We start from the raw sequence: 54743 nt of genomic DNA on the forward strand, positions 1-54743 counted from the left end.
TGACGTATTCCACGGCCCACAAGGAGTTCGCGATAGAGAGGACAGCATGGAACGGAAAATATACGCCCCCAGAGTCTGACGGCCCATTGGGTCATCATAGACCTTGCCGCTAATGAGACCACGGCGCGTGCGCAACCTTATCGAGGCCACGGCCCGCGAGCCGATCAACAGGCCGGATACATATGAGCGATTTCCGAAATCGTGCCAAATTCTCGATTGCGAACAGCAGCCGACACATACATGTGGGCCGAAACGGCGGGCATCACTTGGAAAAATCAGTATCCGCTGAACGGGTCACTTTTTCTCGCGCGCTGCTTTTTCTTCTTTGGTCAATTTGTTGTTCCACGAATTATTGCTCAAACCCAACTCGCGTGGAAGAGGCTTGGTTTTCCCGATGCTGACCTTGCCGCCGTTGTTCAGGAATTCCTGAATAAGCGCATCATCCGTGGTTTCTTTGGGGACTTTTTTTCATGAGCACATGACCACCCCAATCACGCGCACTTGTGTCACGCCTCATCTGGTGAAAGATCGCCTGGGTCGCTCATCGTTCGGAAGAACCAGCAGAGCTGCATCAACACCTATCGAATTAGTTGCGCTGGCGGCGTGGATGCATGCACTTGCAAGAATGCCGCAAGAGGTTTGTGGGGTGTTTGTCATTTTTTCCGTTCTTCGGGGGCGGTGTCATTTAATCGGCACGCGTGTCCGCAAGCCGTGCCTCCTCGAAGGGATCGAACCCCTCCGATGGCGGTCGATCGGGGACCTTTCGCGGTCGAGATTTGGATGGGCCGGCCTTTCTGGTTGCATACCGCGTCTTGTAGGTCGGCACGGGAAGGCCCGCGGCCCAGTCGTTCACCTGGGCTCGCCGCCACAGTTTCGGCTTTTCTCGAAATCGCAGGCGCTCAGCAAAGCTCGCATCCGGCTTCTTCTGACCCGCGCGCTGAGCTGTGCGTCTGGCCCCTTTCAGAATGCCCGCGAGATCCTCTGTCGTCATATGCGGCAGCTTCAATTCCGGCCACAGACGCGGCGCCGGTGGTGCGAGCCCTTCTGCGGCCCAGATGGAATGCCATGGATAGCGTTCTCCGATGCGACGCACGCCAAGGCGAGTTGCAAGCTCCCGCGTGGCCCTCAGCGAGGGCATGCGCCAGTAGTTGCGGAGTTCCTCCAGCGTCGCGGAGCCGGGGCCTTGTTGGTTTGTGGTCATGGTGCACCCTCCTTTCGAGAAGGAAGTCGGTGCATGCGCCGCTGCACGGAAATCGGTCCCTTGAACCGATCGGGGGGTGGCGACGACAGAGGCCCGCAGAGATTTTCGTGCAGGAAGGGTGGAATTTCCGTTTTACAATGACTTGGTTCGTTCTGCACGTGTTCGGTGTCTGTCTGGCAGCCTATTGAAAGCGCATCTGATTGATTTACATAGGAATCACCCAATTTACGTAGAAGCCTGCATTTTCCTCTCTTGCATACCCTCTGCGGCGAGTCATCGAACTATGACTTGCGCAAGCCGGTCGCACGCGCGACAAACCCGCATGACCGCGCCCCCTCTCTCCGACATCAATCGCAGCTTTCTGCGCATCGGCCTTTTGTCCTTTGGTGGACCGGCGGCTCAAATCTCTATGATGCACGCCGAACTGGTCGAGCGGCGCGGCTGGCTGGATGAACGTCAATTCCTGGGAGCGCTGTCGTTCTGCATGCTGCTGCCGGGTCCTGAGGCGATGCAGCTGGCCACCTATGCAGGTTGGCGGCTGCGGGGCGTGTCGGGCGGGCTGATTGCGGGACTGCTCTTCGTGGTGCCGGGCGCGCTGGTGATCCTGACGCTTGGCCTTGGTTATGCGTTTTATGGTGGCGTGCCGCTGGTGCAGGCGCTGTTTTTCGGGGTCAAGGCGGCGGTTGTGGCGATTGTGTTGCAGGCGCTTTTGAACCTCGCCCGCAAATCGCTGAAGGAGCGGGCAAGCTGGGTGCTGGCGGGGCTGGCCTTCGTGGCGATGTTCGTGTTGTCGGTGCCGTTTCCCGTCATCATCGCGGCGGCGGCGCTCTGGGGGTATCTGAGGGCGCGGGACGAGGCAGAGACAGCCATCCCCCCGCCCGCCGTGCCGTTGCGCGGCACGCTGGTCACCGTGGCCACATGGGGCACGCTCTGGGCTGCGCCGGTGCTGGTGGCGTGGGCAGCGGGGGCCACGTTCCTGACCGATCTGGCGCTCTTTTTCAGCAAGCTGGCGGTGGTAACCTTCGGCGGCGCCTATGCGGTGCTGGCCTACATGACCGAAACGGTGGTGGCGACCAAGGGCTGGCTGAGCACGGCGCAGATGATCGACGCGCTCGGGTTAGCCGAGACCACGCCGGGGCCGCTGATCCTGGTGACCGAGTTCGTGGGCCTTCTGGCGGGCTATGCGCAGGGCGGGGTGGGGATGGCCGTGCTTGCGGCGCTGCTGACGCTCTGGGTCACCTTCACCCCCTGTTTTCTATGGATATTCACCGGCGGGCCCTATATCGAGCAAATCCTCGCCCGGCCCAGGCTCAAGGGGGCCCTGGCCGGTATTTCGGCGGCCGTGGTCGGCGTGATCCTCAACCTCTCGGTGTGGTTCGCGCTGCATGTGCTCTTCGAGCGCGTGCGCGACACCGCCTTCGGCCCGGTGCCGGTCTGGGGGACATTCAGCCCGCTCAGCCTTGTCTTCGTGCTGCTGGCGGCGGTGCTTTTGCTGGGCGTGCGGCTGTCGATGGTCTGGGTCCTGACGATCCTTGCGGTGCTCGCAGGGGCGTGGCATCAATTGATCTGAGAGGCACATTGCAGGTCTTTTGTTTTGCCTCGAATCCCCTATGCTGAATGCCAGAACTGATCTGAGGTAAAGAATGTCGCGCTCGATCGATTACGGAAACCTGATGCATCGCGCCATGCGTGGCCTCATTCAGGAGGTTCTGACCGACGTGCAGATGAACGGGTTGCCCGGCGCGCATCACTTCTTCATCACCTTCGACACCACCCATCCCAAGGCCGAACTCGCCGATTGGTTGCGCGATCGCTACCCGTCCGAGATGACAGTGGTCATGCAGCATTGGTATGATGGGCTTGAGGTGACCGATGAGGGGTTTGGCGTCACGCTCAATTTTGGTGATGCGCCGGAACGGCTCTATGTGCCCTATGACGCGATCCAGACCTTTGTCGATCCGTCGGTCGAATTCGGCCTGCGCTTCGAGACACAGGAGGTCGAGCACGACGATGATGACTCCGATGACGAGGATCTGGAGGCCGAGCAGGACGCACCGACCAAGGCGGATGTGGTCAGTCTCGACAGCTTTCGGAAATAGGGCAGGGTGCCCGCTGCGCCCATTGGTATTCAATTGTATACAGTATTGATCTTTTGCCCGGCTTCGCTATGAACGGGGCAAACCGTCAAGGAGATCTCGCGATGACCGCCACCCGCACCGAATCCGACAGTTTCGGCCCTCTCGAAGTGCCCGCCGACAAGTACTGGGGCGCGCAGACGCAGCGCTCGATCATGAATTTCCCGATCGGCTGGGAAAAGCAGCCCATTGCCATCGTGCGGGCTCTGGGCGTGATCAAGAAGGCCTGCGCGCAGGCCAACAAGGCGAGCGGAAAGCTCGACGCGCGGCTGGCGGATGCGATCATTCAGGCGGCGGGCGAGGTGATCGAGGGCAAGTTCGACGATAATTTCCCGCTGGTCGTCTGGCAGACCGGCTCTGGCACGCAGTCCAACATGAATTCCAACGAGGTGATCGCCAATCGCGCCATCGAGATCCTCGGCGGCGAGATCGGCTCCAAGGACCCGGTGCATCCCAACGACCATTGCAACATGGGACAGTCCTCGAACGATACCTTCCCCACGGCGATGCATATCGCCACCGCGATGAGCGTGCGCGATGTGCTGCTGCCGGGACTGGACAAGCTGGCGTCGGGACTGGAGGCGAAAGCGGATGAGTTCAAGGACATCATCAAGATCGGCCGCACCCATACGCAGGACGCCACGCCGCTGACGCTTGGGCAGGAGTTTTCGGGCTACGCGCATCAGGTCCGGCAGGGGATCGCGCGGGTGCAGGCCTGCATGCCCGGCATTTACGAGCTGGCGCAGGGTGGCACCGCCGTGGGCACCGGCCTTAACACCGCGCCGGGCTGGGGCGAGACGGTCGCGGCCAACATGGCCGAGATCACCGGCTTGCCGTTTGTCACAGCCCCCAACAAGTTCGAGGCGCTCGCGGCGCATGACGCGATGGTGTTCCTGTCCGGGGCGCTCGCGACGGTGGCGGGCTCTTGCTACAAGATCGCCAACGATATCCGCTTTCTGGGGAGCGGGCCGCGCTCGGGCCTCGGCGAATTGATCCTGCCCGAAAACGAGCCGGGCAGCAGCATCATGCCCGGCAAGGTCAACCCGACGCAGGCCGAGGCGCTGACACAGGTTGCGGCGCATGTGATGGGCAATGACACGGCGATCAAGTTTGCCGGGTCGCAGGGGCATTTCGAGTTGAATGTCTACAACCCGATGATGGCCTATAACCTGTTGCAATCCATACAGCTTCTGGGCGATGCGACCGACAGTTTTACCGAGCGGATGCTGATGGGCATCGAAGCCAATGAGCCGCGCATTGAAAAGCTGATGACGGAAAGCCTGATGCTGGTGACGGCGCTCGCGCCCACCATTGGCTATGACAATGCCACCAAGGTCGCCAAGACCGCGCACAAGAACGGCACCACGCTGAAGGAGGAGGCGATCGCGCTCGGTTTTGTGGATGCGGAGACCTTTGACCGCGTGGTGCGACCAAAAGACATGATCGGCCCGAGATGAGCGACAGGCCGGTCAATCTGAACCGGGCGCGCAAGCAAAAGGCGCGGGCTGCCGACAAGGCCCGCGCCGACGAGAATTCGGCGCGTTTCGGGCGAACCAAGGCGCAGAAGACCCTTGAAGAGACGCAGGCCGAAAAGGCGCGCCGCATCCTCGACCTGCACCGCCGCGAGGATGACTGATGCGGGTTTCTTCTGGCCATAAATATCCTGGGCGAATCGCCGCGTGCGGCGATGGGGGCAGCGCCCCCTTCCAGGGCCAGCCATGAGCGCGCGCCCGGTCAAGCATTCGCTGACGCTGCGCGGTCACCGCACCAGCGTCTCGCTCGAGGAAGAGTTCTGGCGCGCCTTTCAAGAGATCGCGACCGAGGAGGGCATCGCGCTCAATGCTCTGGCCGCCCGGATTGACGCGGAGCGCGGCATTGAGGCGGGTCTTGCCTCGGCGATCCGGGTGCATGTCCTGCGCCACTATCGCGCGAAGCACTCCGGTTGATCTTCGCCTCGGACGCGCGAATTCGGGTCGTTTTCAATTGTCAGCCCCTCCCGATGTGTCGCTTTTCACACCCAATCCTCCGCTGACCGGTTGTGTTTTCACAACTGGGCTTGTTACCCTAAGGGGGCGAATGGGATCGGGGGCCTTCACCTGAAGACGGCCTGGGAAAGGGTGCTTTCCGGTTCTGAATGCTGAAAATGCCAGCGCGCCGCCCGCGCCCGCGCCCGTCCGAAAAGGGGCGGCCGGGTCAGGTGCGGAGCGACATGGCAAAGGGACAAGGGAGGGCCGCAATGGCCGATGAAACAGCGAACCAGGGTATCCCCGCGCCCACGGGCGACTCGGATATCATCGAGACCGATTACGAGATCGGTCAGGACAATATCACGACGAGGATCGGGCCCTTCGGTCTCGACATTCACAACCCGGTCTTCATGATTTCGGGCCTCGCCGTTGTGGCCTTCGTGTTCTACACGCTGGCCCTGCCGGATCAGGCGGCGAGTGTTTTTGACTGGCTCTTTTCGGCGGTGACCAAGGGCTTTGACTGGTTCTTCCTCGGGGCCGCGAATATCTTCGTAATCTTCTGCCTGCTGCTGATCGTGACGCCCTATGGCTCGGTCCGGCTGGGCGGAACGGAGGCCACGCCGGATTACAGCTATGTCGGCTGGTTCGCGATGCTCTTTGCCGCAGGCATGGGGATCGGGCTGCTGTTCTTCGGGGTGTCGGAACCGATGAGCCACTTCTCCTCCTCGCTCGGTGGCACCTCGATGGAAGAGGGCGCGCGCACCGACTGGGCACCGCTTGGTGCGGCGGCAGGTGACGAGGCGGCGGCACAGCGACTTGGCATGGCGGCGACGATCTTTCACTGGGGTCTGCACCCTTGGGCGATCTATGCCGTTGTGGCGCTTGCGCTTGCGCTGTTTTCCTACAACAAGGGTCTGCCGCTGACGCTGCGGTCTGCCTTCTACCCGCTTTTGGGCGAGCGTGTCTGGGGCTGGTGGGGCCATATCATCGACACGCTGGCGGTTTTTGCCACTCTGTTCGGTCTGGCCACGTCTCTCGGCTTTGGTGCAGAGCAGACGGCCTCAGGCCTGACGTTCCTCTTCGGATCGGGTGACGCGGCAGAGGGCACGCGCTCGTTTCTTGGCATCACCTATGGCAACAGCGACGAGTCGGGCGTGGCTAACAACCCGCTTCTGCTGGTGATCCTGATTTCCGCGATCACCGCTATCGCGCTGGTCTCGGTCGTGCGTGGCCTTGACGGTGGCGTCAAGGTGCTCTCGGAGATCAACATGGGGCTGGCCGCGATCCTGCTCTTGTTCGTGTTCCTTGTCGGCGGGCCGATCTTCCTGCTGACGCTGTTTTTCGACAGCATCTGGGCCTATCTCCAGAACCTCTTTGCGCTGAGCAACCCGTTCGGACGTGAAGACACCAACTTCATGCAGGGCTGGACGTCGTTCTACTGGGCCTGGTGGATTTCCTGGTCGCCCTTCGTCGGCATGTTCATTGCGCGGGTCAGCCGCGGCCGTACGGTGCGCGAGTTCATCACTTGCGTGCTGATCATCCCGACGCTGGTCTGTGTGCTCTGGATGACCGTCTTTGGCGGCACGGCGCTTAATCAGGTGGTCGCCGATGGCTATACCGGGGCGCAGGATGCGGCGCTTGAGCTCAAGCTGTTCCAGATGCTTGCGGAACTGCCGCTGTCGACGATCACCTCGGTGATCGGGATCATTCTGGTTGTCGTGTTCTTCGTCACCTCGTCGGACTCGGGCAGTCTTGTGATCGACACGATCACGGCGGGCGGCAAGGTCGACGCGCCGGTTTCGCAACGGGTGTTCTGGTGCATCTTCGAGGGCGCGGTCGCGGTCGTGCTCCTGATCGGCGGTGGTCTTGCGGCGCTGCAATCGGCGGTGATCTCGACCGGTCTGCCGTTCACGCTGGTGCTCTTGGTGATGTGCTACGCGATCTGGAAGGGGCTGGCGTCCGAGAAACGCTGATCCCGGCCTGACCTGGACCAATGAGAGGCCCCCCGGGTGTTGCACCCCGGGGGGCTTTGCTGTTTGGTAAGGCAAAAATCAGGACGGGGGACACGGGGTCGTGATACTGGACAATGAATTCGTGCGCGCGCAATTTCCGGCATTTTCCGAGCCGTCGCTTGCGGGCCAGGCGTTTTTCGAGAATGCGGGCGGGTCTTATACCTGCGCGCCGGTGATTGCCCGGCTGGAGCGCTATTACCGGCAGCGCAAGGTGCAGCCTTATGGCCCTTACGATGCCAGCCGTCTCGCGGGCGAGGAGATGGATGAGGCGCGCCAGAGGCTGGCGGCGATGATGGGGGTGGCCACCGACGAGGTCAGCTTTGGCCCCTCGACCACGCAGAACACCTATGTTCTGGCGCAGGCGTTCCGGCAATGGATGCAGCCGGGCGATGCGATCATCGTGACCAATCAGGATCACGAGGCCAATTCGGGGCCGTGGCGGCGGCTGGCCGATGAGGGATTCGACATCCGCGAGTGGCGGATCGACCCGGACACCGGCCTGCTCGATCCGGCTGATCTGGAGAACCTGCTGGATGAGCGGGTGCGGCTGGTGTGTTTTCCGCATTGCTCCAACGTGGTGGGCGCGATCAATCCGGTGGTCGAGATCACCGCGCTTGCCCATGCGGCGGGGGCGTTTGTCTGCGTGGATGGCGTGAGTTACGCACCGCACGGCCTGCCGGACGTGGGCGGCATGGGCCCCGATATCTATCTCTTCTCGGCCTACAAGACCTACGGCCCGCATCAGGGCATCATGGTGATGCGCCGCGAGTTGGGCAGCCTGCTGCCCAATCAGGCGCATTACTTCAACGCCGATACGCTCTACAAGCGCTTTACCCCCGCCGGACCCGATCACGCGCAGGTCGCGGCGAGCGCGGGCATGGCCGATTACATCGACGCGCTTGCCGCGCATCACGGGATCGACGGCGCGGCGGGTGCACGCAATGCGGGGGTGCATGACCTGATGCGCGCGCATGAAACGGCGCTGTTGCAGCCGCTGCTCGATTATCTCAAGGACCGCAATTCCATGCGGCTGATCGGGCCAACCGATGCCGGGGCCAAGGCCCCGACCGTGGCTGTCGCGCTCAACCGTCCGGGGGCCGAGGCAGCGGCGGATCTGGCCGCGCATGGCATTATGGCGGGGGGCGGCGATTTTTACGCGGTGCGGCCGTTGCAGGCCATGGGCGTGGATACGGAAAAGGGCGTGCTGCGGCTCAGCTTTGTGCATTACACGTCACGCGCGGAGGTGGACAAGCTTTTGACCGCGCTCGACGATATTCTTTGATCCGTCCCCGGCGGCCTTGCGTAGGACACTGAAAGAGCAGGGCGGGGCATGACCGAGATACCACCGAGCATCGTATGGCTGCGCCGTGATCTGCGGTTGAGCGACAATCCTGCCTTGGCGGCAGCCTGCGCGGGTGGCGGGCCTGTCATTGCCGTGTTCATTCACGATGACAGTGTCGCGCTGTTGGGTGCCGCGCCGAAATGGCGGCTTGGCCTGTCGCTTGGTGACCTCTCGGACTCGCTGGCGGCAAAGGGCAGCCGTTTGATCTTGCGCAGCGGGGACCCGTGCGATGTGCTCTTCGACCTGACCAAGGAGACGGGTGCGCGGGCGGTGCATTGGTCCCGGCTCTACGACCCGGAGGCGATTGCCCGCGACAGTGCGATAAAATCCGCGCTGAAAGTGCGTGGCATCAAGACCGAGAGGCACAACGCGCATCTGCTGTTCGAGCCCTGGACGGTCGAGACGCAACAGGGCGGGTTCTACAAGGTCTATACCCCGTTCTGGCGTGCGGTGAAGAACCGCAATGTGCCGGCCCCCGAGAGCACGCCATCGCACATGCCTGCGCCCGAGGCTTGGCCCGAAAGCGAGCGTCTGGAAGATTGGAACCTTGCGGCCGCGATGCAGCGCGGGGCCGAGGTTTGCCTGCCGCATCAATGCGTGGGCGAGGCGGCGGCGCAGGGGCGGCTTGGGGGCTTCGTCGGCGGGACCATTGCCGATTACGCCACCGCCCGCGATCTGCCCGCCAAGCCCGGCACTTCGGGCCTGTCCGAGAACCTGACCTATGGCGAAGTATCCGCGCGCCAGTGCTGGCATGCCGGGCGGCGTGCGCTGCACGAGGGGGCACATGGGGCCGAGACGTGGCTCAAGGAGCTCGTGTGGCGCGAGTTCGCCTATCACTTGATCTATCACACGCCCCGCATCGCGTCCGGCAACTGGCGCGAGGAATGGGATGCGTTTCCGTGGAACGAGGATGCCGACAGGCCCGAGGTGATCGCCTGGAAACAGGGCCGCACCGGCGTGCCCTTTGTCGATGCCGCGATGCGCGAGATGTATGTGACCGGCACCATGCACAACCGCGCCCGGATGATCGTGGCCTCCTACCTGACCAAGCATTTGATGACCCATTGGAAGATCGGCCTTGAGTGGTTCGCCGATTGCCTGATCGACTGGGACCCGGCTTCGAATGCCATGGGGTGGCAATGGGCGGCGGGCTGCGGGCCGGATGCAGCGCCATATTTCCGCGTCTTCAATCCGGAAACGCAACTGCATAAGTTCGATCCTGAGGGCGCGTACATCCGTCGCTGGATCGCGGAAGGCACGCGCAGCCCGAGCGAGACGGCGCTGACCTATTTCGATGCGGTCCCGCGTGCGTGGGGTCTCTCGCCGCAGGATCGCTATCCGGCCCCGGTGGTGGGTCTGAAAGAGGGGCGTGAACGCGCGCTCGCCGCATATGAAGCACGAGGGTTCTGAATGTTCATCGCCGCAGTTGAAAAATCTTGCCCACGCGGGACCGATGCCAATAGCCTTGACGATGAGAAACGAGGAAATGATCGAATGATCCTGACCGACGCCGCCGGCCAGACCGACCTGCCGCGCTATTTCGCCCGCTCTTTTGCCGTGGCCCGCCAGATCAGTGCCGGACGGCTCGATATCGTGTTGCCCGATGGCCGGGTCTTTCGCGCTGAAGGGCCGCGCCCCGGCCCGGTGGCGGTGCTGGAGATCCACGACCCTGAGGTCTTTGCCCGGTTGGTGCGCGAGGGCTATCTTGGGTTCTGCGAGGCCTATCTCGATGGTGACTGGTCGACGCCGGACCTGCAATCCTTCATGGACCTGCTGAACGAGGATGACGGCATTTACAACGGCTATCCGGGCCAGAGGATCGCGCAGTTCTATGAGCGTGTCCGGTTCTGGTTCAAGCGCAATTCCAAAGCACAGGCGCGGCGCAACATCAGCTATCACTACGATCTGGGCAATGATTTCTACCGGCTGTGGCTGGATGACACGATGACCTATTCCAGCGCCATCTTCGACGAGGGGCGCAACAGTCTGGCGCAGGCGCAGATCGCGAAATATGCCAGCATGGTCGATCGGATGGGCGTGAAACCGGGCGATCACGTGCTGGAGATCGGCTGTGGCTGGGGCGGGTTCGCGGAATATGCGGCGGGAGAGCGCGGGCTGCGCGTGACCGGCCTCACGATCAGCGAGGAACAATTGAAATACGCGCGCGAGCGGATTGCGCGGGCCGGGCTGTCGGACAAGGTGACGCTCAAGTTGCAGGATTACCGTGACGAGCGCGGCACCTATGACGGCATCGCCAGCATCGAGATGTTCGAGGCCGTGGGCGAGCGGTATTGGCCGGTGTTCTTCGAGAGCTTGCGCGACCGGCTCAGCCCCGGGGCGCAGGCCACCTTGCAGATCATCACCGTCGAGGACGGTCGCTGGGACAGCTACCGCAATGACGTGGATTTCATCCAGAAATACATCTTTCCGGGGGGCATGCTGCCCAGCCCGACCGTCCTGCGACAGCAGATCGAGCGCGCCGGGCTGACGATTTCTGGCTCAATCGAGTTCGGCGAGAGCTATAGCCAGACGCTGCGGCGCTGGCACCAGAGCTTCAACGAGAAATGGGGCGAGATTGCCGATATGGGCTTTGACGACCGTTTCCGCCGGATGTGGAATTTCTATCTCACCTCTTGCGCGGGCGCGTTCAAAGGGGGTAGTTGCGATGTGACCCAGATCACCATCTCAAGGCCCGCATAGATGCCTGTAACCGATAGTATGCCCACGATGGGTAAGCTCGCCGCCGCCATCGGGCTTGGCATCGTGGGCTGGGTGGGCTCTGACCTGTTTCGCCCTCTCATGCCGGATGACACGAATTTCGGCTGGTTCAACTACGTCAATGCCGGGCTGGGCCTGCTCTGTGGATGGCGCGTCACCGGTCGACGTCTCGGATATGGTTATGCGCAGAGCTTCAGCGCGGGGCTGACGGGCGTGGCCGCCCTGGTGTTCTGGGCGGTGTTTCTCCAGAGCCTGAACGAGATGCTCAAGCGCGCGCTTGACAATCGCTATGATGGCGCGGTCGAGGGGATCACCTCGATGTTCGAACTGGCGGCGGAATATGTTCTGACCATGCTCGACGGCACGCTGATCGGCGCACTTATGACGGGCGGCATTCTGGTGGGCGTGATCGCAGAATGGGTGGCGCGGCGTTGGTCGTGACGATTCCGCTTTTCCTCTATGGGCCAATGGCGGAGCGCAGCTTTCTCACGGCGGCGCTCGGGGCGGCGAGTCTGGACCGTGCGCCTGGGGCCACTCTGACCGACCATGAACTGAGCGCGGAGGTGGTGGCGTTGCCGATGCCCGGGCTGGTCGGCGGGCTTGGCTCCGTCGAGGGGCGACTGCTATACGCTGCGTCGGATGTGGGGACATTGCTTTTTGTCGGTGAGGTGCTTGGGCTTGGCCCGCTCTGCGAGGTCACCGTGCAGGTGGCAGGGCAGGTCAGGGCGGCATGCGCTTTTGCAGGCTGCCCCGGCCCGCTGGCCTGGCAGGCCGGGTGCTGGTCCGAGCCGTCGCAGGTGACACTCTGCGCGGCGGCGCGTGAGATTGTCGAGGACATGCCCCATCGCTCCGTCGCCGATCTGGGCGGGACCCGAGCGATGATCCTGTCGCGCGCGGCCGCGCAATCAGCGGCACGCGCGGCCGCGCCGACGGATCTGCGTAGCCAGAGCTCGCGCGCCGAGGTCGAGGACAGGCACGTCGAGACGCTGCATGCCGGGTTCTTCCGCACGCGCCGCTACCACCTCAGCCACCCGCGCTTTGACGGCACGCAAAGCCCCGTCTTGCAGCGCGAGGTGTTTGTCGCCACCGATGCCGCGCTGGTTCTGCCCTATGACCCGCTGCGCGACCGTATTCTGCTTGTCGAGCAGTTCCGTATGGGCCCCTACGGCCGGGGCGACCCGAAACCCTGGATGCTGGAGCCGGTTGCGGGCCGCATCGACGCGGGCGAGACGCCGGAAGAGACCGCGTTTCGCGAATGCCGTGAGGAGGCGGGGCTGGATCTGCGCGGGCTGGAGAAGATTTCGACGCATTACTGCACACCGGGCTATTCGACGGAGCTGTTTCACCTCTTTCTGGGCCTGTGCGATCTGCCAGACGCCACGCCCGGCCGGGGCGGGCTGGAGACCGAGAACGAGGATATCCGCACCCATGTCATCGGGTTTGACCGGGCCGTCGCGCTCTTGCATAGCGGCGAGGCCAATAATGGCCCGCTCGTGCTGAGCCTCATCTGGCTGGAGCGGGAACGCGCACGGTTGCGTGCATCGGCTTGAGTTCCGGCTGGTGAAGCCCTAAACCCAGGGAAACGTCGAGCACAGGAGCAACGGGAATGCGCATTGCACAGGATCTGGCCGCCGCCGTGGGGCACACCCCCCTTCTCAGGCTGCGCCGCGCGAGTGAGGAGACGGGCTGCGAGATCCTCGGAAAATGCGAGTTTCTGAACCCCGGTCAATCCGTCAAGGACCGTGCCGCACTCTTCATTATCCGCGACGCGATCGCGCGCGGCGAGTTGGAGCCGGGCGGCACCATCGTCGAGGGCACGGCGGGCAATACCGGCATCGGGCTGGCCCTTGTGGGCGCGTCCCTCGGCTTCAAGACGGTGATCGTCATCCCCGAGACACAGAGCCAGGAAAAGAAGGACATGCTGCGCCTGGCGGGTGCGGACCTCGTGCAAGTGCCGGCCGCCCCTTATTCAAATCCAAATAATTTTGTCCGTTATTCCGAGCGTTTGGCAAAAGAACTTGCCAAAACCGAACCGCACGGCGCGATCTGGGCCAATCAGTTTGACAATGTGGCGAACCGCCAAGCACATGTCGAGACCACCGGTCCCGAGATCTGGGAGCAGACCGGCGGCAAGGTGGACGGGTTTGTCTGTGCCGTGGGCTCGGGCGGGACACTTGCGGGTGTCGGCATGGCGTTGCAGCCCAAGAGGGTGAAAGTGGGCATCGCCGATCCGATGGGGGCCAAGCTCTATTCGTACTACACGACAGGCGAGTTGGAGAGCGAGGGGTCCTCGATCGCGGAAGGCATCGGACAGGTGCGCATCACCGCCAACCTCGAGGGTTTCACGCCGGATTTCGCCTGCCAGATCCCAGACGAGGAGGCGCTGCCCATCGTTTTTGACCTGCTCGAGCATGAGGGGCTATGCATGGGAGCCTCGACCGGTGTGAATATCGCGGGGGCGATCCGCATGGCGCGCGAGATGGGGCCGGGACACACCATCGTCACCATCCTGTGCGATTATGGCACGCGCTATCAGTCGAAGCTCTTCAATCCCGAATTCCTGCGCGAAAAGGGTCTTCCGACACCGAACTGGCTTGCTCAGGCACCGCGCTCCATTCCAGGAGTCTTCGTGGAGTGACCCGTCTCCTGCGACTGATCTGTCTGGTTCTGTCGCTTGCTTTTGCCGTGGCGGCAACCGTGTCGACAGCGCCCGTTGCGGTGGCCCAGCAAACCCTTGGCGGCCCGGATTACGAGGCGTGGGAATCCCTTGCCACGCGGGTCGAGAACGCGCTTGAAAGCGGTTCAGTGTCAACCCCGGTGCTGGAGGATCTGCGCCAGCAGGTGACCGGTTTTCGCCAGGAATTCGCCGATGCACTGGGCACCAATGCCAACACGATCAAGACCGTTCGAGACCAGTTGCAGGCGCTCGGACCGGTGCCGGAGGAGGGACGCGAGCCCGAGGACATCGCCGCGCAGCGCGAGGAACTCAATCGGCGGCTCACCCGTCTTGAGGCACCGGTGCGCACCGCGGATCTCGCGCGGAGCCGCGCCGACGGGCTGATCCAGGGCATAGACCAGACCATCCGCGACCGGCAGACCGCCGAATTGCTGCGCCTCGGGCCGACGCCAGTCAATCCGCTGCACTGGCCCGCAGCCCTGGGCGAGCTCTACGGCTTTGCCGGGTCGATCCGGACAGAGGTCATGCTCGACTGGCGCAGCCCCGTCGGCCGTTCGGTATTCAACGACAGCCTGCCCGCGGTGGTGGGTTGGCTGCTGCTCGGACTGGTCCTTCTGGCGCGTGGCCGGTACTGGGCCCTGCGCCTGATGCGGCAACTCAGCCAAGACGAGCCGAGTGCCGGCCGCTGGATCAGCACCTTCCTGATTTCGCTGGGTGAATGGTTCCTGCCATATGCAGGCGTTTATGCGCTATTGCGATCCGTAGAGGCGACCGGTCTTACCGGGACGCATGCCGACCTTGTCCTCTCTACTCTGCTGCCTGCGGCCTTCATCTTCCTTCTGGCACGTTGGCTGGCGCAAAGGGTATTCCCCCGACACGAACCGCGCGGCCCGGTGCTCAACCTCGATGACCGCTGTCGCTATTCGGGGCGTCTCTACGGGGCGCTCATGGGGCTGGTATTGGCGGCCTTCTACTTCATTCAGGAGGTGGCCGAAGGGGCGAACTGGAGCGAGCAGGCGACAAATGTCGTTGTCTTCCCGGTGATTGCGCTTACCGGGCTGTTGCTGTGGCGACTCTCCCATCTACTGACGCTGCATGTGCGGGCCTGCGAGGCCGAATCGGACAGCGAAACCGGCTTTCGCGAGCGGATCGCGCGGCTTCTGTCGCGGTTGCTGACCGGGCTTGCGCTGCTGGCCCCGGTGCTGGCGGCAATCGGCTATGTCAAGGCGGCGCAGGCGGTGCTGCTGCCGACGGTGCTGTCGCTGATGCTGCTGGCCTCGCTGCTGATCCTGCAACGCCTTCTGACAGAGCTTTACGTGATGATCACCGGCAATCGCCAGAGGGCGCAGGACTCGCTCCTGCCGGTTCTGGCGGGCTTTGTGCTGATCTTGCTGTCGCTGCCGGTCTTCGCGCTGATCTGGGGCGCGCGCGCGGCGCAATTGGTGGAATTCTGGACCCGCTTCACCGAGGGGGTCAGTCTGGGCGGTACGCGGATCTCTCCCGCGATATTCCTCACTCTCGCGCTGGTCTTCACGCTCGGTTATCTGGCGACCCGGCTGTTGCAGGGGGCGTTGCGCAACACCATCCTGCCCAAGACCAAGCTCGACACCGGCGGGCGCAACGCCATCGTCTCGGGCACGGGCTATGTGGGGATATTCCTGGCAGCGCTGATCGCGATCACCAGCGCCGGGATCGATCTCAGCTCGCTTGCCATTGTCGCCGGTGCGCTCTCGGTCGGGATCGGTTTCGGCTTGCAGAACATCGTGTCAAATTTCGTGGCCGGTATCATTCTGCTGATCGAGCGGCCGATTTCCGAGGGGGACTGGATCGAGGTGGGTGGCCAGCATGGCTATGTGAAATCCATCTCGGTACGCTCCACACGGATCGAGACCTTCGACCGCACCGATGTGATCGTGCCCAATGCCGATTTTGTCAGCGGCACGGTGACCAATTATACAAGGGGTAACACCGTCGGTCGGGTGATCGTGCCTGTGGGCGTGGCCTATGGCACCGAAACGCGTAAGGTCGAGAAAATCCTGCAGGAGATCGCCGAGGATCATCCGATGGTGCTGATGAACCCGCCGCCCAATGTCGTGTTTCGCGGCTTCGGGGCCAGTTCGCTCGATTTCGAGATCAGGGCGATCCTGCGCGATGTGAACTGGGTGATGACGGTGCATTCGGACATGAATCATGAAATCGCGCGCCGGTTCGCCGAGAACGGCATCGAGATTCCCTTTCCACAGCAGGATGTGTGGTTCCGCAATGCGATGCCCGCGGCATTGGCGGGCGAGGCTGGCGCGCCGACGATCCCTTCCGTGGAAGCGGCGCCTCCCAGCACCGCCCGCGTGCAGAAGACCGAAGCGGATTTCGATTCCGATGCGGCGGACGGCGAGGGCGACGGACGATGACCGAACGCCTGTTTCTCAGCGATCCCTATCTGGGCGAGGCCGCGGCGCGCGTGGTTGCGCATTCGCCCGAAGGCGGCGTCGTGCTCGACCGTACGATCTTTTATCCCACCGGGGGCGGTCAGCCGGGCGATAGCGGGCGGCTCGACTGGGGGCGGGGCGATCTGAGCGTGGCGACCAGTGTCAAGGCGGAGGGGACGCAGATCGCGCTTGTCCCCGCAGAGCCACAGACCTTGCCGCCGATAGGAACCGAGCTGCGTCAGGTTCTGGACTGGGAGCGGCGGCACCGGCATATGCGGATGCACACGGCCTTGCATCTATTGTCAGTCGTCATACCGCTGCCGGTCACAGGCGGTGCCATCGGCGAGACCCGGTCGCGGCTGGATTTCGACATGCCCGACACGCCCGAGGACCGCGCCACGCTCGAAGAGCATCTCAACCTGCTGGTTGATCGCGATCTGGCCGTGACCGAAGACTGGATCACCGAGGCTGATCTCGACGCCGATCCTGGGCTGGTCAAGACCCTGTCGGTGCGCCCACCCCGGGGCGCGGGCAGGGTGCGGCTGATCCGGATCGGGCAAGGCGAGCGTGAGGTCGATCTGCAGCCCTGCGGCGGAACTCATGTGGCGCGAACCGGTGAGATTGGTACGCTGCGGCTCGGGAAATTCGAGAAGAAGGGCCGTCAGAACCGACGGGTCTACCTGCATCTGGAGAGGTAGCGAGCGATGCCCTTGACGCTTGCACGGGTGGGCGATCAATTCGAGACAGCCCCGTGGGATGCGACGATCCTGACATGTAAATCGTGGGCGCGGAACCTTTTGTTTGCTTTCGAATGTCGACCGCTTGAGCAGGTGTCACCCGGCCGTAGCGACTACGGGGCCGTCAGGCACCACTCGCGCCGGGCCACGGAGCCGTAAGCGCGGTACGCCCCCCGGTCTTCAAGAGGAAAGAGTTCCTCGGCATGGAGGATTTGGCGGTCATCGTGTCGCGTGTTTTCCTGAAAGCGGCGATAAGCCGTAGACGAAGAAGTCACTGGTGAGAATTTTTATGCCAGGGCCAGCCATTTCAGGATGAAAACCAAACAATCTCACCGTGGGATTGTCGTCAGAAGTTCCGTATAGTCGCGAAAGCATCGAGTTCATCAAAATCCAAAAGGCGGAAAACTTGGCCAGGCTGACGCAGGATCCCCATAAGGAATTGGAGGAAAAGGAAAAGGTTCTCGAAGTTGCCATCGGGCGCGAGGTTCGGGCGTTTCGCAAGAAGCAGAACATCACGGTGGCGGAGTTGTCGGCGCTGACTAACCTGTCCATCGGCATGCTCTCGAAGATCGAGAACGGCAACACCTCGCCGTCGCTGACAACGCTTCAGGCGCTGGCAAATGCCCTGTCGGTTCCGCTGACCGCGTTCTTCAAGCAATACGAGGAACGGCGCGAGGCGGTGCATACCAAGGCCGGTGAGGGCGTCGAAACCGAACGGGCGGGCACGCGGGCCGGGCACCAGTACAAGCTGCTTGGCCATATCGGATCGAACAACAGCGGTGTAATTGTCGAGCCCTACCTGATCGTGCTGAACGACGAATCCGACACGTTTCAGACCTTCCAGCATGACGGGATCGAGACGATCTACATGCTCGAAGGCGTTGTCGGATACCGCCATGGCAGCGAGGCCTACCGGCTCGAGCCGGGGGACACGCTGTTCTTCGATGCCGACGCGCCGCATGGCCCTGAGAAATTGATCAAGTTCCCGATCCGGTATCTGTCGATCATCAGCTACCCGCAGCGCAATTGATCTGGAGTGGTGCCGCTTTTTTAGGCGGACGCGCCGAAGGGTGACGTGAAAAATATTGCCTAAAGGGAAACTTTTTTTACTTTGATTGCGTATCACGCATCGCGATGCTAGCTTTTGTGAGCGGTGCCCCAAGGGGCGGAATCAAGTCATGGAGCAGACACGGATGTGCGGGATTGTCGGGCTTTTTCTCAAGGACCAGGCGCTTCAACCACGGCTTGGGTCGATGTTGACGGACATGCTTATCACAATGACGGATCGTGGTCCCGACAGCGCGGGCATCGCCATCTATGGCGCGGATGATCCATCCGTGTCCAAGCTGACGGTGCAGTCGGACACACCCGATCAGGCCTTCGCCACGCTGGAGGGAGATCTCCGGGCCGCGCTTGGCGGCGATGTGCGCCTGCGCCGCAAGGACACCCATGTGGTTCTCGAAATCCCGCGCGGTCAACTTGCCGAGGCCGCCGCCGCGCTCACCGGGATAACCCCCGATATCCGGGTGATGTCATCGGGCGACACGGTCGAGATTTACAAAGAGGTGGGTCTGCCCACCGAGGTGGCCGAACGCTTCGACCTGCGCGCGATGTCCGGCACGCACGGCATCGGCCATACCCGCATGGCGACCGAGTCGCTGGTGACGACCATGGGCGCACACCCGTTCAACACCGGCGCTGACCAGTGCCTTGTCCATAACGGGTCGCTGTCCAACCACAACCGTCTGCGCCGCAAGCTGCGGCGCGAAGGTATGCAGATTGCAACAGAGAACGATACCGAGGTCGGCGCGGCCTACCTGACATGGCGCATGCAGAACGGGGCGACCCTTGGCGAGGCGCTGGAAGGCTCGCTGACCGATCTCGACGGTTTCTTCACCTTCGTTTTCGGCACCAAGGACGGGTTCGGCGTGGTGCGCGACCCGATTGCCTGCAAACCCGCCGTGATGGCGGAAACCGATCAATACGTGGCCTTCGGCTCCGAATACCGCGCGTTGGTGAACCTGCCGGGCATCGAGCAGGCCCGCGTCTGGGAGCCGGAACCTGCGACCGTCTATTTCTGGAGCCACAACGACACCCCCACCCCAACGGAAAAGGCCGCGTAAGATGCAGATCATCGACATGGCAACCACGCCGCTGCGCGATCTGAACGCGACGCTACAGGCGCAGGCGCAGGCGACCAACCTGACCGCATGGGAGATCGAGAACCCGCGCGGCAGCCACGCGATTGCCGTCGGTCTCGACGCGCCCATCGACGTGACCGTCAAAGGCTCTACCGGTTACTACTGCGCGGGCATGAACAAGCAGGCGACGGTCAATGTCCGGGGCTCTGTCGGGCCGGGCGTGGCCGAGAACATGATGTCGGGCACCGTCGTGATCGACGGCGACGCCTCGCAATATGCCGGGGCCACCGGCCATGGCGGCACGCTCGTCATCAAGGGCAATGCGTCGTCGCGCTGCGGCATATCGATGAAAGGCATCGATATCATCGTGCATGGTAATGTCGGGCATATGTCGGCCTTCATGGCTCAATCTGGCAATCTGGTCGTCTGCGGCGATGCGGGCGATGCGCTGGGCGATTCGATCTATGAGGCCCGGCTCTTCGTGCGCGGATCGGTCAAGTCGCTGGGGGCCGACTGCATCGAGAAGGAGATGCGCCCGGAGCATGTCGCGCTGCTGGCCGATCTTCTGGAACGCGGCGACTGCGATGCGCGGCCCGAAGAGTTCAGGCGCTACGGGTCGGCCCGGCAACTCTATAATTTCAACATCGACAACGCTTATTGAGGGCCAGAGCCATGAAAGACGACCACAGCGGCGCCCCGCGCACCCAACCCATCCAATCGGCCACCTTCAGCCAGAGCGTGAATGCCGAGATTCGCCGTGCGGCGGCGACTGGCATCTACGACATTCGCGGCGGCGGTGCGAAACGCAAGGTGCCGCATTTCGACGACCTGCTGTTTCTGGGCGCATCGATCTCGCGCTATCCGCTCGAAGGCTACCGCGAGGCCTGCGACACCTCGGTCACGCTTGGCACGCGCCACGCCAAAACGCCGATCCAACTGGACATCCCCATAACCATCGCGGGCATGTCATTCGGCGCGCTGTCGGGGGCCGCGAAAGAGGCGCTCGGGCGCGGTGCCACGCTTGCGGGCACCTCGACCACCACCGGCGACGGCGGCATGACCCCCGAGGAACGCGGCCATTCCAAGACGCTGGTCTACCAATACCTGCCATCGCGCTATGGCATGAACCCCGATGACCTGCGCAAGGCGGACGCCATCGAGGTCGTCGTCGGGCAGGGCGCGAAGCCCGGCGGCGGGGGCATGCTGCTGGGGCAGAAGATCACCGACCGTGTGGCGGAGATGCGCAACCTGCCCAAAGGCATCGACCAGCGCTCGGCCTGCCGCCACCCCGACTGGACTGGCCCCGACGATCTGGAAATCAAGATCCTCGAAATTCGCGAAATCACCGGCTGGCGCGTGCCGATCTATATCAAGATCGGCGGTGCGCGGCCTTATTTCGACACCACGCTGGCGGTCAAGGCGGGGGCGGATGTGGTCGTGCTCGACGGGATGCAGGGCGGCACGGCGGCGACGCAGGACGTTTTCATCGAACATGTCGGCATGCCGACCCTCGCCTGTATCCGCGAGGCCGTGCGCGCGCTGGAAGACCTTGGCATGCACCGCGAGGTGCAACTCATCGTGTCGGGCGGCATCCGCAGCGGGGCGGATGTCGCCAAGTGCATGGCGCTTGGGGCGGATGCAGTCTCGATCGGCACGGCGGCGCTGATCGCGCTTGGCGACAACGATCCGAAATGGGAAGACGAGTACCGCAAGCTCGGCACCACCGCCGGCGCCTATGACGACTGGCACGAAGGCAATGACCCGGCGGGCATCAGTACGCAGAACCCCGAGCTTGCCGCGCGGCTCGATCCGGTCGAGGGCGGGCGGCGCTTGCGGAACTACCTCAAGGTGATGACCCTGGAGGCCCAGACCATCGCGCGTGCCTGCGGCAAGAACCGGCTGCAAAACCTCGAGCCCGAGGATCTCTGTGCGCTCACCATGGAAGCGGCGGCGATGGCAAAGGTGCCGCTGGCCGGCACGGATTGGTGGCCCGGCAAGCCCGGCACGACATTCTGAGGAGACATCCGAAGGCGCGGCAGCAATGCTGCGCCTTTTTCAATTCCATAACAGACAACAGGGAACAGATCGCATGGCCATGGACCTCGCCAAATTCGCCGCAGACAGGGGCGTCAAGTATTTCATGATTTCCTTCACCGACCTCTTCGGCGGCCAACGCGCCAAGTTGGTTCCGGCGCAGGCCATTGCGGACATGCAGGAGGATGGTGCAGGCTTTGCCGGGTTCGCAACGTGGCTCGACATGACTCCGGCGCATCCCGACATGCTGGCCATTCCCGATCCCTCCACGGTCATCCAGTTGCCGTGGAAGCCGGAGGTGGCGTGGGTCGCCGCGAATTGCGTGATGGAAGGCGAGGACGTGGAGCAGGCCCCGCGCAACGTGCTGCGGCGGCTGATCGACGAGGCCGCCGAAGAGGGCCTGCACGTCAAGACCGGGGTCGAGGCCGAGTTCTTCCTGCTCACCCCCGAAGGCGACCGGATCAGCGACCCGTTCGATACCGCCGAGAAGCCCTGCTACGACCAGCAGGCGGTGATGCGCCGCTATGACGTGGTGCGCGAGATCTGCGACTACATGCTCGATCTCGGCTGGGGCCCGTATCAGACCGACCACGAGGATGCGAACGGCCAGTTCGAGATGAACTGGGAATTCGACGACGCGCTCATTACCGCCGACAAACATTCCTTCTTCAAGTTCATGGTCAAGTCGGTGGCCGAGAAGCACGGCTTCCGCGCCACCTTCATGCCCAAGCCCGTCGAGGGTCTGACCGGCAATGGCTGCCATGTCCATATCTCGGTCTGGGACGCGCCCGGAGACACGGCGACGACCAATGTCTTTGCCGGTGAGGGTGAAGGCCCGACCGGCGAGGTCGGCCTGTCGGAGCGCGGCAAGCATTTTCTGGGTGGGATCATGAAACACGCCAGTGCTCTCGCCGCGATCACCAACCCGACGGTCAACAGCTACAAGCGCATCAATGCGCCGCGCACCTCGTCCGGGGCGACCTGGGCCCCCAATTCTGTCACATGGACCGGCAACAACCGCACCCATATGGTGCGCGTGCCCGGCCCCGGCCGGTTCGAACTGCGCCTGGCGGATGGCGCGGCCAACCCCTATCTGTTGCAGGCCGTCATCATCGCGGCGGGGCTGTCGGGCCTGCGCACGCAGGCCGATCCGGGCATGCGCCATGACATCGACATGTATGCCGACGGCCACAAGGTGCGCGGCGCGCCCAGCCTGCCGCTCAACATGCTCGACGCGCTGCGCGCCTATGACAAGGACAAGGCATTGAAGGCGGCGATGGGCGACGAATTCTCGTCGGCGTTCCTGACCCTCAAGATGCAGGAATGGAACGCCTATGTGTCGCACTTCACCCAATGGGAAAGGGACAACACGCTCGACATCTGATCTGGCGCGGGGCTGTGTCGCACCACTCCCAATGTCATCTTCGCAACAGGATCTGCTGAGCTGTCACAAAAGCGATTTGGACTTGCGACCCCCATAATCGGGCACGGCGCGTGCTTGTCATCCCGGCGACAGTCAGCTTGTACGCCGCCTTGGTAGAACCGATCGAACAAGTGGAATGCCGCGCGAAAAAATCCAAGTCTTTCTTACACTCGGGCCTATTCAAGCGGCGAGTTCCTTGCTGGTCAGGCCGTCAGCGCGCCTCAACATGATCCGGCACCTGTCGGGCATCGACCGCGCCGCCTTGTTCCTGCACAACTGCGCTTTCAGAAAACCGCGCGCCTCATTGCTCAGTGCAATCGCAACCAATGCCCGGCTCCGCACCTCCCGAATCCGCCTCAAACCAATGAGGGCAAATCCCGTTCCAGGTGCTATCTGTACGCACTCAGAAGGTTGTTCACCGGGATCGGGGTTAGGCTGCAATCGCCAAACTCCAGCCGAGGGCCTCGAAGGATGAACAACCCGCATCAGAATGCCGGTCTCGCCGTCTATAGTCGATAACAGATCCTCACCCGGATCGACACACGGTGCAGGTCCCCGGCCTTGAACCGCCGCAAGAGCGCCTGATCGACCGCAGCCTGGCCCGCCGAGGCCGCTATCGCGGTGGCGACCCGAGCGAATCGCGCCAGGTTACGTGGGCGGCCAGTTCCTGTGACGCCACCGGCGCGTTCTCTTCGATCATCCGGGTCAAGAGCCGTGCTGCCGCAGCGCCCATCGTACGGTGTGGCACATGCACCGTCGTCAGGGCCGGATCGACCACCGAGGCGATGTCGATATCGTCAAAGCCTGTGACCGACACATCCCCCGGCACCGACAGGCCGAGCATGCGCGCACGTTTGACCGCGCCCACCGCCAGCACGTCATTGCCGCACATCACCACCGTGGGGCGGGGGTGGGCCTGCATCAGTGCCTCGAAGGCGTCGCCACCGGTCTCGATGCCGTAATCGGTCTCGATCACCGGCAACCCCGCGACAGGTAGCCCGTGCGCGGTGATGGCGTCGCGGATGCCCTCGACCCGGGCGCGGGCGCGGTCGTTATCGGCCAGCGGCGCAGTGATCACCGCGATGTTGCGATGGCCCAGATCCAGAGTTTTTTCCGCAAGCGCCCGCATCGCGCCACGGTTGTCGAAGCCGACCGAGACGCCCGGCTGTGCCGGATCATAGGCCCATGTCACGAGTACCGGAAGGCCACGGTGGCGCAGGAACTCCACCACCTGCGGCGCGCGGTCATGGCCGATCAGCAGGAGCCCGTCGGCCCCGCGCGCGACCAGCGAGCGGATCTGCTCCTCTTCCACCTCCTGTCGGTAGGACGAGGAGGCGACGAGCAACTGGTAGCCAAGCGTGCGCAACTCTTCCTGAAAGGCCTGAAGCCCGCGTGCGAAAATCGCGTTCTCCATCGTCGGGATCACCGCGCCGATGGTGCGCGTGCGCCGCGAGGCCATGGCGCGCGCGCCGAAATTCGGCGCGTAGCCGAGCCTGCCCACGGCCTCCATCACGCGCAGCCGTGTGAGTTCGGAGACCTTGTCGGGCGTGTTGAGACAGCGCGAGACCGTCGCGGTCGACACCTGTGCTGCGCGCGCGACATCCTCGAGCGTCGGGGCAGGGTGGGGATCGGTTATCGGGGTCATCTTCGGGTTTTCCAAATCCCTCATGCGCGATTTCTGAACAAGCAGCCTTTAGCCTCGGATCACGGGAAACTCAAATGAAAGCGCTTGCAATATCGTAATGCAAGCGCTTACATCAAGGCAAGAACCGATTCCGTCCGGGAGGAACATCCATGGCGCTCGTGCTTGCGATCCTGAGTTTTGCCGCCTTTACCGCGAATGTCGCGCTTGGCGCATCGGGGGTGGCCGTGCCGCTGAGCGATGTCGGAGAGATGCTGGTTCTGCTGGCCGCGTCGACGTTTTTCGTCGTGGCGATCCTGAAAAAAGAAGCCGACAGGCGGAACAGGTCAGACGGCTGATCGTCGAAATGGGAGGAGATGATCTTGGATACTGAACGCAAGGAACTCGAGTCGGCCGCGCGCCGGAATTTCCTGAAGCTGGCGAGCACCGGCAGCTTTACCGCAGCCCTCGTGGCCGGTGCGGGGGGCATGCTCTGGTCGACCGAGGCCGTGGCACAGACCGCCAAGGAGGAAAGCGAGCGCGAGCGCGCCGCTGACCACATCATGACGCTGGCGACCGAATATGTGATCGGCACGTCGCGCGCCTATCCGATGATGCAGCTTGATGTGAAGGAAAACCTTCAGAACGCCTCGAACGGCAAGATCTACGTCAAACTGGCCCCCGGCGGGCAGCTTGGCGTCGGTTCGGCGCTGGCGCAGAAGGTGCAGGGCGCCACGGTCAATGCCGGTCAGTTCTCGCTGTCGAATTTCGCGCCCTTTGCGCCGGCGGTGGACCTGATCAACATGCCCTATTTCTGCGGCGCCAATCAGCGGTTCGTGAACCTTGTGACCTCGGATATCTGGAAGAAGGAGGTCAACGCGCTGGTCGAGGAGCGCGGCTTCAAGCCGATGTTCTATTTCTGCATCGACCCGCGTGTGATGGCGGTGCGCAAGGGCGGCGGTGGCGCGATCATGACGCCAGCCGACCTTCAGGGCATCAAGTTCCGCGTGCCCGGCTCCAAGATGCTGCAGCAATTCTACCGCATGGGCGGGGCCAACCCGACACCGGTGGCCTGGGGCGAGACGCCTTCGGCGATCAAGCAGGGCGTGGCCGATGCGCTCGACCCGGCGGTTGGCGCTCTCTATGCCTTCGGGTTCAAGGACATTCTCAGCCATGTGACCTTTACCCAGGCGGTGCCCGACAGCCAGGCCTATGCCTGCAATCTGGAATGGTTCAACGGCTTGCCCGGCGACGTGCAGGACGCGATCGAATGGGCCTCTGAGATGAGTTTCCAGCAGAACCTTGCCAAGGTGCCCTCGGCGCGGACCTATGCGATGGCCGAGATGCGCAAGTCGGGCGTGGAGTTCCATTCGCTGAGCGACGACCAACTGGCCGAGTGGCAGGAGACGGTGGGTTATCAGCGCTCCGAATGGGACGGCTACAAGACCGAACTCGCGGGCTCGATGGAGGTGTTCGACAAGCTGGTCGAGGCTGCCGGGACGCAGAGCCGCTATTACGTTCACGACGCCTGAGCCCTGCGGGGCACGCGCGGTTGCGCGCCCCGAACGCCCGATGTCCGTGCCCCCGCGCGACGGCAATGTCGCGCGGGCGGGTTCTGACTGACCACGCCCGAGGAGAACCCCCATGTCCATCCTGCGCCGCCTGGACCGCGACGCCGAACGCTGGCTGCTTCTGGTGTTTTACGTGATGCTGGTCGTGACCATGGCGGTCGAGGTGATCCGGCGTGAAATCTTCTCCTACTCCTCGGTCTGGGGCGAGGAGATCGTGCGCTATTCCTTCATCTACCTCGCCTGGATCGGGGCCGCTGCGGCGGTCAAGGAACGTGCCCACATCCGCATCGACGTGGTGATGCATTACCTCGGGCCACGGCTCAAGGCGCTGCTTTATATCTTCGGCGATCTGGTGATGGTCGCGGTTGCGATGGTCGCGCTCTACTGGTCGTGGGAGGCGGTGCTGGTCTCGGCCAAGTTCGGCTCGGTCAGCGCCGGGCTGCGGGTTTCGATGGTGTGGTTCATCATGGCGGTGCCTGTCGGCTTTTCGCTCATGCTCTTTCGTCTCGTGCAATCGCTGTTTCGGGATTTCAGATCGCTCCGGGACGGCACGCCCGTCTTCGAGGGCGACAAACTCTTTGATTGAGGGTGCGCGATGCTTTGGGGTGCGATGGAACAAACCGTGGAGCTGGGGTGGGATTTCTACCTTCCGGTGATCCTCTTCGTCGGTCTGATCGCGCTCGCGGTGCCGGTCTGGGCCGCCATCGGGTCGGCGGCGATCATCATGCTGGTGATGTCGGGCGACCTGCCGCTCAGCCTTGTGGGCGAGAGCCTGTTCACGGGCATCGACGCCTTTGCGCTCACGGCCGTGCCGCTCTTCATCCTGACCGGCGACGTGCTGGTGCGCACCGGGCTGAGCCGCAAGTTTCTCGACGTGGCCGAGGCGCTCACCTGCTTTGCCAAGGGGGGGTTCGGTTCGGCCACGGTGCTGGTCTGCGGGATGTTCGCGGCGATTTCCGGCTCCGACGCGGCGGGGGCGGCGGCGGTCGGGCGGATGACCATCGCACGGCTGGTTGAATCGGGCTATCCGCGCCCCTATGCCTGCGCGCTGGTGGCGGCAGGCGCCTGCACCGGCATCCTCATCCCGCCCTCGATCGCCTATATCATCATCGGCCTCGTGCTGGGCATTTCGGCCTCGACACTCTTCATGGCGGCGCTCATTCCGGGCATTGCGATCCTCGTGTCGATCCTTGTGACCAATATCATCGTCAACCGGATCTACGATTACGAGGGCGGCGGCAGGCTGTCCTTTGGCGAGTGGTTGGGCAATCTCGGGCGCGCGCTCGCCTCGGGCTGGTATGCGTTCATCGTGCCGGGGATCATCTTTTACGGCATCTTTTCAGGACGCCTCACGCCGACCGAGGCCGGGGCGACGGCGGTCGTGGTGACGATCCTCATGGGGTTCATCCTGCGCACGCTGAGCCTTGCGGATTTCCCGGCGATGCTGGTGAGTTCGGCCAAGGTCAACGGGGTGATCCTGCCGATCATCGCGTTTTCGGCCCCGCTGGCCGAGGCGCTGGCGATCATGGGCGTGCCGCAGGGCTTTGTCACCGCCGTCACCGGCCTGACCGATGAGCCGTGGCTGCTGATTCTCTTGATGATCGGCATCCTGATCGCGGCGGGCTGCGTGATGGAGACGACGCCCAATATCGTGATCCTTGCGCCGATCCTGAAGCCATTGGCCGACAATATCGGCATGAACGAGATCCAGTTCTGCATCATGATGATCACCGCGCTCGGCGTGGGGTTCATCACGCCGCCTCTGGGGCTTAACCTTTTCGTCGTCTCGGGCATCACCGGCGAGTCGATCCTGCGGATCGCCTGGCGCGCGGTGCCCTTTGTTCTGGGCATGTTCGTGGTCGTTCTGCTGATCGCCTATGTGCCCGCCGTTTCAACCACGCTTCTGCCTGACATCTACAAATAGGACCTGTTTACATGGCTCTGGAATACCTCAAGAAAGCTCGCCTCACCTCCGCGTCGAATGCGGGCGACGTGCATGACACGGTGATTGCCATTCTCAACGATATCGAGGCGGGGGGCGACAAGGCGGCGCTGGAGTATGCCGCGAAGTTCGACAAATACGAGGGCAACGTCCTGATGACGCAAGCCGAGATCGAGGCCGCCTGTGCCTTGGTCCCTGAAAAGCTCAAGGCCGATATCCGCTTTGCCCATGACAACGTGCGCCGTTTTGCCGAGATGCAGAAATCCACCGTCGCCAATGTCGAGCACGAGGTGGTGCCGGGGATGATCGCGGGGCAAAAGGCGATCCCGGTGGATGCGGCGGGCTGCTATGTGCCGGGCGGGCGTTATAGCCATATCGCAAGCGCGATCATGACCGTGACCACGGCCAAGGTCGCGGGCTGCCGTCATATCACCGCCTGTTCACCGCCGCGCCCGGATGTGGGCGTCAATCCGGCGATTATCTATGCCGCGCATATCTGCGGGGCGGATCAGATCCTTGCCATGGGCGGGGTACAGGGGGTGGCGGCGATGACCTTTGGCCTTTTCGGCCTGCCACGTGCCAATATCCTCGTCGGTCCCGGCAATCAGTTCGTCGCCGAGGCCAAGCGTATTCTCTTTGGCCGGGTTGGGATCGACATGATCGCCGGGCCGACCGACAGCCTGATCCTTGCCGACAGCAGCGCCGATCCGCATATCGTGGCGACGGACTTGGTGAGCCAGGCCGAACATGGCTATAACTCGCCCGTCTGGCTGGTGACCGACGATCGCGCGCTCGCCGAGGACGTTATGGCGCGGGTGCCGGGTCTGATTGCGGATTTGCCGGAGGTGAACGCCGAAAACGCCGCCGCCGCGTGGCGCGATTATGCCGAGGTGATCCTATGTGCCGACCGCGAGGAGATGGCGGCCGCCTCCGACGCCTACGCGCCCGAACACCTGACGGTGCAGGCCGGCGATCTTGATTGGTGGCTGGATCGGCTGACTTGTTATGGCTCGCTGTTTCTGGGCGAGGAAACGACGGTGGCCTATGGTGACAAGGCGGCGGGCACCAACCATGTGCTGCCCACCTCTGGTGCGGCGCGCTATACCGGCGGGCTGAGTGTGCATAAGTATATGAAGATCGTCACTTGGCAGCGGGCCACCCGCGAAGGTGCGAAATCCATCGCCGAGGCGACGGCGCGCATCTCGCGCCTTGAAGGGATGGAGGGGCATGCCCGCGCCGCCGATGTGCGGCTGGCCAAGTATTTTCCCGATGAGACCTTTGATCTGACCGCCAATGGCTGACGATCTCTTCAGTGTGAAGGGCCGGGTCGCCTGCGTCACCGGGGCGAGTTCTGGTCTGGGGCGGCATGCGGCGCTGGTGCTGGCCCGTGCGGGTGCCCGCGTGGTCGGCGTCGCCCGGCGCGGGGATTCGCTGCGGGATTGGGTGGCGGAGGCAGGAGAACATGCTGCCTATGTCGTGGCCGATGTGGCGGACCGCGACGCGCTACCCGAGACGGTGGCGGCGATCCGCGCGCCTTTTGGTGCGCCGCAGATCGTGGTGCATGCGGCGGGGGTGAACACGCGGCAGGCTGCCGATGAGGTCACGCCCGAGGGCTGGGACGCCACGCTTGCGCTCAACCTCACCGCGCCGTTTTTCCTGACGCAGGCGCTGGTGTCGGGCATGCGCGCGGATGGCTGGGGGCGGGTGGTCAATTTCGCCTCGCTCCAGACCACGCGCGCCTTTCCGGGCGGAATTGCCTATGGAGCGAGCAAGGCGGGCATCGCGCAGCTGACCCGCGCCATGGCCGAGGCGTGGTCGCGCGACGGCATTACCGCCAATGCCATCGGGCCGGGGTTTTTCCCCACTGAACTGACACAGGCGATCTTTGGCGATGCGGAGCGCGCGGCGCGCAACGCGGCGCAGACCTGCATCGGGCGCAATGGCGATCTGTCGGATATGGATGGCCCACTGCTGTTTCTCTGCTCCGAGGCGTCACGCTATGTGACGGGGCAGGTTCTGATGGTCGATGGAGGGTTTACCGCAAAATGAAGGCGCTTATTTACGAAGGCCCCGAACATCTTGTGTTGCGCAATGTGCCAGATGCGGAGACGCGCGCGGGTGAGGAGCTGATCCGGGTCACTGCAGTGGGCATTTGCGGCTCTGACATGCATGCCTATCTGGGTCATGACGCGCGCCGTCCCGCACCGCTGATCCTCGGGCACGAGGCGGCAGGCGTGATCGTCGGCGGGCCACGGGCGGGAGAGCGCGTGACGATCAATCCGCTGGTGACCTGCGGGCACTGCGACGCCTGCCGTGCGGGGCGCGAGAACATCTGCGCGGCGCGGCAGATCATCTCGATGCCGCCGCGCGAGGGGGCGTTTGCGGAATATGTCGCCATGCCCGCGCGCAATCTTGTCCCGGTGCCGCCGGATGTGCCACTGGCCAAGGCCGCGCTGGCCGAACCGCTGGCGGTCAGCTGGCACGCGGTGCGGCTGGCGATTGCGGCGCGTGGGCCGGGGGTGCCAGAGGCAGCATTGGTGATCGGTGGCGGGGCCATCGGGCTTGCGGCGGCGCTGGCGCTGGTGGCGCAGGGGGTGGCAGATGTCACCCTGTCCGAGCCAAACCCGGCGCGCCGGACGTATCTGGCCGAGCGCTGCGGGCTGCATGTGGTGGACGAGGCGCGCGGGCAGTTCGGCCTGGTGATCGACGCCGTGGGCTATGCCGCCACGCGTGCTGCCGCCTCGGCCTGTGCCGCGCCGGGTGGGGTGATCGCGCATGTCGGGCTGGGCGAAGATGCAGGCGGGCTCGATATCCGGCGCATGACCTTGCAGGAGATTACCTTCATCGGGACCTATACCTACACCGCGCAGGATTTCCGCGACACCGCGCAGGCGATCTTTGACGGGCGGCTTGGGCCCCTCGACTGGACCGAGGCGCGCGGGCTGTCGGACGGGGCCACCGCCTTTGCCGATCTGCGCGCGGGCAGGGTGGCCGCGCCCAAGATCATTCTTGATCCCGCCGGATAGCGCGGGGCATCTGAAAAGGAGCCGACATCATGTATAAACGCATTCTCGTGCCGATGGCCCTCGATCACGGGCTTTCGCCGGAAACCCTCGAGATCGCCCGCACGCTGCTGGACGAGGGCGGCGAGATCATTGCACTGCACGTCTACGAGACGCCGAGCGGCGCGGTCGGGGCCTATCTTGACGAAGAGATGGTGCGCGCCGGGTTCGAGATGGCGCGCACGCGCATGGCCGAAAAGCTGGCGGAGCATCCGGAGGTCAAACCGGTGCTCAAGAAGGGCCACAGTTATCGGACCATCGTGGACTATTCCACCGAAATTAAGGCCGACTGCATCGTCATCGGCTCGCACAAGCCGGGGCTGCGGGATTACTTTCTCGGTTCTACCGCCGCGCGGGTCGTGCGGCATGCGCCCTGCGCGGTGCATGTGACGCGCTGATCCCTTGGCGCGCGCCGCGCATATCCACAGCGCCGAGGATGCGCGCCGTCTGGCCCGCCTCCGTCTGCCGTGGATGGTGTTCGACTATATCGACGGCGCGGCGGGGCGCGAGACCGGCGCGGCGCGCAATCGCGCGGCATTCGATGCGATTCCGCTGACCCCGCGCATCCTGCGAGATGTGAGCGCGCGTGATCTGAGCGTGCCGCTGTTCGGGGGGCGGGCTGGGCGGCCCTTCGGCATTGCGCCGATGGGGATGTGTAACCTGTCTGGCCCCGGGGCCGACCTGATGCTGGCGCGGCTGGCGGCGCGCCAAAAGGTGCCTTTGGGCGTGTCAACTGTGGCCTCTACCCCGTTGGAAAGGCTTATTGAAGTGGCTGAGGGGCGGGCGTGGTTCCAGCTCTATTTTAGTGGCGATGGCTGTGGCACGTTTCGTCTGGCCGAGCGGGCGCGCGATGCGGGCTACGAGGTGCTGATCCTCACCGTGGACGTGCCGGAACTGGGCCGCCGCCCGCGCGAATTGCGCCACGGCTTTACCATGCCGTTCAGGCTTGGGCCGAGGCAATTTCTCGATTTCGCGCTGCACCCGTCGTGGTCGCTGCGCACGCTTTTGCATGGCCGCCCGGAGATGGCGAATTTCCAGATGCCGGGCTATGCCTTCGATCGCACCGAGAGCCGCGCGCGCGCCACCTGGGACACGCTGGCGCGGCTGCGCGAGATGTGGCCGGGCAAGCTGGTGGTCAAGGGGGTGTTGGATGTCGAGGATGCCGTAAGGCTGGCCGCATCGGGTGTGGATGCCATCCAGGTCTCCAGCCATGGTGCGCGACAACTGGAGAGCGCGCCGCCGCCTATCGACGCGCTGGCGCGCATCCGCAGCGCTGTGGGCCCCGACATGGCGCTTTTCTATGACAGCGGGCTGCGCTCGGGCGAGGATGTGCTCAAGGCGCTGAGCCAAGGCGCCGATTTCACCTTTCTGGGGCGCATCCTGCAATTCGCCATCGCGGCGGCAGGTGAGGAGGGGTTGCAGCGGCTCTGGGAGGTGCTGAGCCTGGAATTGAGCGCGGCGATGGCGCAGACCGGGCGGGTATCGCTGGAGGCCGGGCCGAAGGGCTGAGGCGGCGCACGCTCCGGTTTACTTTCCTTAAACCTTTCGGGGTCTGATCCTCATCAAGCGGGCAAGAGGCCTGAACCGATGCGGGATCAAGGAGAGTAGCGCGATGATACTGGATTTCTTCCGGCAGGGGGGTGGGGCGGAGGCGCAGGCTGTCGCTGAGCAGAAGGCGAGTGCTACGGGTCGCGTCGTCGCCTGGGGCGGGGCCGGTCGTGTGGCCTGGAGCCCGCGCGACGTGGTGAGCCTTGCGCGCACCGGCTTTGCGGGCAATCCGGTGGGGTTTCGCTGTGTCAAGATGATCGCCGAGGCCGCCGCCGCCCTGCCGCTGGTGCTGCAGGATGCCGAGCAACGCTTTGCGGTGCATCCCGTTCTGAGCCTTATCAAGATGCCGAACCCGGCGCAGGGACGGGCGGAACTGTTTGAGGCGCTCTATGGTCAGTTGTTGCTGACCGGCAATGCCTATGTCGAGGCCGTGGGTGCGGGCGGCGTGCCGGTGGAGTTGCACGTGCTGCGTTCGGACCGGATGAGCGTCGTGCCGGGCGCGGATGGCTGGCCGGTGGGCTATGAATATGCGGTGGCCGGGCGCAAGCATCGGTTCGATGTCTCCGAAGGCGCCCCCTGCATCTGCCATATCAAGAGCTTTCACCCGCAGGACGATCATTACGGGTTGTCGCCGTTGCAGGCGGCGGCGCAGGCGGTGGACGTGCATAATGCCGCGAGCCGGTGGTCGAAGGCGCTCTTGGACAATGCCGCGCGGCCCTCGGGGGCGATCGTCTACAAGGGGGCCGAGGGGCAGGGGGCGCTTGGCTCTGATCAGTATGACCGGCTGGTCGCCGAGATGGAGGCGCATCATCAGGGCGCGCGCAATGCGGGCCGCCCGATGCTGCTGGAAGGCGGGCTTGACTGGAAACCGATGGGGTTCAGCCCGTCGGACATGGAGTTCCAGAAGACCAAGGAGAGCGCGGCGCGCGAAATCGCGCTGGCCTTCGGGGTGCCGCCGATGTTGCTGGGCATTCCCGGCGACGCGACACTCGCCAATTATCAGGAGGCGAACCGGGCGTTTTACCGCCTGACGGTGTTGCCGCTGGCGACGCGCGTCAGTGCTGCCGTGGCGGCGTGGCTGGCGCGCATGGCGGGAGAGCCGTTCGAATTGCGCCCGGACCTCGATCAGGTGTCGGCGCTGTCGGCGGAACGTGACGCGCAATGGGCGCGGGTGGCGCAGGCGGAGTTCCTGACCGCAGCGGAAAAGCGCGACTTGCTGGGCCTGCCTGCCTTGGCGCGGGGGGATGCGGATGGCTGAGGGCGCGCCGCCGCCGCGCTACGGGTTCGAGCCGTTCGATTGCGCGCCCGCGCTGCGGCTGGAGGCGCATGAGCGGGTCTCGGAATTACAGGTCAGGGCCACACAGGAGCGGCTGGAGCGGCTGGAGGCGGCGCTGGAGCGGTTGGAGCGGCGGCTGTGGCTGGCGGTTTACGGCGTGGTCGCGGCGATATTGGTGCAGGCGTTTCAGCCGATCCTGGCGGCGTTGCCGTGAGTTTGGAAACGAAAGGATGAGGTGGATGGAGAACGGACTTGAGCGCAAGTTCGCGCGGCCCGAGGGTGCGGCGCTGAGCGTGAGCGAGGAGGGGCGGATCGAGGGTTATGCAAGCCTGTTCGATGCGCCCGATCAGAGCGGGGACGTGGTGGCCAAGGGGGCCTATGCCGCGAGCCTGACGCGGCTGGCCGCCGAGGGGCGGCGCGTCAAGATGCTGTGGCAGCACGATCCGGCACAGCCCATCGGCATCTGGGACGAGGTGCGCGAGGATGCGCGTGGCCTGTATGTGAAGGGGCGGTTGCTGGAGAGCGTGGGGCGTGCGCGCGAGGCGGTGGCCCTGATCGCGGCGGGGGCGATCGACGGGCTGAGCATCGGCTACCGGACGCTGCGCGCGACCAAGGGCGACAAGGGCCGCAGGCTCTTGCAGGAACTGGAGCTTTGGGAGGTGTCGCTGGTGACCTTTCCGATGCTGCCCAGTGCGCGGGTGGCGGCCAAGGGCGAGCGCCCGCAGGACGAGACTTTGCGTGAATTGGCGGCTGTGTTCGACGCGGCCCGCCGGGAGATGGCGCGGATGTAACCCCCGCGCGACCAGACCAAGCTGAAGGGAAAAACGATGACAACCCAAGCGCAGGCTCGGGCCGGGGAAGATCTGTCTCCGGCGGCAGAGGTGAGCACCGCCGTGGCGGGGTTCCTGAGCGAATTCAAGGGCTTTCAGTCCGACATTCACAAACGGCTTCAACAGCAGGAAGAGAAGATGACCATGTTTGAACGCAAGACAATCACCATGGCGCGCCCGCATCTGGCCGCAGCTGCCGACGCAGGCGCGCCGCATCGCAAGGCCTTTGATGCCTATCTGCGGGCGGGCGACGATGACGGGCTGCGCGGGCTGGAGCTGGAGGGCAAGGCGCTCAATACCGCCGTGGCCGGTGAGGGCGGTTATCTGGTCGATCCGCAGACCGCCGAGACGATCCGCTCGGTGCTGAGTTCGACCGCGTCGATCCGTGCCGTGGCCAACGTCGTGGCCGTCGAGTCGACAAGTTTTGACGTGCTCATTGACCATGCCGATGTGGGCCATGGCTGGGCCACCGAGACCGGACCCGTGGCCGAGAGCGACACGCCGATCATCGACCGGATCAGCATCCCGCTGCATGAGTTGAGCGCGTTGCCGAAGGCGTCGCAGCGGCTGCTTGATGACAGTGCATTTGACGTCGAGGGTTGGCTGGCGGGGCGGATCGCCGACAAGTTCGCGCGCGCCGAGGCGGCGGCGTTCATCGCGGGTGACGGGGTGGACAAGCCGCGCGGATTCCTCACGCATCCGGCGGTCGATAACGATGTCTGGGCCTGGGGCAATCTGGGCTATGTGCCCACCGGCGTGGATGGTGATATCGGCGGGCCCGATCCGATCATCGACCTGGTCTACGCGCTGGGCGCACAGTACCGCGCGCATGCGACCTTCGTGATGAATTCGCGCACCGCCGGGGCCGTGCGCAAGATGAAGGATGCCGATGGCCGGTTCCTGTGGTCGGACGGTCTGGCCGCCGGAGAGCCTGCGCGGCTGCTGGGCTATCCGGTGCTGATCGCCGAGGACATGCCGGATATCGCGAGCGGGGCGGATGCCATTGCGTTCGGTGATTTCGGCGCGGGCTATACCGTGGCCGAGCGGCCCGATCTGCGGGTGCTGCGCGATCCCTACAGCGCCAAGCCGCATGTGCTGTTTTATGCGACCAAGCGTGTCGGCGGCGATGTGAGCGATTTCAAGGCGATCAAGCTCATGCGGTTCGCCGTCTCGTAAGGGGCGGTGATCGGGGCGGGGGCGGTTTGGCCTCCGTCCGGGGCGCGCGTGGCCTTTGATACGGCGTTGTTCAGTCACCCCCTCCGTCCGTGCAACGCCGGGCGGCGCGCGCCTCACTCACCGGAGGGGTCCGGGATATATGGAGTAGGTCCATGATGTTGATGGAAGAGACCGCGGTGCCCCTGACCGCGCTGCCGCTGGCGGAATTCAAGGCGCATCTGCGGCTGGGGACGGGGTTTTCGGATGGCGATATCCAGGACCCTGTATTGGAGAGTTTCCTGCGGGCCGCGCTGGCGGCGATCGAGGCGCGCACCGGCAAGGTGTTGCTGGAGCGCGAGTTTTCCTGGGTGCTGAGCGGCTGGCGCGATGCGGAAGGGCAGGCGCTGCCGGTCGCACCGATCAGTGAGATCGTTAGCCTCATCTTGCGCAACCGGGATGACGAGGAAGAGGTGATCGCGCCTGCGCTCTACCGGCTGGAGCGCGACGCGCATCGCCCGGTGTTGCGCCCGGCGGGCACGCTCCTGCCGTCGATCGCGCCGGGGGGCGTGGCCGAGATCGTGTTTCGCGCGGGCTATGGCGCGGGCTGGGGCGATCTGCCGTCGGATCTGGCGCAGGCGGTGCTGATGCTGGCGGCGCATTATTACGAGTATCGGCACGAGACCGGGCTGAGCGGCGGCTGCATGCCCTTCGGCGTGTCGAGCCTGATCGAGCGCTATCGCACCGTGCGCCTGCTGGGCGGGGGGGCGCGGTGATGGCGGTGCGGCTCAACCGGCCCCTCGCGCTGGAGGCCGCGGCGCGGAGTCCTGACGGGGCGGGCGGATTCAATGAGACATGGCAGGCGCGCGGCACGCTTTGGGCGGAGGTGCGTGCGCGCACGGGCCGCGAGGCCGAGGGCGAGGGCGTGAGCGTGGCGCGGGCCGGGTTCCGGATCACCGTGCGCGCCGCCCCGCAAGGCAGCCCGCAGCGCCCCAACCCTGGGCAGCGGCTGCGCGATGGCGCGCGGATCTTCACCATCCTGTCGGTAACCGAGCAGGACGCGGAGCGCCGGTTTCTCACGCTCTGGGCCGAAGAGGAGGTGGTGACATGAGTTACGGCGTGTCGGCGGCCTTGCAACAGGCGGTGTTCGAGCGGTTGCGCGGGGATGCAGCATTGGCGGCACTGGTGGGCGATGCGATCTATGACGCGGTGCCCAACGGCGCTGTGCCGCCGCTTTACGTGACCCTCGGCCCCGAGGATGCGCGGGCGCGCGGCGATGGCACTGCGGCGGGCGCGTGGCACCGGCTGACGGTGACGGTGGTCAGCGAGGCGGCCGGGTTTCTGGAGGCAAAACAGGTGGCGGGTGCCGTGAGCGACGCGCTGGAAGGTGCGGAGATGACGCTGGCTCGGGGGCGCGCAGTGGCGGTGCAGTTCTGGCGCGCCCGGGCCCGGCGCGAGACCCGTGGCAGCCGCCGTCGGATTGATCTGACTTTTCGCGCGCGTGTCGATGACGGCGCCTAACCCAAGGATGATGGAGTAAGACCAATGGCAGTGCAGAACGGCAAGGACCTGCTGATCAAGATCGACCTCAACGGCAGCGGCAATTTCCAGACCGTGGCGGGGCTGCGGGCCACGCGGGTGAGTTTCAACGCCGAAAGCGTGGATGTCACAAGCCTCGAATCCGCCGGGGGCTGGCGCGAATTGCTGGCGGGTGCCGGTGTGAAATCGGCGAGCATCAGCGGCTCGGGCATCTTTCGGGATGCGGCGAGCGACGCGCGGGCGCGGCAGATCTTCTTTGATGGCGAGATGCCGGATTTTCAGGTGGTGATCCCCGATTTCGGCACCATCGAGGGGCCGTTTCAGGTGACGGCGATCGAGTATGGCGGCACCCATGACGGCGAGGCGACCTATGAGCTGGGCCTCGCCTCGGCGGGGCGGCTGAGCTTTACGGTGCTGTGAGCATGGCGAACCCCTGGGCAGGCGAGGTGGCGCTGGTGATCGGCGGCGAGCGGCATGTGATGCGGCTGACGCTGGGGGCGCTGGCCGAGTTGGAGGCGGCGCTGGAGCAAGGCTCGCTTGTCGATCTGGTGGCGCGGTTCGAGGAGGGGGCGTTTTCGACGCGTGATGTGCTGTCGCTGATCGTGGCGGGGCTGCGCGGCGGCGGCTGGCGCGGGTCGGCGGCGGATTTGCTGAGGGCCGAGATCAAGGGCGGGCCGCTGGCGGCGGCGCGCGCGGCGGCGGAGTTGCTGGCGCGCGCCTTTGCCCTGCCCGAGGCGGGCGCATGAGCGATCGGTTCGACTGGCCCGCGCTGATGCGCGCCGGGATGCAGGGCCTTGGTCTGCGCCCGGCGGAGTTCTGGGCGCTGACGCCCGCAGAGTTGCGCCTGATGCTGGGCGAGCGCGAGGGCGTGCGCCCGATGGCGCGGGACGGGCTGGAGGCGCTGCTACGCGCCTTTCCCGATGAGCAAGGAGAGATGAGCGATGGATGAGCTGGAGCGCGCCGATGATCTGGAGGCGCAGATCACCGCACTCGACGACGCACTGGGGCAGGCCACCGGCATGGCGGCTGCCTTCAACGCGGAACTGGGCCGGGTGCGGGGCGGATTCGCGAGCGCGGGGCAGGATGTGCAGACGCTCGACCGGGGGCTGAGCCGGGGCCTGCGCTCGGCCCTGCGGGGTGCTGTGGTGGAGGGCGATTGCCTGTCGGACAGCCTGCGCCGGCTGGCGACGATCATGGTCAACACCGCCTTCAACGACGCGACGCGCCCCGTGACGGATCAGTTGGGCGGGCTGATCGCGCAGGGCGTGGGCGGCCTCGTGCAGGGGCTGTTCCCGTTCGCCAAGGGCTCGAGTTTCTCGCAGGGGCGGGTGCAGCCCTTTGCCACTGGCGGGGTGGTGAGCGGGCCGGTGACCTTTCCGATGCGCGGCGGCACCGGGCTGATGGGCGAGGCGGGGCCGGAGGCGATCATGCCGCTGAGCCGTGGCCCGGACGGGCGGTTGGGCGTGCGCGCGCAGGGCGGCGGCACTGTCAGCGTGGTGATGAATATACAGACGCCGGACGTGGACGGGTTTCGCCGCAGCCAGGGGCAGATCGCAGCGCAGTTGGGCCGCGTGATCGGGCGCGGCGGGCGCAATCGCTAGAGGGGAGAGGGACATGGGATTTCACGAGGTCAGGTTTCCGGCGAGCCTGAGCTTCGGCTCGCTCGGCGGGCCGGAGCGGCTGACGGATATCGTCACGCTCGCCAACGGGTTCGAGGAGCGCAACACGCCCTGGGCGCAGGCGCGCAGGCGCTATGACGCGGGGGTGGCGCTGCGCTCGCTCGACGATATCGAGGCGTTGATCGCGTTTTTCGAGGCGCGGCGCGGGCAGTTGTTCGGCTTTCGATGGAAGGACTGGACCGATTTCAAGTCGGGCCGGGCCAAGGCCACGCCGGATTACCTCGATCAGGAAATCGGGGTCGGCGATGATGCCACCGTGGCGTTTCAACTGGTCAAGACCTACCGCTCGGGCGAGCAGGTGGCGGTGCGGCCCATCGTCAAGCCGGTGCAAGGCAGCGTGCGCATGGGGCTGGCCAATGTCGAGATGCGCGAGGGCGTGCATTACGAGGTCGATACCACGACCGGCATCGTCACGTTTTCCGAGCCGCCCAACCGCGATGTGGCGATCACGGCGGGCTATGAGTTCGACGTGCCCGTGCGGTTCGATACCGACCGAATCCAGACCAGCCTTGCCAGTTTTCAGGCCGGTGAGGTGCCCAATGTGCCGGTGGTGGAGATCCGGGTATGAGCGGGCTGTTGGCGCATCTCGGGACCGGGCTGACGACGACCTGCCGCTGTTGGGCGCTGACGCGGCGTGACGGGATGGTGATGGGATTTACCGATCACGACCGGGCGCTGGCGTTCGAGGGGATCGCGTTTCGTCCCGATACCGGGCTGAGCGCGCTGGCCTTGCAGCAGACGACGGGGCTGTCGGTGGACAACACCGAGGCGTTTGGGGCGCTCAGCGACGCGGCCATTCGCGAGGCGGATATCGAGGCGGGGCGCTATGACGGGGCGGAGTTGCGGGCCTGGCTGGTGAACTGGCAGGACGTGGACGCGCGCGCGCTGATCTTTCGCGGCACGATGGGCGAGTTGCGACGCGCGGGAGGGGCGTTCGAGGCGGAATTGCGCGGGTTGACCGATGCGCTCAACGTGCCTTTGGGGCGAGTGTTTCAGAAGAGTTGCAGCGCGGTTCTGGGGGATCGCGACTGCACCTTTGATCTCAATACGCCTGGGTATGTTTCGGAGCGATCTGCCGAGGTCGTCGAGGAGAATCGTGTCTTTCGCTTCGCCGAGATGGGCGGGTTTGAAGACGATTGGTTTCGGCACGGGGTGATCCGGGTGCGGAGCGGGGCGGCCACGGGGCTGATCGGGCTGATCAAAAGGGACCGTATGGAAGGCGCGGGCCGGGTGATCGAGCTGTGGCAGCCTTTTGGGGCGCAGGTGGTGGCGGGCGATGCGCTGCGGATCGAGGCGGGCTGTGACAAGCGGATGCCCACCTGTCAGTTCAAGTTCGACAACCTGCTGAATTTTCAGCGCTTCCCGGATATTCCCGGCGATGACTGGACGATCACCGATCCGACCAAGAGCCCGGCCCTCGATGGCGGGAGCCGCCGCAGATGAGCGGGCAGGGCGCGCGGATTGTCACGGCGGCGCGGGGCTGGATCGGCACGCCCTACCGGCATCAGGCGGCCTGTCGCGGGGCGGGTTGCGATTGCCTGGGGCTGGTGCGCGGGGTCTGGCGTGAGGTCAAGGGTGCCGAGCCCGAGCGCCCGCCCGCCTATTCGATGGACTGGGCCGAGCCTGCACGGCAAGAGGCGCTGTGGCAGGCCGCCGCGCGGAATCTGCGGGCCAAGGCTCTGCTCGATGAGGCGGCGGGCGATGTGATCCTGTTTCGCATGCGCGAGGGCTCCGTCGCCAAGCATCTGGGCATCGTGGCCGAGACCGGCGCGAGTGCCACGTTCATCCATGCCTATTCGGGGCATGGCGTGGTCGAGACCGCGCTGAGCGCGCCCTGGCGGCGGCGCATCGTGGCGCGATTTCAATTTCCCGAGGAGGGCTAAGCCATGGCAACCATTCTGTTATCCGCCGCGGGGGCAGCGATTGGCGGCGCGGTGGGCGGCACGGCGCTTGGCTTGTCGTCGGTGACGATCGGGCGCTTTGCCGGGGCCGTGATCGGCCGGTCGATCGATCAGCGGCTGCTGGGGCAGGGCTCGGAGGTGGTCGAGACCGGGCGCGTCAGCCGGCTGCGCCTGACCGGCGCTGGCGAGGGTGACGCGATCCCGCAGGTTTATGGCCGCATGCGCGTGGGCGGGCAGGTGATCTGGGCCACCGAGTTTCGCGAGAACGTCACCGTGACGCCGGGCAACCGGGGTGGCGGCAAGGGCACCCCGCGTCCCGCCACGCCCGACACGCGACAGATCAGCTATTCGGTAAGCCTTGCGCTCGCGCTCTGCGAGGGGGAGATCTCCCGGGTGGCGCGGGTCTGGGCGGATGGCACGGAAGTGCCGTTTTCCGGGCTGAACATGCGGACCTATCCCGGCTCGCGCGATCAACTGCCCGACCCGCTGATCGAGGCGGTGGAGGGGGCGGGCAACGTGCCCGCCTATCGCGGCACCGCCTATGTGGTGATCGAGGATCTGGATATCAGCCAGTTCGGCAATCGCGTGCCGCAGTTCAGCTTTGAGGTGTGCCGCCCGTCGCAGGCGGGCACACCGGGTGCGGATCTCGACCCGGTGCGCGCGGTGCGGGGTGTGGCGATGCTGCCGGGGAGCGGGGAATATGTGCTTGCGACCAGCCCCGTCACGATGAATTTTGGGTTTGGTTCGTCGGGCGTCGCCAATGTCAACACGCCCTCGGGGCAGCCGGATTTCGTGACCGCCCTTGAAGGGCTGACCGGGGAGTTGCCCGCCTGTGGTGCCACGTCGCTGATCGTGAGCTGGTTCGGCGATGACCTGCGTTGCGGCGACTGTCGCATTCGCCCGCGCGTGGAGCAAAAGCAGTTCGATGCTATGAGCATGCCCTGGGAGGTGTCGGGGTTGCGTCGCGCGCAGGCGGGAGAGGTGCCGAAGGATGGCGAGGGTCGCGAGGTCTATGGCGGCACACCCACCGATCAGGCGGTGATCGAGGCCATTCTCGCGCTGCAACAGGCGGGGCAGGAGGTGCTCTATTATCCGTTCATCCTGATGGAGCAGATGCCGGGCAACGGATTGCCCGATCCGTGGAGCGATGCGGAGGATCAGTCGGTGCTGCCCTGGCGCGGGCGGATTACCACCTCCAAGGCGCCGGGGCAGGACGGCAGCCCGGATCAGATGGCAGCGGCCGAGGCCGAGGTGGCGGCGTTTTTCGGCACCGCGCGGGCGGCGGATTTTACCGTGACGCCGATCGAGGCGCAGCTGGTGGAGCAGGCGGGGACCGGGGTGCTCGACCTGCTGAGCTTTGGTGGTAGGGTGAAGCGCAGCCCGGTGGCCTATCACGGACCCGAGGAATGGTCCTACCGGCGGTTCATTCTGCATCAGGCGGCGCTATGTGCTGCCGTGGGCGGGGTCGAGAGTTTTTGCATTGGCTCGGAGATGCGCAGCCTGACGCAGATCCGGGGTGCGCAGAACAGCTTTCCAGCGGTGGCGCAGTTGGTCGATCTTGCCGCCGAGGTGCGCAGCCTGTTGGGGCCGGAGGTGAAGATCAGCTATGCCGCCGATTGGTCGGAATATTTCGGCTATCAACCGGAGGATGGCGACCGCTTCTTTCACCTTGATCCGCTGTGGTCGGACGAGAATATCGACTTCATCGGGATCGACAATTACATGCCGCTGAGCGACTGGCGCGCGGGGTATGAGCACCGCGACGCGCAGGACTGGTCGTCGATTTATGACCTTGAGTATCTGCAATCGAATATCGAGGGTGGCGAGGGCTATGACTGGTTCTATCCCAGCCCCGAGGCGCGGGCGGCGCAGCGCCGGGTGCCGATCACCGACGCGGCCTATGATGAGCCGTGGATCTGGCGGTTCAAGGATTTGCGGGGCTGGTGGGAGAACCGGCATTTCGACCGTGTGGGCGGCCTGCGCAGCCCGGAGCCGACCGCATGGGTGCCGCAATCCAAGCCGTTCCGCTTTACCGAATATGGTTGCGCGGCGGTGGACAAGGGCACGAACGAGCCCAACAAGTTTCTCGATCCGAAATCGTCGGAGTCGAGCCTGCCGCGTCATTCCACCGGACAGCGGGATGAGTTGATTCAACTGCAATATCTGCGGGCGATGGCGGGCTATTGGGCAGACCCGGTGCATAATCCGGTATCGGAGGAGTTTGACGGGCGGATGATCGACACGGATCACGCCTATGTCTGGGCCTGGGACGCGCGGCCCTATCCCTATTTTCCGGCCAATACCCAGCTGTGGTCGGATGGCGGGAACTATGCGCGGGGGCATTGGATTTCGGGCCGGGTGAGCGGGCGCAGGCTGGCCGATGTGATTGCGGAAATCACCGGGCGCGCGGGGCTGGTTGCGCCCGAGACCGGGGCTGCCCCCGGCTTTGTGCGCGGTTATCTGGTCGATCAGGTGAGCGAGGCGCGCTCGGCGTTGCAACCGCTGATGCTGGCGCATGGGGTGGATGCGATCGAGCGCGGCGGCGTGCTGCAGTTTCGCCGCCGCGACGGGCAGGCGGATTACGTGGTCGATCTGGAGCGCGTGGTGCGCGACCCGGAACTGGGCGGCGTGATCGAGGAGACGCGGGGCAGCGACCTGGAGCTTGCGGGCCGAGTGCGGTTACGGTTTCTGGAGGCGGATGGCGATTTCGAGGCAATCTCGGAAGAGGCGATACTTCCGGATGAGGCGACCCATGCGGTAGCCATGTCGGAAATGCCCCTGGCGCTGACGCGGGCCGAGGGGCGGCAGGTGGTCGAGCGCTGGCTGTCGGAGGCGCGGGTGTCGGTGGACACGCTGCGCCTGACGCTGCCGCCATCGCAACTGGCCACCGGGGCGGGGGATGTGATCGAACTGCCCGAGGCCGAGGGCGGCGCGCGGTTTCGCATCGATCGGGTGGAGCAGATGGGCAATGCGCAGCGCGTCGATGCGGTGCGGATCGAGCCCGAGAGTTTTCGCCCCATCCTGATCGGGGATGCTCCGGCCCGCTTGCGCCCGTTCAGTGCGCCGGGGCCGGTGACGCCGCTGTTCCTCGATCTGCCGTTGCTCACGGGCGAGGAGGTGCCGCATGCGCCGCATGTCGCGGTGACCGCCGATCCCTGGCCCGGCACGGCGGCGCTCTATGCTTCGGACGAGGATGCCGATTACCGGCTGAACACGCTGATCGCGGCGCGCAGCACGGTAGGGCTGACCGAAACGCCGCTTTTCCCGGCCTGTGCTGGGCTGGTGGACCGGGGCGAGGGGCTGTTCGTGCGGATGCGTCATGGCACGCTGGCGAGTGTGAGCGACACCGCACTGCTGAACGGGGCCAATCTGTGTGCCATCGGCGACGGCACGCCCGACGCATGGGAGCTGTTCCAGTTCCGCGATGCCGAACTGGTCGCGCCTGAGACCTATATCCTTCGGCACCGGTTGCGCGGGCAGTTGGGGACCGAAGGGGCCGGGGCGTGGCCGGTGGGCTCGATCCTCGTGCGGATGGATGGCGTGCCGCAGCAGATCGGGTTGACCGAGGCGCAGCGCGGGCAGGCGCGGCATTACCGGATCGGGCCGGGCGCGCGCCCAGTGGATGATCCGAGTTTCGGCCATGCGGTGATCGCCTTTGACGGATTAGGCCTGCGGCCCTATGCGCCGGTGCATCTGCGGCTGGTCGAGACCGAAGGGGATTTGCGGGTGACGTGGATCCGGCGCACGCGCATTGGTGGCGACCGATGGGACACACCCGAGGTGCCGCTTGGTGAGGAGAGCGAGCGCTATCTGCTGCGTATGCGGCGCGGGGTGCAGGTGCTGCGCGAGGTGGTGTTGGACGGCCCAGCATGGACCTACACCGCCGCGAACCGGGGCGCGGACGGGCCTGACATGGGCAAGCGGATCGAGGTGGCGCAGATCTCTGCCAGCTTCGGACCCGGGCGGTTTGTGGGCTTTGATCTGTAACTAGACATGCCGAATAAGAGGCAGGTTTGGCCGTTCGGTGTCGTCGCCGCATCCCGGGCGAAACGCGCGGCAAGGGCCGCGCGATCGTCATGCCAGAGTCACGCCTCCGGCAAGACGCCCTCCGGCGGCCCGGTGATACGAGGCGGGCGCAACGTGTTAGGGTCAGAATGGCTTGGCTGAGCCATACCGTCTGCCACAACCGTAGATCGCCACGCCCCGGCCCTGCAATCACGCGGCACCTTCTGCCTGTCACCAACGACCGCTCAAGCTCCTTGCCCTCCAAAAGCCTCATGCTCTCCCACCGGGGTGCAATCAGTCGGTGACTTGATTGCTCCCGCTGGCTATAGTGCAACCATCAACGCCGCAAGAAGCGTGTCGAGGCACATGGTCCACCTGCATTCCCTGTCAGAGCGCTGGTCGCGCGCGATGAACCGTCTGACGGCGCGCCGTGCGGCGTTGCGCCGTCCCGCCACCGCCTTTATCTCTCAGCCTGAACCGCGCAGCATCGGCTATCTTGCGCGCGGACGCCAGCTGTGCGCCGGGAATTTCGTCTTTGCGGGTCATCTTGTGCAGGCTCCAGGCGTGTCGATCTGGGATATCGAAGCTCCGGATGCCGCCTTCGCCGCCGAACTGCACGGCTTTGCCTGGCTCGACGATCTGGCCGCCGCGGGGGACACGGCGGCGCGCGAACGGGCGCAGGCCTGGCTCTGGGAGTGGATCGCGCGCTATGGCAAGGGCGCAGGGCCGGGATGGACACCGGATCTGACAGGCCGGCGGTTGATCCGGTGGATGTCGCACGCGCTTTTTCTTTTGCGCGGTCAGCCCTCGGAGGCGTCGGCACCGTTCTATCGCTCACTGGCGCAGCAGACCGGGTTTCTGGCGCGGCGCTGGCAGGCGTCGGCACCGGGGTTGCCCCGGTTCGAGGCGCTGACCGGGCTGATTTACGGGGGCGTGTCGCTGGAGGGGATGCAGGAGTTGACAGAGCCTGCGCGCGCCGCGCTGTCGCGGGAATGCGAACGGCAGATCGACGCGGCGGGCGGTATCCCGACGCGTAACCCCGAGGAGTTGCTGGAGGTGTTCACGTTGCTCACGTGGGCCGCTCTGGGGCTGAGCGATTCGGGGCAGTCGGCGGCGGATGCGCATTGGCGCGCGGTAGAGCGGATTGCCCCAACGCTGCGCACCCTGCGCCATGCCGATGGCGCGCTGGCGCGGTTCCATGGTGGGGGCAGGGGCCTCGACGGGCGGCTCGACAACGCACTGGCCGCAAGCGGCGTCAAGACGCGCAAACCCGATGGGCTGGCGATGGGATTTGCCCGGCTGAGCGCCGGGCGCACCAGCGTGATCGTGGATGCGGCCCCGCCGCCCAAGGGCTCGGCCTCGGCCGGCGCGCATGCCTCGACACTGGCCTTCGAACTGACCTCCGGTCGGCGTCCGGTGATTGTCAATTGCGGCTCTGGCACGAGCTTCGGGTCCGAGTGGCGGCGCGCGGGGCGGGCCACGCCGTCGCATTCGGCCCTTGTGCTTGCCTCGGGATCGAGCGCGCGACTGAGCAATGACGCGCGGCATCTCGACTGGCTGAGCGAGGCGCCGCGCCATGTGCCGGTGCACCTGACGAAGCTGCCTGACGGGCTGCGCTTCGAGGGGGCGCATGACGGCTATGTGCGCGGCCATGGCCTGACCCACGTGCGCAATCTTGACCTCTCGGCGGATGGCCGGGGACTGGTGGGCGAGGACATGCTGCTGGCGCTGGAGGAGGCGGACAAGCGCCGCTTCGACCGCGCGCTCGACGCTACGCGGTTGCACGGTGTACCCTATGATATCCGGTTTCACCTGCATCCGGAGGTCGATGCCTCGGTCGACATGGGGGGGGCGGCGGTGTCGATCGCGCTGCGCAGTGGCGAGATCTGGATCTTCCGGGCCGATGGCGGGGCCGCTTTGTCCTTGCAACCGAGCGTCTATCTTGAAAAAACGCGGCTCAAACCGCGTGCGACCAAACAGATCGTTCTCTCGGGGCGTGCGTTGGGGTATGCGACCCGCATGAGATGGTCCCTGGCCAAGGCAAAGGATACTCCGATCGGCATCCGCGATGTCGCCGAGGATGCGCTCGAATTCGAGGCTGAGGACTGAAACCGTAATGCGCCCAAGGCAGGACAGACACCCGATGACCGATCTCGCGCCCGTGACCCGCGCCCTTCTATCCGTATCCGACAAGACCGGCCTCGTTGAGCTGGGCCAGGCCCTCGCCGCGCGGGGGGTTGAATTGCTCTCGACCGGGGGCACCGCGCGCAGCCTGCGCGAGGCGGGCCTCACCGTGCGCGACGTCGCCGAGGTGACCGGGTTTCCAGAGATGATGGACGGGCGCGTCAAGACTCTGCACCCGATGGTGCATGGCGGGTTGCTGGCGCTGCGCGATAATGCTGATCATCTGGCGGCGATGGAGGCGCATGGCATCGGCCCGATCGATCTGCTGGTGGTGAATCTCTATCCGTTCGAGGAGACCGTGGCGAAGGGTGCCGACTACGAGACCTGCGTCGAGAATATCGATATCGGGGGCCCGGCGATGATCCGGGCGGCGGCGAAGAACCATGCACATGTGACCGTCGTGGTGGATGTCGAGGATTACGACAAGGTACTGGGTGATATGGATCAGCACGGCGGTGGCATATGCCCGAAATTCCGCCGCAAGCTGGCGCAGCGTGCCTATGCGCGCACGGCGGCCTATGACGCGGCGGTCAGCACCTGGCTTGCCGATGCCATTGGCGAGCCGGCGCCGCGCCGCCGGGCGGTGGCGGGCACCCTCGCGCAGACCCTGCGCTATGGCGAGAACCCGCATCAGGCGGCGGCCTTTTACGTCGATGGCTCGAACCGGCCCGGTGTCGCCACAGCGCGGCAGGTGCAGGGCAAGGACCTGAGCTACAACAACATTAACGACACCGACGCGGCGTTTGAACTGGTCAGCGAATTCGCGCCCGGCGACGGCCCGGCCTGCGCGATCATCAAGCACGCCAACCCCTGCGGCGTGGCGCGTGGCGCGACGCTGCTAGAGGCCTATAAATCCGCCTTCGATTGCGATCGGACCAGCGCCTTTGGTGGGATCATCGCGCTCAATCAGCCGCTTGATGGGACCACGGCGGAAGAGATCGCGCGGATCTTCACCGAAGTGGTGATCGCACCCGGGGCTGATGACGAGGCCGTGAGTATTTTCGCCAAGAAGAAGAACCTGCGGCTTCTCTTGACCGAGGGTCTTGCCGATCCGGCAGAGGCGGGGCGGATGATCAAACAGGTGGCCGGCGGCTATCTGGTGCAGGACAAGGATACCGGACGAATCGGTACGGATGACCTGCGGGTCGTGACCAAACGCGCACCTACGGATCGTGAGATGGCGGATATGCTGTTCGCGTGGAAAGTGGCGAAACACGTGAAATCCAACGCAATCGTCTACGTCAAGGACGGGGCAACGGTGGGTGTGGGGGCGGGCCAGATGAGCCGCGTCGACAGCTGCCGGATTGCCGTGCGCAAATCGCAGGACATGGCCGAGGCGCTCGGTCTTTCGGCACCGCTCACGCAGGGCAGCGTCGTAGCCTCCGACGCGTTCTTTCCCTTCGCCGACGGGCTATTGACGGCGGCCGAGGCGGGGGCGACGGCGGTCATTCAGCCCGGCGGCTCGATGCGCGACGACGAGGTGATCGCGGCGGCGGATGAGGCAGGGCTTGCGATGGTGCTGACCGGCATGCGCCATTTCCGGCATTGAGCGGTCGGATGCGGGCTCTCTACTGGACGGCGTTTTGGGTGTTTCTGCTCGATCAGGCGTCGAAGTATATCGTGGTGCATGCGATGGATCTGCGCATGCTGGGCAGGATCGACGTATGGCCGCCTTTCCTCAATTTGCGGATGGCGTGGAATTACGGGATCAATTTCGGCCTGATGGCCGGAGACAACCCGATCACCCGGTGGATGCTGATCGCCGTGGCCCTGCTGATCTGCGGCGCGGTGCTGTGGTGGGTGCATCACGAACCCGCGAGCCGTTCGCAGAAAATTGCTGCCGGGATTCTAGTGGGCGGTGCGCTCGGCAATGTGATCGACCGGCTGATCTATGGCGCGGTGGCGGATTTTCTCAACATGTCGTGCTGCGGGATCGACAACCCTTATGCGTTCAACGTGGCCGATATCGCGGTCTTTCTTGGGGCCTTCGCGCTGGTTCTGCTGCCCGCTAGCAAAAAGCCCTCGTGACCTTGCCTCTGGAATGCGATAAAGAGCCGGAAAGCTGCAAGGGAGTGGCGATGAAGATGTCGCGCAAGACCGTTCTGATCCTTCTGGCCGCCACCATCGTGGCGGGCTGTGCCGACCGCGACGGCGACGTGACGCTGACCCGTTTGCGCAATACCGGCAATGGGCCGGACGAATTCTCGATGATCCCGAGCAAGCCACTGGAGACGCCCGAGGATATCTCGGCGTTGCCGGTCCCGACTCCGGGTGCGCCCAACCGCACCGATCAGAACCCGCTGGCGGATGGCGTGATCGCACTTGGCGGCAATCCGGCAGCGGTGGCCGCGCAGTCCCCGGCGGCAAGCAACGGCGCCCTCGTCAACCATGCCAATCGCTATGGCGGCAGGCAGGGTATCCGCCAGACCCTGGCCGAAGAGGATCGCGACGTGCGCCGCGCCTATGGCCGGGTCAATGTGCTGCGGATTCTGCCCGGTGACGATTACACGCAGGCCTATAGCGGCGACTGGCTCGATCCCTATGCCGAAGAGCTGCGCCTGCGCCGTCGCGGTATCGTGACACCAGCAAGCCCGCCGCCCCCCGAAGAGTGACGGTTGAAACCCGGCGGGCAAGGCGTATCTTTGTACTGACATCGTCCTGATCGACCGGAGTTTCCGCAATGCGACACCTAACCGGCTGGCTGATTGCCGCGCTAACCTTGTTTCTTCCCGTGACCGCCGGAGCGCAGACTGCCGGGCAGGTCTCCTCCTTCACGCTCGACAATGGCATGCAGGTGGTGGTGATCGAGGATCACCGCGCCCCGGTGGTCACGCAGATGGTGTGGTATCGCGCCGGCTCGGCGGACGAGCGTCCGGGCGTTTCGGGTGTCGCCCATTTCCTCGAACATCTGCTCTTCAAGGGCACTGAGACGATGGAGCCGGGCGAATTTTCCGCCACCGTCGCGCGCAATGGCGGCTCTGATAATGCCTTTACCAGCTATGATTACACCGCCTATTTCCAGCGCATCGCCGCAGACCGGCTTGAACTCGTGATGAAGATGGAGGCGGATCGCATGGTCAACCTGCAACTCGACGAGGGCGACATCGCGACCGAGCGGGACGTGATCATCGAAGAGCGCAACCAGCGGGTCGAGAACAGCCCCGGCGCGCTCTTTCGCGAGCAGAAGAACGCGACGCAATATCTCAACCATCGTTACGGTGTGCCGATCATTGGCTGGCGGCATGAGATGGAGGCGCTCGATCTCGACGCGGCGCTGGAATTCTACGAGACGTATTATGCGCCGAACAACGCCATTCTCGTGGTGGCGGGGGACGTGACACCGAACAAGGTGCGCAGCCTCGCCGAAACCTATTACGGCGTCATTCCCGCCAATCCAGACCTGCCCGAGCGCACCCGCCCGCAGGAGCCGCCGCAACTGGCAGAGCGGCGTCTTACGATGCGCGACGCGCGTGTCTCGCAGCCCTATGTCACCCGTTCCTATCTCGCTCCCGAGCGCGACAGCGGCGCGCAGCAGGAGGCCGCCGCGCTGACGCTTCTGGCCGAATTGCTGGGCGGCGGGCAGACCTCGTTCCTGAGCGAGCGGCTGCAATTCGACGAGCAGGTCGCGGTGCAGGTGGGGGCGTGGTATACCGCCACCTCGCTTGATGACACGACCTTCGATCTGGCCATCGTTCCCGCGCCCGGCGTGACCCTGCAACAGGCCGAGGACAAGCTCGACGAGGCGCTTCTGGCGTTTCTCGAGACCGCCCCCGACGCTAAGGCTCTGGAGCGCATCAAGATGCAGGTGCGGGCCGAGGAGATCTATGACCGTGACGATGCCGCCGGGTTGGCTCGGCGTTATGGCGGCGCGCTGACGCAGGGCCTCACGGTCGAGGATGTGCAGGCCTGGCCCGGCATTCTGCAAGACACAACGTCAGAGCAAATCATGCAGGCCGCACGCCGGGTACTGGACCGAAGCCAATCGGTTACCGGCTGGCTGACGGCCCCGGAGGTGACCCAATGATCCGTATTCTGCTGAGCCTGTTTCTGGTGATCGCGGCGCTGCCCGCGCGCGCCGAGGTAGACATCAATGAGGTCACCACGCCGGGTGGTCTGAGCGCTTGGCTGGTCGAGGATCACACGATCCCCTTCGTGGCACTGGAACTGCGGTTTCGCGGTGGCGCGTCGCTCGATCTCGAGGACAAGCGCGGGGCGACCAACCTGATGGTCGGGCTGCTCGAAGAAGGGGCCGGCGACCTGGAGGCCCGGGCGTTCGCCCGGGCGCGCGATGCTCTGGCAGCCAAGTTCAGCTACGACGTCAGCGACGATGCCGTTTCGGTCTCGGCGCGGTTTCTGAGCGAAAACCGCGAGGCGGCTCTCGATCTGCTGCGCGCGAGCCTTGTGGAGCCGAGCTTTGCGCCTGACGCGTTGGAGCGGGTGCGCCAGCAGGTGCTTTCGGGGCTGCGCTCGGCGCAGACCGATCCCCGCGCGCTTATGAGCAAGGAGATGGACCGGCTGGTCTTTGGGGATCATCCATATGGCAGTCAGTTCGATGGTACCATCGAGAGCGTCGAGGCGCTGACCCGTGAGGATATCGTGGCCGCCCATGCGCGCGCGCTGACCCGCGAGCACGTGTATATCAGTGCCGTGGGTGACATCACAGAAGCGGAACTGGTCACGCTGCTCGACGATCTGCTGGGCGATCTGCCACAAGACGGCGCGCCGCTTCCCGAGGCTGCGGATCTGAACCTGCCCGGCGGTGTCGAGGTGGTGCCGTTCGAGACGCCGCAATCGGTCGCAGCCTTCGCGCAAGAGGGCGTGGACCGCGAGGACCCGGATTTCTTTGCCGCCTTCGTGCTCAATCACATTTTGGGCGGGGGCGGATTCGAAAGCCGCTTGATGACCGAGGTGCGCGAGAAGCGGGGATTGACCTATGGGGTCTATTCCTACCTTTCGGACAAGGATGCGGCCCAGCTCTGGATGGGGTCGGTCGCGTCGGCCAATGACCGTGTGGCCGAGGCGATTTCGGTCATTCGCGACGAATGGGAGCGCATCCGCGAAGAGGGCGTTACGCCCGAGGAACTGCAGGACGCCAAGACCTATCTCACGGGGGCCTTTCCGCTGCGCTTCGAGGGCAACGGGCCAATCGCCTCGATTGCCGTTGGCATGCAGATGGACGGCTTGCCGCCCGACTATATCGCAAATCGTAACGATATGGTGAATGCGGTCACGCTGGAGCAGATCAATCGGGTTGCGCGCGAACGGCTCGATCCCGAGGCGCTGACCTTTGTGGTGGTGGGACAGCCCGAGGGGCTGGACGGTCAGGTGAACTGAGGTCGTCGGGCCGTCTCACGGGGTGATCATCTGCACCCCGTCAAGGCGCTGGATCTCGTAGATATCCTCGTCGTAAACCTCGGTCAAGCGGTTGACCACATCCTCGGTCCAGCCGGGCACATCGAGTTCTTCCTCGATTGCCGCCTCGTCGGCGAACTTGTCGAGGAAGGCCGCGATCACGCGCCGCTTCTGCACCTCGGTCATGCCGGGATGGCTGTCGATATAGACCTGAAAGCGGTGCAGGCCCGGTTTGGTCATGATCTCGGACAGCAGCGTGAATTCGCCCGTGATCGGCACGGTGGCGTCAATCCCGGCCATCTCGCGCACGATCTGCGACCAGATTAGCGGGGTGTCCTCGTTGCACCAGACGGTGATCGGCAGGTCGGGATGGGCGTGGCGGATGCGGGCGATCAGCTCGGACCAGCGCATCTCGGCAGGATCGTTATCATTGAGCAGCCGCGCGACAGAGGAGTAGGGCGTGCCGCGCAGCAGCGCCGGCAGAAACATCGCCGGATTGCGCAGACCGAAGAAAAGCTCCAGCCGGTCATCGGCGAAAATCTGGCGAAACAGGCTCAGCCGCATATCCGCCGCCGGATAGAGGATCGGGCCGGCCACCGCCATTTTCGGCGTGCCAAAGAACCCGTGATTGGACAGGACGAGACGGTCCGTCGCATCCTCGGTGTTGATCGCATCGATCACGATCTCGCGGGCATCCTCGGCCAGCTTGTCCTCCCGGGCGTGATGCAGGATGTCGCGAAGCAGCTTGCGATAGCTGCCTGTGGGCGGCACGTTGGTGCCGAACCGCGTGAGCGTGTCGCGGTTCTCGGCCAGGCATGTGATCAGCCTGTCCTCGTCGGTCATATGTGCGCCAGCGTGAAGAACGACCTGCATCGAATGTCCTGCATCCAGTTGGGTTTGGTCGCCAATATAGGGGGTTTTGGTCCGAGCGAAACCGCATTCCCGCCACAGCCGGAGAAAACCGAAATTAGCCGCGGCCCCGGTCCGCCGAGGTGCGGTGGCGTGCCATGTCACTGCTTTCGCGCTCTTCTGCGGAATGAGGACAGGGCGACGCCCAAGGCGACGATTTTCAAATCGAAATCTGCGAACGGACGAACGTGCGGAACACCGATGCGCTTTGTTTGGCTATGCTGCTGTTCATCACAGCGCCTCCATAAAAAACGCGGCCAGGCTGGGCTTGCCGCGTCGGGCGATGAGCGCCGTCAGTTCCCGTGCAACGCGGCGGCCCGAGATCGAGGTATCGGCCACGGCGGCGAGGCATTCCTTCGTCACGTCGTCGATCACGTTGAAGATCCGGAACCGCCTGCCTTGGGCGAACTGGTCATGGACGAAGTCGACCGACCATCGCGCATTGGGCACCGCCACCGTCAGCAGTGGCGCCCGCGTCCCGGTCGCTTTCTTACGGCCCCGTCGCTTGCGCACGGTAAGGCCCTCCTCGCGATAGAGCCGCTGGGTCTTCTTGCGGTTCACGGCATGTCCCTCCCGCCTGAGCAACACATGCAGCCGCCGGTAGCCGAACCGGCGGCGCTCGGACGCCAGCGCCAGCAGGCGCTCGCGCAGATCATGATCATTGGGTCGTCGGCTGCGGTAGCGGATCGAGGTCCGGTCAGCGCCGATCACGGAACACGCCCGCCGCTCGCTCATCTCGTGGTGCTCCACGAGGATTGCGACGGCTTCGCGCCTGGCGGCGGGCGTTACCACTTTCGCGACAGGAGGTCCTTCAGCGCAGCCTGATCGAGTAGCGACTCCGCCAGCAGCCGCTTCAGACGACCATTCTCCTCCTCCAGCGCTTTCAGCCGCCTCGCGTCCGACACGTCCATCCCGCCGAACTTGGCCTTCCAGGCGTAGAACGTCGCGCTGCTGATCCCATGCCGACGGCACAGCTCCGCCGTCTTCGCACCGGCTTCCTGCTCCCGCAGAATACCGATGATCTGCTCTTCGGTGAACTTCGATCTCTTCATGGTCCGGTCCTCTCATTGGGCCGGACTCCAGTACCAGATGGAGGAGCTATCGGGGGTCAGAGCAGAGCTCGGAGACGAGCGTTTGCGGGCGTCAGCTCAATCCAACTGAATGAACTAAAGTCAGCACTCTTCAGGTCACAGGACGGCACGACGGAGTATAAGGAGGTACCTAATGAGCCAAACTAATGTTGTTCCGTGGCAGCCTGTAGAAATGAGCTGCCCCCCGAAATTCGGACACTGACATAAGCTACGATTTGCAGTCTGCTGATCTTCGACGAGAAGGAGATCAGAGATGTCGAAACGCAAA

The 54743-nt window shown here is 64.8% G+C and carries 53 protein-coding genes and 1 pseudogene; 50 read left to right on the plus strand and 4 right to left on the minus strand.

All coding sequences use genetic code 11. The annotated features are described in order from the left end of the window. Positions 1–240 precede the first annotated feature (240 nt). Positions 241–474: a hypothetical protein gene (locus ACSSV4_RS19230; RefSeq protein WP_454276718.1), complete on the plus strand. Its 234-nt coding sequence runs from the start codon at positions 241–243 to the stop codon at positions 472–474. A gap of 211 nt (positions 475–685) precedes the next feature. Here ACSSV4_RS19230 and ACSSV4_RS19235 read toward each other — a convergent pair whose 3' ends face one another. Beyond that, positions 686–1201 (minus strand): hypothetical protein, encoded by a 516-nt coding sequence (locus tag ACSSV4_RS19235; protein WP_454276719.1) that lies wholly within the window; start codon positions 1199–1201, stop codon positions 686–688. A gap of 322 nt (positions 1202–1523) precedes the next feature. Here ACSSV4_RS19235 and chrA point away from each other — a divergent pair, with 322 nt between their 5' ends. The 19 genes from chrA to glnT all read left to right on the plus strand — a co-directional run bounded on the left by chrA (position 1524) and on the right by glnT (position 22774). Continuing rightward, positions 1524–2771, plus strand: a complete 1248-nt coding sequence (chrA, locus tag ACSSV4_RS19240; protein WP_454276720.1) for a chromate efflux transporter — start codon at positions 1524–1526, stop codon at positions 2769–2771. A gap of 73 nt (positions 2772–2844) precedes the next feature. Then, complete coding sequence (locus tag ACSSV4_RS19245) at positions 2845–3300, plus strand: SspB family protein (protein WP_454276721.1); 456 nt, start codon at positions 2845–2847, stop codon at positions 3298–3300. A 101-nt stretch (positions 3301–3401) separates the two neighbouring features. Next, positions 3402–4793: a class II fumarate hydratase gene (gene fumC, locus ACSSV4_RS19250; protein WP_454276723.1), complete on the plus strand. Its 1392-nt coding sequence runs from the start codon at positions 3402–3404 to the stop codon at positions 4791–4793. Beyond that, positions 4790–4972 carry a DUF4169 family protein gene (locus ACSSV4_RS19255; RefSeq protein ID WP_454276724.1) on the plus strand — a complete coding sequence of 61 codons (183 nt, stop codon included), beginning with the start codon at positions 4790–4792 and terminating at the stop codon, positions 4970–4972. The genes fumC and ACSSV4_RS19255 overlap by 4 nt, the downstream gene beginning before the upstream one ends. A gap of 82 nt (positions 4973–5054) precedes the next feature. Continuing rightward, positions 5055–5282 (plus strand): ribbon-helix-helix domain-containing protein, encoded by a 228-nt coding sequence (locus ACSSV4_RS19260; RefSeq protein ID WP_454276725.1) that lies wholly within the window; start codon positions 5055–5057, stop codon positions 5280–5282. Positions 5283–5572: 290 nt separating this feature from the next. Next, a complete protein-coding gene (locus ACSSV4_RS19265; RefSeq protein WP_454276727.1) occupies positions 5573–7276 on the plus strand; it encodes a BCCT family transporter in 1704 nt (567 codons plus the stop codon). A gap of 100 nt (positions 7277–7376) precedes the next feature. Then, complete coding sequence (locus ACSSV4_RS19270; RefSeq protein ID WP_454276728.1) at positions 7377–8597, plus strand: aminotransferase class V-fold PLP-dependent enzyme; 1221 nt, start codon at positions 7377–7379, stop codon at positions 8595–8597. Positions 8598–8645: 48 nt separating this feature from the next. After that, positions 8646–10067: a cryptochrome/photolyase family protein gene (locus ACSSV4_RS19275; RefSeq protein WP_454276729.1), complete on the plus strand. Its 1422-nt coding sequence runs from the start codon at positions 8646–8648 to the stop codon at positions 10065–10067. An 84-nt stretch (positions 10068–10151) separates the two neighbouring features. After that, positions 10152–11357, plus strand: coding sequence for a class I SAM-dependent methyltransferase (locus ACSSV4_RS19280; RefSeq protein WP_454276730.1), 1206 nt, complete (start codon positions 10152–10154; stop codon positions 11355–11357). 27 nt (positions 11358–11384) lie between these two features. Next, on the plus strand, positions 11385–11816 hold the full coding sequence (locus ACSSV4_RS19285; RefSeq protein WP_454276731.1) for a TrgA family protein: 432 nt from the start codon (positions 11385–11387) through the stop codon (positions 11814–11816). After that, positions 11813–12925 (plus strand): NUDIX domain-containing protein, encoded by a 1113-nt coding sequence (locus ACSSV4_RS19290; RefSeq protein WP_454276732.1) that lies wholly within the window; start codon positions 11813–11815, stop codon positions 12923–12925. Before ACSSV4_RS19285 ends, ACSSV4_RS19290 begins: the two co-directional genes overlap by 4 nt. Before the next feature lie 56 nt (positions 12926–12981). Next, a complete protein-coding gene (locus tag ACSSV4_RS19295) occupies positions 12982–14013 on the plus strand; it encodes a cysteine synthase A (protein WP_454276733.1) in 1032 nt (343 codons plus the stop codon). Then, complete coding sequence (locus ACSSV4_RS19300) at positions 14010–16460, plus strand: DUF3772 domain-containing protein (RefSeq protein WP_454276734.1); 2451 nt, start codon at positions 14010–14012, stop codon at positions 16458–16460. The genes ACSSV4_RS19295 and ACSSV4_RS19300 overlap by 4 nt, the downstream gene beginning before the upstream one ends. Continuing rightward, positions 16457–17176, plus strand: coding sequence for an alanyl-tRNA editing protein (locus ACSSV4_RS19305; RefSeq protein ID WP_454276735.1), 720 nt, complete (start codon positions 16457–16459; stop codon positions 17174–17176). Before ACSSV4_RS19300 ends, ACSSV4_RS19305 begins: the two co-directional genes overlap by 4 nt. A gap of 445 nt (positions 17177–17621) precedes the next feature. Next, on the plus strand, positions 17622–18245 hold the full coding sequence (locus tag ACSSV4_RS19310; protein ID WP_454276736.1) for a helix-turn-helix domain-containing protein: 624 nt from the start codon (positions 17622–17624) through the stop codon (positions 18243–18245). Between the two features lie 163 nt (positions 18246–18408). Next, positions 18409–19338 (plus strand): class II glutamine amidotransferase, encoded by a 930-nt coding sequence (locus ACSSV4_RS19315; RefSeq protein ID WP_454276770.1) that lies wholly within the window; start codon positions 18409–18411, stop codon positions 19336–19338. A 1-nt stretch (position 19339) separates the two neighbouring features. Then, a complete protein-coding gene (locus tag ACSSV4_RS19320) occupies positions 19340–20017 on the plus strand; it encodes a GltB/FmdC/FwdC-like GXGXG domain-containing protein (protein ID WP_454276737.1) in 678 nt (225 codons plus the stop codon). Positions 20018–20028: 11 nt separating this feature from the next. Continuing rightward, positions 20029–21372: an FMN-binding glutamate synthase family protein gene (locus ACSSV4_RS19325; protein WP_454276738.1), complete on the plus strand. Its 1344-nt coding sequence runs from the start codon at positions 20029–20031 to the stop codon at positions 21370–21372. A 73-nt stretch (positions 21373–21445) separates the two neighbouring features. Continuing rightward, positions 21446–22774 (plus strand): type III glutamate--ammonia ligase, encoded by a 1329-nt coding sequence (glnT, locus tag ACSSV4_RS19330; RefSeq protein WP_454276739.1) that lies wholly within the window; start codon positions 21446–21448, stop codon positions 22772–22774. 652 nt (positions 22775–23426) lie between these two features. On the opposite strand, the gene ACSSV4_RS19335 is transcribed toward glnT, so the two are convergent. Beyond that, positions 23427–24458 carry a LacI family DNA-binding transcriptional regulator gene (locus ACSSV4_RS19335; protein WP_454276740.1) on the minus strand — a complete coding sequence of 344 codons (1032 nt, stop codon included), beginning with the start codon at positions 24456–24458 and terminating at the stop codon, positions 23427–23429. Between the two features lie 149 nt (positions 24459–24607). Between ACSSV4_RS19335 and ACSSV4_RS19340 the strand changes: the two genes are divergently transcribed. The 30 genes from ACSSV4_RS19340 to ACSSV4_RS19485 all read left to right on the plus strand — a co-directional run bounded on the left by ACSSV4_RS19340 (position 24608) and on the right by ACSSV4_RS19485 (position 52457). Further along, entirely contained in the window at positions 24608–24793 is a 186-nt protein-coding gene (locus ACSSV4_RS19340; RefSeq protein ID WP_350137368.1) for a hypothetical protein, read from the plus strand. 18 nt (positions 24794–24811) lie between these two features. After that, positions 24812–25966 carry a TRAP transporter substrate-binding protein gene (locus ACSSV4_RS19345; protein ID WP_454276741.1) on the plus strand — a complete coding sequence of 385 codons (1155 nt, stop codon included), beginning with the start codon at positions 24812–24814 and terminating at the stop codon, positions 25964–25966. A gap of 112 nt (positions 25967–26078) precedes the next feature. Further along, entirely contained in the window at positions 26079–26591 is a 513-nt protein-coding gene (locus tag ACSSV4_RS19350; protein ID WP_454276742.1) for a TRAP transporter small permease, read from the plus strand. Positions 26592–26600: 9 nt separating this feature from the next. After that, positions 26601–27929, plus strand: a complete 1329-nt coding sequence (locus tag ACSSV4_RS19355) for a TRAP transporter large permease (protein ID WP_454276743.1) — start codon at positions 26601–26603, stop codon at positions 27927–27929. Between the two features lie 11 nt (positions 27930–27940). After that, entirely contained in the window at positions 27941–29248 is a 1308-nt protein-coding gene (gene hisD, locus ACSSV4_RS19360; RefSeq protein ID WP_454276744.1) for a histidinol dehydrogenase, read from the plus strand. Further along, positions 29241–29996, plus strand: a complete 756-nt coding sequence (locus tag ACSSV4_RS19365; RefSeq protein WP_454276745.1) for an SDR family NAD(P)-dependent oxidoreductase — start codon at positions 29241–29243, stop codon at positions 29994–29996. The genes hisD and ACSSV4_RS19365 overlap by 8 nt, the downstream gene beginning before the upstream one ends. Further along, positions 29993–30973 carry a zinc-dependent alcohol dehydrogenase gene (locus tag ACSSV4_RS19370; RefSeq protein ID WP_454276746.1) on the plus strand — a complete coding sequence of 327 codons (981 nt, stop codon included), beginning with the start codon at positions 29993–29995 and terminating at the stop codon, positions 30971–30973. The genes ACSSV4_RS19365 and ACSSV4_RS19370 overlap by 4 nt, the downstream gene beginning before the upstream one ends. A 29-nt stretch (positions 30974–31002) precedes the next feature. Beyond that, complete coding sequence (locus ACSSV4_RS19375) at positions 31003–31407, plus strand: universal stress protein (RefSeq protein WP_454276747.1); 405 nt, start codon at positions 31003–31005, stop codon at positions 31405–31407. Between the two features lie 4 nt (positions 31408–31411). Next, the gene (locus ACSSV4_RS19380) at positions 31412–32518 is read left to right on the plus strand and encodes an alpha-hydroxy acid oxidase (RefSeq protein WP_454276748.1); all 1107 of its coding nucleotides are present in this window, start codon (positions 31412–31414) and stop codon (positions 32516–32518) included. Positions 32519–32621: 103 nt separating this feature from the next. After that, a complete protein-coding gene (locus tag ACSSV4_RS19385) occupies positions 32622–33815 on the plus strand; it encodes a phage portal protein (RefSeq protein ID WP_454276749.1) in 1194 nt (397 codons plus the stop codon). Beyond that, positions 33808–34047 carry a GTA head formation protein, RCAP_rcc01685 family gene (locus ACSSV4_RS19390; RefSeq protein ID WP_297774161.1) on the plus strand — a complete coding sequence of 80 codons (240 nt, stop codon included), beginning with the start codon at positions 33808–33810 and terminating at the stop codon, positions 34045–34047. The genes ACSSV4_RS19385 and ACSSV4_RS19390 overlap by 8 nt, the downstream gene beginning before the upstream one ends. A gap of 25 nt (positions 34048–34072) precedes the next feature. Then, entirely contained in the window at positions 34073–34624 is a 552-nt protein-coding gene (locus ACSSV4_RS19395) for an HK97 family phage prohead protease (RefSeq protein WP_454276750.1), read from the plus strand. Positions 34625–34660: 36 nt separating this feature from the next. Continuing rightward, positions 34661–35839, plus strand: a complete 1179-nt coding sequence (locus ACSSV4_RS19400; RefSeq protein ID WP_454276751.1) for a phage major capsid protein — start codon at positions 34661–34663, stop codon at positions 35837–35839. 152 nt (positions 35840–35991) lie between these two features. Next, a complete protein-coding gene (locus tag ACSSV4_RS19405; RefSeq protein WP_454276752.1) occupies positions 35992–36591 on the plus strand; it encodes a head-tail connector protein in 600 nt (199 codons plus the stop codon). Further along, positions 36591–36926 (plus strand): head-tail adaptor protein, encoded by a 336-nt coding sequence (locus ACSSV4_RS19410; protein WP_454276753.1) that lies wholly within the window; start codon positions 36591–36593, stop codon positions 36924–36926. The genes ACSSV4_RS19405 and ACSSV4_RS19410 overlap by 1 nt, the downstream gene beginning before the upstream one ends. Continuing rightward, positions 36923–37336 carry a DUF3168 domain-containing protein gene (locus ACSSV4_RS19415; protein ID WP_454276754.1) on the plus strand — a complete coding sequence of 138 codons (414 nt, stop codon included), beginning with the start codon at positions 36923–36925 and terminating at the stop codon, positions 37334–37336. Before ACSSV4_RS19410 ends, ACSSV4_RS19415 begins: the two co-directional genes overlap by 4 nt. Positions 37337–37360: 24 nt before the next feature. Next, on the plus strand, positions 37361–37774 hold the full coding sequence (locus tag ACSSV4_RS19420) for a phage major tail protein, TP901-1 family (protein WP_454276755.1): 414 nt from the start codon (positions 37361–37363) through the stop codon (positions 37772–37774). 2 nt (positions 37775–37776) lie between these two features. After that, a complete protein-coding gene (locus ACSSV4_RS19425) occupies positions 37777–38100 on the plus strand; it encodes a gene transfer agent family protein (protein ID WP_454276756.1) in 324 nt (107 codons plus the stop codon). Beyond that, positions 38097–38303 carry a rcc01693 family protein gene (locus ACSSV4_RS19430; RefSeq protein WP_454276757.1) on the plus strand — a complete coding sequence of 69 codons (207 nt, stop codon included), beginning with the start codon at positions 38097–38099 and terminating at the stop codon, positions 38301–38303. The genes ACSSV4_RS19425 and ACSSV4_RS19430 overlap by 4 nt, the downstream gene beginning before the upstream one ends. Next, positions 38296–38955 (plus strand): phage tail tape measure protein, encoded by a 660-nt coding sequence (locus ACSSV4_RS19435; protein WP_454276758.1) that lies wholly within the window; start codon positions 38296–38298, stop codon positions 38953–38955. The genes ACSSV4_RS19430 and ACSSV4_RS19435 overlap by 8 nt, the downstream gene beginning before the upstream one ends. A 13-nt stretch (positions 38956–38968) precedes the next feature. Further along, positions 38969–39601: a phage distal tail protein, Rcc01695 family gene (locus ACSSV4_RS19440; RefSeq protein ID WP_454276759.1), complete on the plus strand. Its 633-nt coding sequence runs from the start codon at positions 38969–38971 to the stop codon at positions 39599–39601. Continuing rightward, entirely contained in the window at positions 39598–40476 is an 879-nt protein-coding gene (locus ACSSV4_RS19445; RefSeq protein WP_454276760.1) for a DUF2163 domain-containing protein, read from the plus strand. The genes ACSSV4_RS19440 and ACSSV4_RS19445 overlap by 4 nt, the downstream gene beginning before the upstream one ends. Continuing rightward, on the plus strand, positions 40473–40916 hold the full coding sequence (locus ACSSV4_RS19450) for an NlpC/P60 family protein (RefSeq protein ID WP_454276761.1): 444 nt from the start codon (positions 40473–40475) through the stop codon (positions 40914–40916). Before ACSSV4_RS19445 ends, ACSSV4_RS19450 begins: the two co-directional genes overlap by 4 nt. A 3-nt stretch (positions 40917–40919) precedes the next feature. After that, entirely contained in the window at positions 40920–44921 is a 4002-nt protein-coding gene (locus ACSSV4_RS19455; RefSeq protein ID WP_454276762.1) for a baseplate multidomain protein megatron, read from the plus strand. A 384-nt stretch (positions 44922–45305) separates the two neighbouring features. Next, a complete protein-coding gene (locus ACSSV4_RS19460) occupies positions 45306–47048 on the plus strand; it encodes a heparinase II/III family protein (RefSeq protein WP_454276763.1) in 1743 nt (580 codons plus the stop codon). 34 nt (positions 47049–47082) lie between these two features. Next, entirely contained in the window at positions 47083–48672 is a 1590-nt protein-coding gene (gene purH, locus ACSSV4_RS19465; RefSeq protein WP_454276764.1) for a bifunctional phosphoribosylaminoimidazolecarboxamide formyltransferase/IMP cyclohydrolase, read from the plus strand. An 8-nt stretch (positions 48673–48680) separates the two neighbouring features. After that, positions 48681–49151, plus strand: a complete 471-nt coding sequence (lspA, locus tag ACSSV4_RS19470) for a signal peptidase II (RefSeq protein WP_454276765.1) — start codon at positions 48681–48683, stop codon at positions 49149–49151. Between the two features lie 56 nt (positions 49152–49207). Then, positions 49208–49735 (plus strand): DUF3035 domain-containing protein, encoded by a 528-nt coding sequence (locus tag ACSSV4_RS19475; protein ID WP_454276766.1) that lies wholly within the window; start codon positions 49208–49210, stop codon positions 49733–49735. A gap of 68 nt (positions 49736–49803) precedes the next feature. Further along, the gene (locus ACSSV4_RS19480) at positions 49804–51147 is read left to right on the plus strand and encodes a M16 family metallopeptidase (RefSeq protein WP_454276767.1); all 1344 of its coding nucleotides are present in this window, start codon (positions 49804–49806) and stop codon (positions 51145–51147) included. Continuing rightward, the gene (locus ACSSV4_RS19485; RefSeq protein WP_454276768.1) at positions 51144–52457 is read left to right on the plus strand and encodes a M16 family metallopeptidase; all 1314 of its coding nucleotides are present in this window, start codon (positions 51144–51146) and stop codon (positions 52455–52457) included. The genes ACSSV4_RS19480 and ACSSV4_RS19485 overlap by 4 nt, the downstream gene beginning before the upstream one ends. A gap of 15 nt (positions 52458–52472) precedes the next feature. Here ACSSV4_RS19485 and ACSSV4_RS19490 read toward each other — a convergent pair whose 3' ends face one another. Further along, on the minus strand, positions 52473–53318 hold the full coding sequence (locus ACSSV4_RS19490) for a hypothetical protein (RefSeq protein WP_454276769.1): 846 nt from the start codon (positions 53316–53318) through the stop codon (positions 52473–52475). Positions 53319–53642: 324 nt separating this feature from the next. Then, positions 53643–54436, minus strand: a pseudogene (locus ACSSV4_RS19495) (IS3 family transposase); the annotation flags it as partial. Positions 54437–54743 lie beyond the last annotated feature (307 nt).

It is taken from the genome of Roseovarius sp. MBR-154 (genome assembly GCF_053628595.1).

Excerpts from the sequence above, each read along its gene's own strand:
- ACSSV4_RS19395 (WP_454276750.1), top strand. The coding sequence starts at position 34,073 with ATGGAGAACGGACTTGAGCGCAAGTTCGCGCGGCCCGAGGGTGCGGCG.
- ACSSV4_RS19245 (WP_454276721.1), top strand. The coding sequence starts at position 2,845 with ATGTCGCGCTCGATCGATTACGGAAACCTGATGCATCGCGCCATGCGT.
- ACSSV4_RS19460 (WP_454276763.1), top strand. The coding sequence starts at position 45,306 with ATGGTCCACCTGCATTCCCTGTCAGAGCGCTGGTCGCGCGCGATGAAC.
- ACSSV4_RS19445 (WP_454276760.1), top strand. The coding sequence starts at position 39,598 with ATGAGCGGGCTGTTGGCGCATCTCGGGACCGGGCTGACGACGACCTGC.
- ACSSV4_RS19255 (WP_454276724.1), top strand. The coding sequence starts at position 4,790 with ATGAGCGACAGGCCGGTCAATCTGAACCGGGCGCGCAAGCAAAAGGCG.
- ACSSV4_RS19405 (WP_454276752.1), top strand. The coding sequence starts at position 35,992 with ATGATGTTGATGGAAGAGACCGCGGTGCCCCTGACCGCGCTGCCGCTG.
- chrA (WP_454276720.1), top strand. The coding sequence starts at position 1,524 with ATGACCGCGCCCCCTCTCTCCGACATCAATCGCAGCTTTCTGCGCATC.
- ACSSV4_RS19320 (WP_454276737.1), top strand. The coding sequence starts at position 19,340 with ATGCAGATCATCGACATGGCAACCACGCCGCTGCGCGATCTGAACGCG.
- glnT (WP_454276739.1), top strand. The coding sequence starts at position 21,446 with ATGGCCATGGACCTCGCCAAATTCGCCGCAGACAGGGGCGTCAAGTAT.
- hisD (WP_454276744.1), top strand. The coding sequence starts at position 27,941 with ATGGCTCTGGAATACCTCAAGAAAGCTCGCCTCACCTCCGCGTCGAAT.
- ACSSV4_RS19370 (WP_454276746.1), top strand. The coding sequence starts at position 29,993 with ATGAAGGCGCTTATTTACGAAGGCCCCGAACATCTTGTGTTGCGCAAT.
- purH (WP_454276764.1), top strand. The coding sequence starts at position 47,083 with ATGACCGATCTCGCGCCCGTGACCCGCGCCCTTCTATCCGTATCCGAC.
- ACSSV4_RS19490 (WP_454276769.1), bottom strand. The coding sequence starts at position 53,318 with ATGACCGACGAGGACAGGCTGATCACATGCCTGGCCGAGAACCGCGAC.
- ACSSV4_RS19385 (WP_454276749.1), top strand. The coding sequence starts at position 32,622 with ATGATACTGGATTTCTTCCGGCAGGGGGGTGGGGCGGAGGCGCAGGCT.
- ACSSV4_RS19265 (WP_454276727.1), top strand. The coding sequence starts at position 5,573 with ATGGCCGATGAAACAGCGAACCAGGGTATCCCCGCGCCCACGGGCGAC.
- ACSSV4_RS19275 (WP_454276729.1), top strand. The coding sequence starts at position 8,646 with ATGACCGAGATACCACCGAGCATCGTATGGCTGCGCCGTGATCTGCGG.
- ACSSV4_RS19485 (WP_454276768.1), top strand. The coding sequence starts at position 51,144 with ATGATCCGTATTCTGCTGAGCCTGTTTCTGGTGATCGCGGCGCTGCCC.
- ACSSV4_RS19440 (WP_454276759.1), top strand. The coding sequence starts at position 38,969 with ATGGGATTTCACGAGGTCAGGTTTCCGGCGAGCCTGAGCTTCGGCTCG.
- ACSSV4_RS19305 (WP_454276735.1), top strand. The coding sequence starts at position 16,457 with ATGACCGAACGCCTGTTTCTCAGCGATCCCTATCTGGGCGAGGCCGCG.
- ACSSV4_RS19335 (WP_454276740.1), bottom strand. The coding sequence starts at position 24,458 with ATGACCCCGATAACCGATCCCCACCCTGCCCCGACGCTCGAGGATGTC.
- ACSSV4_RS19415 (WP_454276754.1), top strand. The coding sequence starts at position 36,923 with ATGAGTTACGGCGTGTCGGCGGCCTTGCAACAGGCGGTGTTCGAGCGG.
- ACSSV4_RS19425 (WP_454276756.1), top strand. The coding sequence starts at position 37,777 with ATGGCGAACCCCTGGGCAGGCGAGGTGGCGCTGGTGATCGGCGGCGAG.
- ACSSV4_RS19435 (WP_454276758.1), top strand. The coding sequence starts at position 38,296 with ATGGATGAGCTGGAGCGCGCCGATGATCTGGAGGCGCAGATCACCGCA.
- ACSSV4_RS19420 (WP_454276755.1), top strand. The coding sequence starts at position 37,361 with ATGGCAGTGCAGAACGGCAAGGACCTGCTGATCAAGATCGACCTCAAC.
- ACSSV4_RS19375 (WP_454276747.1), top strand. The coding sequence starts at position 31,003 with ATGTATAAACGCATTCTCGTGCCGATGGCCCTCGATCACGGGCTTTCG.
- ACSSV4_RS19400 (WP_454276751.1), top strand. The coding sequence starts at position 34,661 with ATGACAACCCAAGCGCAGGCTCGGGCCGGGGAAGATCTGTCTCCGGCG.
- ACSSV4_RS19325 (WP_454276738.1), top strand. The coding sequence starts at position 20,029 with ATGAAAGACGACCACAGCGGCGCCCCGCGCACCCAACCCATCCAATCG.
- ACSSV4_RS19480 (WP_454276767.1), top strand. The coding sequence starts at position 49,804 with ATGCGACACCTAACCGGCTGGCTGATTGCCGCGCTAACCTTGTTTCTT.
- ACSSV4_RS19430 (WP_454276757.1), top strand. The coding sequence starts at position 38,097 with ATGAGCGATCGGTTCGACTGGCCCGCGCTGATGCGCGCCGGGATGCAG.
- ACSSV4_RS19340 (WP_350137368.1), top strand. The coding sequence starts at position 24,608 with ATGGCGCTCGTGCTTGCGATCCTGAGTTTTGCCGCCTTTACCGCGAAT.
- ACSSV4_RS19475 (WP_454276766.1), top strand. The coding sequence starts at position 49,208 with ATGTCGCGCAAGACCGTTCTGATCCTTCTGGCCGCCACCATCGTGGCG.
- ACSSV4_RS19285 (WP_454276731.1), top strand. The coding sequence starts at position 11,385 with ATGGGTAAGCTCGCCGCCGCCATCGGGCTTGGCATCGTGGGCTGGGTG.
- ACSSV4_RS19315 (WP_454276770.1), top strand. The coding sequence starts at position 18,409 with ATGTGCGGGATTGTCGGGCTTTTTCTCAAGGACCAGGCGCTTCAACCA.
- ACSSV4_RS19295 (WP_454276733.1), top strand. The coding sequence starts at position 12,982 with ATGCGCATTGCACAGGATCTGGCCGCCGCCGTGGGGCACACCCCCCTT.
- ACSSV4_RS19345 (WP_454276741.1), top strand. The coding sequence starts at position 24,812 with ATGATCTTGGATACTGAACGCAAGGAACTCGAGTCGGCCGCGCGCCGG.
- ACSSV4_RS19235 (WP_454276719.1), bottom strand. The coding sequence starts at position 1,201 with ATGACCACAAACCAACAAGGCCCCGGCTCCGCGACGCTGGAGGAACTC.
- ACSSV4_RS19230 (WP_454276718.1), top strand. The coding sequence starts at position 241 with ATGTGGGCCGAAACGGCGGGCATCACTTGGAAAAATCAGTATCCGCTG.
- ACSSV4_RS19355 (WP_454276743.1), top strand. The coding sequence starts at position 26,601 with ATGCTTTGGGGTGCGATGGAACAAACCGTGGAGCTGGGGTGGGATTTC.
- fumC (WP_454276723.1), top strand. The coding sequence starts at position 3,402 with ATGACCGCCACCCGCACCGAATCCGACAGTTTCGGCCCTCTCGAAGTG.
- ACSSV4_RS19410 (WP_454276753.1), top strand. The coding sequence starts at position 36,591 with ATGGCGGTGCGGCTCAACCGGCCCCTCGCGCTGGAGGCCGCGGCGCGG.
- ACSSV4_RS19280 (WP_454276730.1), top strand. The coding sequence starts at position 10,152 with ATGATCCTGACCGACGCCGCCGGCCAGACCGACCTGCCGCGCTATTTC.
- ACSSV4_RS19350 (WP_454276742.1), top strand. The coding sequence starts at position 26,079 with ATGTCCATCCTGCGCCGCCTGGACCGCGACGCCGAACGCTGGCTGCTT.
- ACSSV4_RS19260 (WP_454276725.1), top strand. The coding sequence starts at position 5,055 with ATGAGCGCGCGCCCGGTCAAGCATTCGCTGACGCTGCGCGGTCACCGC.
- ACSSV4_RS19450 (WP_454276761.1), top strand. The coding sequence starts at position 40,473 with ATGAGCGGGCAGGGCGCGCGGATTGTCACGGCGGCGCGGGGCTGGATC.
- ACSSV4_RS19390 (WP_297774161.1), top strand. The coding sequence starts at position 33,808 with ATGGCTGAGGGCGCGCCGCCGCCGCGCTACGGGTTCGAGCCGTTCGAT.
- ACSSV4_RS19455 (WP_454276762.1), top strand. The coding sequence starts at position 40,920 with ATGGCAACCATTCTGTTATCCGCCGCGGGGGCAGCGATTGGCGGCGCG.
- ACSSV4_RS19365 (WP_454276745.1), top strand. The coding sequence starts at position 29,241 with ATGGCTGACGATCTCTTCAGTGTGAAGGGCCGGGTCGCCTGCGTCACC.
- lspA (WP_454276765.1), top strand. The coding sequence starts at position 48,681 with ATGCGGGCTCTCTACTGGACGGCGTTTTGGGTGTTTCTGCTCGATCAG.